Source organism: Acinetobacter sp. (genome assembly GCF_036666595.1).
In the GTDB taxonomy this organism is placed as follows: domain Bacteria; phylum Pseudomonadota; class Gammaproteobacteria; order Pseudomonadales; family Moraxellaceae; genus Acinetobacter.
Genome location: NZ_JAVWVO010000005.1, coordinates 166,351 through 224,021, shown reverse-complemented (window position 1 = coordinate 224,021; position 57,671 = coordinate 166,351). Strand labels below are relative to the sequence as shown.

At 43.0% G+C, this 57,671-nt stretch carries 55 protein-coding genes and 3 tRNA genes (1 of these 58 running past the window's edge); 25 read left to right on the top strand and 33 right to left on the bottom strand.

All coding sequences use genetic code 11. The features are described 5' to 3' along the window. Positions 1-29: 29 nt before the first annotated feature. Positions 30-203: a DNA gyrase inhibitor YacG gene (locus RR876_RS09175; protein WP_004692619.1), complete on the bottom strand. Its 174-nt coding sequence runs from the start codon at positions 201-203 to the stop codon at positions 30-32. A gap of 85 nt (positions 204-288) precedes the next feature. Here RR876_RS09175 and RR876_RS09170 point away from each other — a divergent pair, with 85 nt between their 5' ends. The 3 genes from RR876_RS09170 to RR876_RS09160 are packed head-to-tail and all read left to right on the top strand — an operon-like array spanning position 289 to position 2,632. Beyond that, on the top strand, positions 289-948 hold the full coding sequence (locus RR876_RS09170) for an SAM-dependent methyltransferase (protein WP_332477291.1): 660 nt from the start codon (positions 289-291) through the stop codon (positions 946-948). Between the two features lie 3 nt (positions 949-951). Then, positions 952-2,163, top strand: a complete 1,212-nt coding sequence (locus RR876_RS09165; RefSeq protein WP_332477166.1) for a TIGR03862 family flavoprotein — start codon at positions 952-954, stop codon at positions 2,161-2,163. 58 nt (positions 2,164-2,221) lie between these two features. Then, positions 2,222-2,632 (top strand): GFA family protein, encoded by a 411-nt coding sequence (locus RR876_RS09160; RefSeq protein ID WP_332477167.1) that lies wholly within the window; start codon positions 2,222-2,224, stop codon positions 2,630-2,632. Between the two features lie 58 nt (positions 2,633-2,690). Here RR876_RS09160 and RR876_RS09155 read toward each other — a convergent pair whose 3' ends face one another. Then, entirely contained in the window at positions 2,691-3,251 is a 561-nt protein-coding gene (locus tag RR876_RS09155; protein ID WP_332477168.1) for a hypothetical protein, read from the bottom strand. A 12-nt stretch (positions 3,252-3,263) separates the two neighbouring features. Beyond that, complete coding sequence (locus RR876_RS09150; protein ID WP_332477169.1) at positions 3,264-4,043, bottom strand: class I SAM-dependent methyltransferase; 780 nt, start codon at positions 4,041-4,043, stop codon at positions 3,264-3,266. A 122-nt stretch (positions 4,044-4,165) separates the two neighbouring features. Here RR876_RS09150 and RR876_RS09145 point away from each other — a divergent pair, with 122 nt between their 5' ends. The 3 genes from RR876_RS09145 (at position 4,166) to RR876_RS09135 (ending at position 6,860) form a co-directional block, all read left to right on the top strand. Next, a complete protein-coding gene (locus tag RR876_RS09145; protein ID WP_332477170.1) occupies positions 4,166-5,452 on the top strand; it encodes a hypothetical protein in 1,287 nt (428 codons plus the stop codon). Between the two features lie 133 nt (positions 5,453-5,585). After that, positions 5,586-5,780: a hypothetical protein gene (locus tag RR876_RS09140; RefSeq protein WP_004692607.1), complete on the top strand. Its 195-nt coding sequence runs from the start codon at positions 5,586-5,588 to the stop codon at positions 5,778-5,780. 123 nt (positions 5,781-5,903) lie between these two features. Then, positions 5,904-6,860 (top strand): 2-hydroxyacid dehydrogenase, encoded by a 957-nt coding sequence (locus RR876_RS09135; RefSeq protein WP_332477171.1) that lies wholly within the window; start codon positions 5,904-5,906, stop codon positions 6,858-6,860. A 50-nt stretch (positions 6,861-6,910) separates the two neighbouring features. On the opposite strand, the gene RR876_RS09130 is transcribed toward RR876_RS09135, so the two are convergent. From RR876_RS09130 to RR876_RS09100, 7 genes are all read right to left on the bottom strand, one after another. Further along, a complete protein-coding gene (locus tag RR876_RS09130; protein ID WP_332477172.1) occupies positions 6,911-7,474 on the bottom strand; it encodes a hypothetical protein in 564 nt (187 codons plus the stop codon). 167 nt (positions 7,475-7,641) lie between these two features. Beyond that, positions 7,642-8,163, bottom strand: a complete 522-nt coding sequence (locus RR876_RS09125) for a hypothetical protein (protein WP_332477173.1) — start codon at positions 8,161-8,163, stop codon at positions 7,642-7,644. A 300-nt stretch (positions 8,164-8,463) separates the two neighbouring features. Then, positions 8,464-8,853, bottom strand: coding sequence for a hypothetical protein (locus tag RR876_RS09120; RefSeq protein ID WP_004978867.1), 390 nt, complete (start codon positions 8,851-8,853; stop codon positions 8,464-8,466). A 272-nt stretch (positions 8,854-9,125) separates the two neighbouring features. Beyond that, a complete protein-coding gene (locus tag RR876_RS09115; RefSeq protein WP_332477174.1) occupies positions 9,126-9,962 on the bottom strand; it encodes a hypothetical protein in 837 nt (278 codons plus the stop codon). 204 nt (positions 9,963-10,166) lie between these two features. After that, positions 10,167-12,236, bottom strand: a complete 2,070-nt coding sequence (gene glyS, locus RR876_RS09110; RefSeq protein ID WP_332477175.1) for a glycine--tRNA ligase subunit beta — start codon at positions 12,234-12,236, stop codon at positions 10,167-10,169. Then, positions 12,236-13,225 carry a glycine--tRNA ligase subunit alpha gene (glyQ, locus tag RR876_RS09105; RefSeq protein ID WP_004978878.1) on the bottom strand — a complete coding sequence of 330 codons (990 nt, stop codon included), beginning with the start codon at positions 13,223-13,225 and terminating at the stop codon, positions 12,236-12,238. The genes glyS and glyQ overlap by 1 nt, the downstream gene beginning before the upstream one ends. Positions 13,226-13,633: 408 nt before the next feature. Further along, on the bottom strand, positions 13,634-13,924 hold the full coding sequence (locus RR876_RS09100) for a hypothetical protein (RefSeq protein ID WP_332477176.1): 291 nt from the start codon (positions 13,922-13,924) through the stop codon (positions 13,634-13,636). Between the two features lie 172 nt (positions 13,925-14,096). Between RR876_RS09100 and RR876_RS09095 the strand changes: the two genes are divergently transcribed. Further along, on the top strand, positions 14,097-15,194 hold the full coding sequence (locus tag RR876_RS09095; protein ID WP_332477177.1) for an HPP family protein: 1,098 nt from the start codon (positions 14,097-14,099) through the stop codon (positions 15,192-15,194). A gap of 96 nt (positions 15,195-15,290) precedes the next feature. Here RR876_RS09095 and RR876_RS09090 read toward each other — a convergent pair whose 3' ends face one another. Next, complete coding sequence (locus RR876_RS09090) at positions 15,291-15,566, bottom strand: PspC domain-containing protein (protein WP_004692583.1); 276 nt, start codon at positions 15,564-15,566, stop codon at positions 15,291-15,293. A 281-nt stretch (positions 15,567-15,847) separates the two neighbouring features. Here RR876_RS09090 and RR876_RS09085 point away from each other — a divergent pair, with 281 nt between their 5' ends. Next, positions 15,848-16,492 (top strand): hypothetical protein, encoded by a 645-nt coding sequence (locus RR876_RS09085; protein WP_332477178.1) that lies wholly within the window; start codon positions 15,848-15,850, stop codon positions 16,490-16,492. Positions 16,493-16,635: 143 nt separating this feature from the next. Here the strand turns inward: RR876_RS09085 and RR876_RS09080 are convergent. From RR876_RS09080 to RR876_RS09060, 5 genes are all read right to left on the bottom strand, one after another. Continuing rightward, positions 16,636-16,711, bottom strand: a tRNA-Lys gene (locus RR876_RS09080). A gap of 101 nt (positions 16,712-16,812) precedes the next feature. Further along, positions 16,813-16,888, bottom strand: a tRNA-Lys gene (locus RR876_RS09075). Positions 16,889-16,907: 19 nt separating this feature from the next. Then, positions 16,908-16,983, bottom strand: a tRNA-Lys gene (locus RR876_RS09070). Positions 16,984-17,113: 130 nt separating this feature from the next. Further along, positions 17,114-18,955 (bottom strand): long-chain-acyl-CoA synthetase, encoded by a 1,842-nt coding sequence (locus tag RR876_RS09065; protein WP_332477179.1) that lies wholly within the window; start codon positions 18,953-18,955, stop codon positions 17,114-17,116. A gap of 170 nt (positions 18,956-19,125) precedes the next feature. Continuing rightward, the gene (locus tag RR876_RS09060) at positions 19,126-22,608 is read right to left on the bottom strand and encodes an Rne/Rng family ribonuclease (RefSeq protein ID WP_332477180.1); all 3,483 of its coding nucleotides are present in this window, start codon (positions 22,606-22,608) and stop codon (positions 19,126-19,128) included. 757 nt (positions 22,609-23,365) lie between these two features. On the opposite strand from RR876_RS09060, the gene RR876_RS09055 reads away from it, so the two are divergent. Both RR876_RS09055 and RR876_RS09050 read left to right on the top strand, forming a co-directional pair. Beyond that, positions 23,366-24,304, top strand: coding sequence for an RluA family pseudouridine synthase (locus RR876_RS09055; protein WP_126038381.1), 939 nt, complete (start codon positions 23,366-23,368; stop codon positions 24,302-24,304). A 269-nt stretch (positions 24,305-24,573) separates the two neighbouring features. Continuing rightward, on the top strand, positions 24,574-25,242 hold the full coding sequence (locus RR876_RS09050) for an HAD-IA family hydrolase (RefSeq protein ID WP_332477181.1): 669 nt from the start codon (positions 24,574-24,576) through the stop codon (positions 25,240-25,242). A gap of 260 nt (positions 25,243-25,502) precedes the next feature. On the opposite strand, the gene RR876_RS09045 is transcribed toward RR876_RS09050, so the two are convergent. Then, complete coding sequence (locus tag RR876_RS09045; protein WP_114392485.1) at positions 25,503-26,180, bottom strand: DUF1345 domain-containing protein; 678 nt, start codon at positions 26,178-26,180, stop codon at positions 25,503-25,505. Between the two features lie 300 nt (positions 26,181-26,480). Beyond that, a complete protein-coding gene (gene hcaR, locus RR876_RS09040) occupies positions 26,481-27,380 on the bottom strand; it encodes a DNA-binding transcriptional regulator HcaR (protein ID WP_332477182.1) in 900 nt (299 codons plus the stop codon). Positions 27,381-27,698: 318 nt separating this feature from the next. Here hcaR and RR876_RS09035 point away from each other — a divergent pair, with 318 nt between their 5' ends. From RR876_RS09035 to RR876_RS09020, 4 genes are all read left to right on the top strand, one after another. Continuing rightward, a complete protein-coding gene (locus tag RR876_RS09035; RefSeq protein ID WP_332477183.1) occupies positions 27,699-28,637 on the top strand; it encodes a cation diffusion facilitator family transporter in 939 nt (312 codons plus the stop codon). Between the two features lie 70 nt (positions 28,638-28,707). Then, on the top strand, positions 28,708-29,763 hold the full coding sequence (locus RR876_RS09030) for an MBL fold metallo-hydrolase (protein ID WP_234963101.1): 1,056 nt from the start codon (positions 28,708-28,710) through the stop codon (positions 29,761-29,763). A 436-nt stretch (positions 29,764-30,199) separates the two neighbouring features. After that, positions 30,200-32,392 (top strand): catalase/peroxidase HPI, encoded by a 2,193-nt coding sequence (gene katG, locus RR876_RS09025; protein WP_332477184.1) that lies wholly within the window; start codon positions 30,200-30,202, stop codon positions 32,390-32,392. 318 nt (positions 32,393-32,710) lie between these two features. Further along, positions 32,711-33,277 carry an HD domain-containing protein gene (locus tag RR876_RS09020; RefSeq protein ID WP_332477185.1) on the top strand — a complete coding sequence of 189 codons (567 nt, stop codon included), beginning with the start codon at positions 32,711-32,713 and terminating at the stop codon, positions 33,275-33,277. 207 nt (positions 33,278-33,484) lie between these two features. Here RR876_RS09020 and RR876_RS09015 read toward each other — a convergent pair whose 3' ends face one another. Continuing rightward, complete coding sequence (locus RR876_RS09015; RefSeq protein WP_332477186.1) at positions 33,485-34,105, bottom strand: TetR/AcrR family transcriptional regulator; 621 nt, start codon at positions 34,103-34,105, stop codon at positions 33,485-33,487. Between the two features lie 78 nt (positions 34,106-34,183). Between RR876_RS09015 and RR876_RS09010 the strand changes: the two genes are divergently transcribed. Further along, complete coding sequence (locus RR876_RS09010; protein ID WP_332477187.1) at positions 34,184-35,836, top strand: acyl-CoA dehydrogenase family protein; 1,653 nt, start codon at positions 34,184-34,186, stop codon at positions 35,834-35,836. A gap of 6 nt (positions 35,837-35,842) precedes the next feature. On the opposite strand, the gene RR876_RS09005 is transcribed toward RR876_RS09010, so the two are convergent. Together RR876_RS09005 and RR876_RS09000 are read right to left on the bottom strand one after the other, a co-directional pair. Continuing rightward, a complete protein-coding gene (locus tag RR876_RS09005; RefSeq protein WP_332477188.1) occupies positions 35,843-36,979 on the bottom strand; it encodes a DUF389 domain-containing protein in 1,137 nt (378 codons plus the stop codon). Between the two features lie 279 nt (positions 36,980-37,258). Continuing rightward, positions 37,259-37,711 (bottom strand): Lrp/AsnC family transcriptional regulator, encoded by a 453-nt coding sequence (locus tag RR876_RS09000; RefSeq protein WP_010325833.1) that lies wholly within the window; start codon positions 37,709-37,711, stop codon positions 37,259-37,261. A gap of 151 nt (positions 37,712-37,862) precedes the next feature. Here RR876_RS09000 and RR876_RS08995 point away from each other — a divergent pair, with 151 nt between their 5' ends. Together RR876_RS08995 and RR876_RS08990 are read left to right on the top strand one after the other, a co-directional pair. Beyond that, on the top strand, positions 37,863-38,477 hold the full coding sequence (locus tag RR876_RS08995; RefSeq protein ID WP_332477189.1) for a LysE family translocator: 615 nt from the start codon (positions 37,863-37,865) through the stop codon (positions 38,475-38,477). Positions 38,478-38,663: 186 nt separating this feature from the next. Further along, entirely contained in the window at positions 38,664-38,852 is a 189-nt protein-coding gene (locus tag RR876_RS08990) for a hypothetical protein (RefSeq protein ID WP_332481862.1), read from the top strand. Between the two features lie 5 nt (positions 38,853-38,857). Here RR876_RS08990 and ptsP read toward each other — a convergent pair whose 3' ends face one another. Together ptsP and RR876_RS08980 are read right to left on the bottom strand one after the other, a co-directional pair. After that, complete coding sequence (ptsP, locus tag RR876_RS08985; protein ID WP_332477190.1) at positions 38,858-41,155, bottom strand: phosphoenolpyruvate--protein phosphotransferase; 2,298 nt, start codon at positions 41,153-41,155, stop codon at positions 38,858-38,860. A gap of 81 nt (positions 41,156-41,236) precedes the next feature. Beyond that, on the bottom strand, positions 41,237-41,719 hold the full coding sequence (locus tag RR876_RS08980) for an RNA pyrophosphohydrolase (RefSeq protein ID WP_004692547.1): 483 nt from the start codon (positions 41,717-41,719) through the stop codon (positions 41,237-41,239). Between the two features lie 182 nt (positions 41,720-41,901). Here RR876_RS08980 and RR876_RS08975 point away from each other — a divergent pair, with 182 nt between their 5' ends. From RR876_RS08975 to RR876_RS08965, 3 genes are all read left to right on the top strand, one after another. Continuing rightward, positions 41,902-42,552, top strand: coding sequence for an HAD family hydrolase (locus tag RR876_RS08975; protein WP_332477191.1), 651 nt, complete (start codon positions 41,902-41,904; stop codon positions 42,550-42,552). A gap of 178 nt (positions 42,553-42,730) precedes the next feature. Next, positions 42,731-42,976 carry a DUF2789 family protein gene (locus RR876_RS08970; protein WP_004978928.1) on the top strand — a complete coding sequence of 82 codons (246 nt, stop codon included), beginning with the start codon at positions 42,731-42,733 and terminating at the stop codon, positions 42,974-42,976. 70 nt (positions 42,977-43,046) lie between these two features. Further along, the gene (locus RR876_RS08965) at positions 43,047-43,553 is read left to right on the top strand and encodes a DUF2628 domain-containing protein (protein WP_332477192.1); all 507 of its coding nucleotides are present in this window, start codon (positions 43,047-43,049) and stop codon (positions 43,551-43,553) included. Between the two features lie 59 nt (positions 43,554-43,612). Here RR876_RS08965 and RR876_RS08960 read toward each other — a convergent pair whose 3' ends face one another. Beyond that, a complete protein-coding gene (locus RR876_RS08960; RefSeq protein ID WP_004692542.1) occupies positions 43,613-44,470 on the bottom strand; it encodes a LysR family transcriptional regulator in 858 nt (285 codons plus the stop codon). Between the two features lie 160 nt (positions 44,471-44,630). Next, positions 44,631-44,867 carry a DUF2061 domain-containing protein gene (locus RR876_RS08955; protein WP_004692541.1) on the bottom strand — a complete coding sequence of 79 codons (237 nt, stop codon included), beginning with the start codon at positions 44,865-44,867 and terminating at the stop codon, positions 44,631-44,633. A 495-nt stretch (positions 44,868-45,362) separates the two neighbouring features. Here RR876_RS08955 and leuC point away from each other — a divergent pair, with 495 nt between their 5' ends. The 4 genes from leuC to leuB all read left to right on the top strand — a co-directional run bounded on the left by leuC (position 45,363) and on the right by leuB (position 49,245). Further along, positions 45,363-46,796: a 3-isopropylmalate dehydratase large subunit gene (leuC, locus tag RR876_RS08950; RefSeq protein WP_087011311.1), complete on the top strand. Its 1,434-nt coding sequence runs from the start codon at positions 45,363-45,365 to the stop codon at positions 46,794-46,796. A 21-nt stretch (positions 46,797-46,817) separates the two neighbouring features. Further along, positions 46,818-47,468: a 3-isopropylmalate dehydratase small subunit gene (gene leuD / locus RR876_RS08945; RefSeq protein ID WP_004692538.1), complete on the top strand. Its 651-nt coding sequence runs from the start codon at positions 46,818-46,820 to the stop codon at positions 47,466-47,468. A gap of 99 nt (positions 47,469-47,567) precedes the next feature. Then, the gene (locus RR876_RS08940) at positions 47,568-48,128 is read left to right on the top strand and encodes a hypothetical protein (protein WP_005400864.1); all 561 of its coding nucleotides are present in this window, start codon (positions 47,568-47,570) and stop codon (positions 48,126-48,128) included. A 37-nt stretch (positions 48,129-48,165) separates the two neighbouring features. After that, complete coding sequence (gene leuB, locus RR876_RS08935) at positions 48,166-49,245, top strand: 3-isopropylmalate dehydrogenase (RefSeq protein ID WP_332477193.1); 1,080 nt, start codon at positions 48,166-48,168, stop codon at positions 49,243-49,245. A gap of 54 nt (positions 49,246-49,299) precedes the next feature. On the opposite strand, the gene RR876_RS08930 is transcribed toward leuB, so the two are convergent. The 3 genes from RR876_RS08930 to infA form a co-directional block, all read right to left on the bottom strand. Continuing rightward, entirely contained in the window at positions 49,300-49,728 is a 429-nt protein-coding gene (locus RR876_RS08930; RefSeq protein WP_332477194.1) for a hypothetical protein, read from the bottom strand. A 115-nt stretch (positions 49,729-49,843) separates the two neighbouring features. Then, on the bottom strand, positions 49,844-50,218 hold the full coding sequence (locus RR876_RS08925) for a hypothetical protein (RefSeq protein ID WP_332477195.1): 375 nt from the start codon (positions 50,216-50,218) through the stop codon (positions 49,844-49,846). A gap of 156 nt (positions 50,219-50,374) precedes the next feature. Then, the gene (infA, locus tag RR876_RS08920) at positions 50,375-50,596 is read right to left on the bottom strand and encodes a translation initiation factor IF-1 (RefSeq protein WP_004692529.1); all 222 of its coding nucleotides are present in this window, start codon (positions 50,594-50,596) and stop codon (positions 50,375-50,377) included. Positions 50,597-50,826: 230 nt separating this feature from the next. On the opposite strand from infA, the gene RR876_RS08915 reads away from it, so the two are divergent. Further along, positions 50,827-51,834, top strand: coding sequence for an AraC family transcriptional regulator (locus tag RR876_RS08915; protein ID WP_004692528.1), 1,008 nt, complete (start codon positions 50,827-50,829; stop codon positions 51,832-51,834). Between the two features lie 54 nt (positions 51,835-51,888). Here the strand turns inward: RR876_RS08915 and truA are convergent, their stop codons facing one another. The 5 genes from truA to asd form a co-directional block, all read right to left on the bottom strand. After that, positions 51,889-52,686, bottom strand: a complete 798-nt coding sequence (gene truA, locus RR876_RS08910; protein WP_332477196.1) for a tRNA pseudouridine(38-40) synthase TruA — start codon at positions 52,684-52,686, stop codon at positions 51,889-51,891. 12 nt (positions 52,687-52,698) lie between these two features. Continuing rightward, positions 52,699-53,667 (bottom strand): asparaginase, encoded by a 969-nt coding sequence (locus RR876_RS08905; RefSeq protein ID WP_332477197.1) that lies wholly within the window; start codon positions 53,665-53,667, stop codon positions 52,699-52,701. Positions 53,668-53,716: 49 nt separating this feature from the next. Further along, on the bottom strand, positions 53,717-55,021 hold the full coding sequence (locus tag RR876_RS08900) for a hypothetical protein (protein ID WP_332477198.1): 1,305 nt from the start codon (positions 55,019-55,021) through the stop codon (positions 53,717-53,719). Positions 55,022-55,086: 65 nt separating this feature from the next. After that, positions 55,087-56,454: a hypothetical protein gene (locus RR876_RS08895; RefSeq protein WP_332477199.1), complete on the bottom strand. Its 1,368-nt coding sequence runs from the start codon at positions 56,452-56,454 to the stop codon at positions 55,087-55,089. Between the two features lie 141 nt (positions 56,455-56,595). After that, on the bottom strand, positions 56,596-57,671 hold the 3' portion of the coding sequence (gene asd, locus RR876_RS08890; RefSeq protein ID WP_004692521.1) for an aspartate-semialdehyde dehydrogenase. Its footprint extends 43 nt past the window's final position; 1,076 of the gene's 1,119 nt are visible here — the last part of the coding sequence; its start codon lies beyond the right edge, outside the window; it ends in the stop codon at positions 56,596-56,598.

The window sequence follows — 57,671 nt, the reverse complement described above, 5'->3', positions numbered from 1 at the left end:
ATATGAAAAATATCATGAAATTAAACATATTATTCTTCTGAGTTTTCTGCTTGTGGTGCATCTTGCGTTGGGAGGCGATATTCATCATTAGCCCATGCACCTAAGTCGATCAGTTTGCAGCGTTCAGAACAAAATGGACGAAAGGCGTTGTCTTCCCATTGACTCATTTCTCCACAACGGGGACAAGGGAAAGTATGTGGCATGATCGACTCCAGATAAAATTTTCAGATTGAAATAGGCAAAAACGTTGGCAGTTGTTAGACTGATGCGGTTTTTTCTTAGTTTGATCTGATTATGCCGATTCGTCAATTTCAAGCCCAGCGTATGCATGCGCCTCGTGATTTTCAAATGATCAGTCCTGATCCACTGTGTGTGGAAATTGGGGCGGGTAAGGGTAAACATGCCTTATTGTTTACGGCTCATCATCCTGAGAAAAAGCTGATTGCGGTTGAGCGAACCCGTGAAAAGTTTGTGGCGATGCAGAAACAACATGGCTTAGAAGGTCAGCAGAATTTACAGCTGGTGCATGCCGATGCTTTACCGTGGGTGGTACATGCCTTGCAACCGCAGCAGGTTGAACAGTTCTTTATTCTTTATCCCAACCCTGAACCGCATAATCCTGCACAGCGCTGGTTGAATATGCCGTTTTTTGAGTTTCTGATTTCACGTTTACAAGTGGGCGGACAAATTACGTTAGCCAGCAATATTCCAGAATATATCGAAGAAGCACAGCAACAGTTGATTGATGTGTGGAAGTTACCATTTGTGAAAGAGCGCATTGCAGATAGCTCAGCGCGCACGCATTTTGAGATTAAATATTTAGAACGTGGTGAGTTGTGCCAACAGTTGATCATCACCAAACCTGAAGGTTATTGCACGCGTTTTGATGCGTTTCAGGCCTTGCAAGGTCAGAACCCACAGGCGCAATCTTCGGATCAAGCTGAATAAATCATGCCAAAGCGTATTGCAATTATTGGGGCGGGCCCAGCCGGTTTGATGGCGGCAGAAGTGTTGAGCCAATATGATGTTCAGGTCGATGTGTTTGAGCAAAAACCATCTGCTGCACGTAAGTTCCTGATGGCTGGTAAAACAGGACTGAATATCTCTCATGCAGAACCTGTGGAACAATTTATCGGTCGTTATGATCAAGCTGAATGGTTGGCACCTTGGATTCGTAAGTGGGATGCCACATGGATTCAAGCATGGATGAAAGGTTTAGGCATTGAGTCCTATGTCGGAACGTCTGGGCGTATTTTCCCGATTGAAATGAAAGCCGCGCCTTTATTACGTGCATGGTTGAAACGCTTGGTTGAGTCAGGCGTCAAGTTTTACTATCGTCATCAATGCCTCAGTCTCAAAGAACATACACTTGAAATCAAGTCTTTGCTTAGCGATCAAGCGCATAGCCAGAGCTATGATGCGATCGTCTTGGCTTGCGGAGCAGTGTCATGGTCTCAGCTCGGTAGTGATGGCGCATGGAAAAACTGGTTGGAGGCCGATGAAATTGAGCCTTTTCAAGCCAGCAATGCTGGGGTAGAACATGAATGGTCTACCTATATGCAACCCGTCTTTGGGCAGCCACTGAAACGTATCGCGGCATGGGTGGGCGATGCGGAAAAAAGTATGGGCGATATCGTCATCACCCATTATGGACTAGAAAGTGGTTTGGTCTATAAGCAAGGTCGAGCGCTGCGTGCGCAGCAAAAACAGCTCCAACCTTTAGTGTTAACGCTTGATTTACTGCCAGATGTCACGGTACAAGAATTGGCTGTGCGTCTGAAACCCACAAAAAAACAGTCTTTAAGTAATGTTTGGCGTAAAGCTGGTTTAGATGCAGCTAAGGCGAGTTTAGTGAGAGAGTTGGTTACAAAAGAATACTGGAATCACCCTGAACAATTGGCGCAGCAGGTGAAGCAATTACAGATTCCTTTAACTGGTTGTCGTCCGATTGAAGAAGCCATTAGTTGTGCTGGCGGTGTGCGCCGTGAAGTGCTGAGTTCGCAGTTGCAATTAAGATCTAATCCCGCAGTTTTTTTATGTGGGGAAATGTTGGACTGGGATGCGCCCACAGGGGGCTACTTACTCACTGCATGTTTTGCAACTGGACGTGCCGCAGGTGATGGGGTTCTGCAGTATTTAAATGTGGCAAAAAATTCGCCATAAGCGATGCAACTGAAAATCAGCTGTGCTAATTTGAATAAAAAATTCAAGGAGCATCATCATGTCGGATCTTCAGCAGTATGTGGGCAGCTGCCTGTGCGGTGCAGTGACTTATCAAATTGATGGGCCGATTGGCGATATTATTCAATGCCATTGTCAAAAATGTCGCAAGGCCAATGGAACGGCCTATGCAACCAATGCACCGATTGCTAAAGCGGATTTTAAACTGACCTCTGGTCAGGACGTTGTGAAAAAATATGCATCGAGTGCAGGCACAGAGCGCTGTTTCTGTGGCAACTGTGGTTCACCGCTGATTAGTATTAAAGCTGAAACACCTGAGTTTTACCGTTTGCGTATTGGAAGTTTAGATACCCCGTTACAGCAAAAGCCGACGCAGCATATTTTTGTGGCGTCTCAAGCTGAGTGGGACAACATTTATGATGCATTACCACAATATGCTGAACGCCCATAGTCAGAATAGATATAAGTAAAAGGGATCATCGGATCCCTTTTCTTCGTTCGCTATTGAGTTAATAGCCCGTCGACATCGTATCTTGAGCCTTAGGGTACTGCGACTGCCAGTGTTCAAGTTGCTCTTGGGCATGAATGAGCTCACCGAGACCTTTCACGTTGTCATGTGGTGCTACGGTTTTATCTTGGATGATTTTGGCTTGGTTGTTCCAATATTGGTACATCAGAGTTTGAATGTAGCGTCCTTGTTCTGTTTTTAAATCCAGCTCTTTCAGCATATTCAGTGCAGACTGAATATTGTCTTGTTTACGTGTTTTTGCAAATTCATCCGTGAGCGTGCCTGACTCACGCATCTTCATGAGTTCATCTTCCATTTCATCACTCATGCTGCTAAAGCGCTGGTCATAGTCGACCAAGAGCGCAATATCGTGTGGATCATTGGCTGTTTTAGCAAAACTTTTGATGGGTTCGGAGCTAAGTTCTTGCAGAACTTTATCATCGCTCGAAAGCGTGTCTTGCTCAGCAGATTCATTGGCTTTGTTACAGCCTGTCAGGATTAAGCTACCACCTAAAACAAGCGGCAGTAGAACCTGTTTTAATGAAAGAGTATGTAGGTTCATATCGGTGTCCTATTATTCTGCTATTTTTTGAAAGTGATAGGCATAGGTGATGTAAGGAAAACTGATTTCGTCTTGTGGCTGTTTACCCGTGTACTGCTGCACAATTTGTTCAAATTGATGTTTTAAATCCTGTTGTTGTTCGAGTGGCATTGCGGCAATAAAGCTGGTCGAAAGGAGACGTTTTGAGACCACTTGTTCTACTGTACCTGTTTGCTGCTGGGCAAACTGATGCAGGCTTTTGAGTTGAAATAAGTGTTGATGTTCAAAGGCTTTTTGCCACAGCCCACTATGATAACGCGGGGTATCTCCTTCTAATGGAGAGAGCCGTTCTGCCAGAGCATTGACCCAGTCGACTTGAGTATCGCGTTGGTTCCAGACCAAGCCCAAATGCCCTTGCGGTTTCAGGACACGGTGAATTTCCTTTAAACTGTCCATGTTGGCAAACCAGTGGAAAGCCTGCGCAGATAAAACTGCATCGATACTTTGCGATGGTAGGGGAATATGGTCACTAAAGGCTTGTAAAGTTTCCACCTGTGGGTAAGCCAGTTTGAGCTGAGCCAACATTTCGGTGACAGGTTCGATGGCAGTGAGTTGTCCACTATGTGGAATCAGATAAGGCAGAAACTTTCCTGTACCCGAGGCAAGATCAATCACACGTGAATTTGCGTTTAAATGCAGTTGCTCGGTGAGCCAGGCATGGATCTCTTGTGGATAACTTGGACGCACTTGTTGATAAAGTTCAGCAGCTGCGCTAAACCCGTGTTGTGCTGCAGGATGGAGTAATTGTGTCATATTTTGCGCTTTTTTATCTGCTCTGCATCTATAAAATAACACATTTGGTTCGATGAAATCGCTTATGCTGTATGGAACGAACATGACCTCACTTTATAGGAATGAAATCTCTCAGCATGGACATGGCGAAACAAATTATTTTTGAAGATGAACAGATTCGTGTCATTTTTTTACAGGGTTCATCGGACGAACTTATTTTCTCTTTTGGCGATCTGATTACCCGTGCCAAGGGAACGACGATCAATGCAGAGAAGTCGTTGGCGAAGTTTGGCTTTAATGTAGTTGGCATTATGCCGAAACAGAAGTCATGGTTTCCAGAGTCTTCGATGTTGGCCATGTTGGAAGCGATTCGCGCTTGGATTGCGCCCTTTCAAACCCGTATTGCCTATGCAGGGTCAATGGGTGGCTATGCTGCGATTAAATACTCTAAGCTGCTCCAGTTTAAGCGCGTGGTGGCCTTGGTGCCGCAGTATTCGATTGACCCTGAACAGGTGATCGATAACCGCTATAACATGTTCTATCAGCCTGAGCTGAACCATGACATGCAGGTACAGCCGAAGGATGTCTCGGCAGAGTGTGAATACATTGTTATTTATGACCCTTACTGCCCTGAAGACCGTGCGCATTATGAAAAATTACAAACGGTCGTGCCGAATCTGAATACCCTGAACTTACCTTTTACAGGGCATGATGCGATTGCGGTTTTAGCCAGTTCAGATTTGTTGCACGATTTTTTACGTCATGAGTTTGATGCGCCGTATTTTTATAAAAAAATTCGTGAAGTGAAAAAGAACAGTAAGTTTTACTACCGTAAAGTGATCGAAAATTTGTTGCCGCGTCATCGCTTTTCTTTGGGGCGAATTCTGAAAAATAATGAGCTTGAGTTAGACGGTCAATTTTTTGATGCCAAGCTAAAACAAAGCATTATCCGCGAGTTACTCAGCAATCGACAAGTGAGCCAGACGGATCTGCTGAAATTGGGTATTCAGGTCAACTTGCCGCAAGAAAATAGCTGTCAGTTAATGGATAGTTTTGGACATGGTTTAGTGTTTAATATGATCAGTCAAAAGATTGAAAGCTATGCACCAGATGCCATTGCGCTGAATCATAAGTTTCTGTTGCCGATCTTTGCCAAGGGTAATGGACTGGTCCACATTTATTATAATGACATGCGCTATACCGTGGTGATGAATGACCGTCAGATTATGAAGTTGGTGCATGAACAAGCCGAATTGAGCGCTGGAATGCATCCATTGTTAATGAAAAAATACAGTGACTATTATCTGATTAGTTATAAGCAGTTTAACTTTAGCTGTGATGAATATGGTGGCTTTGATTTGGTCGAAGAGATTCCTGAAACGGCGCAGTTTTTGGTGTCAAGCGATGCTGAGTCAGATGTGTTTCTATGATGCGTTTATGTGATGTATTCCTATAGGGCTTTGGTCTAAGGCCAAGCGCTTGTTTTCCGTCCTATTTGGTTTAATATAAAAGTATTGTTTATCTTTTAAACAATACGCATAAAGATCAAATAGGGTGGAAGCAATGCAAAGACATTGGTCGGCTGTATTTATAACATTACTGTTTATTTCAACATCACAAAGCGTACTGGCACAAAGTTTAGACCCAGCTTATCTGACATTCGGTGGTGGTCTCATTCTCTTATTGATCCTGACATTTTATGTGATTAAACAAATCAGTATTTCTATTCGTATTCATCGCAATAAGCCCGTTAAATAGCGGGCTTTTTTCTGTGTATAGCGGCTATTTTTAGGTGGTCAAGACAGTGTTTACGTTGAAAAATTGGGCTGAGTTAGTTTAAATAAGCGCTCTATCATTATGCAGAACAACTGGACGTGAGCAATGAAAGCCGTATTTTTAGATTGTGCATCCTTAGATAAAAATGATTTGGACTTTCAAGCACTGCATGCTGTTTTTGATGAACTGATCCTTTACCCAAGTACCGATGCTGAGACGCTTGTCGCTCGTGTACAAGACGCAGATGTGATTATTAGCAATAAAGTGCTGCTGGATGCCGATACCCTAAAACAATGTCCTCAGTTAAAATTGATTTTAATCTCTGCCACAGGCACCAATAACATCGATTTGCAGCAAGCCAAAGCACAAGGTGTTGTGGTGTGTAATTGTCAGGGGTATGGCACGGCAGCGGTGGCACAGCACACTTTAATGTTGATGCTTAACCTGGCAACCTCCTGCCTGCAATACGACCGTGCAGTGCAGCAAGGCGAATGGAATAAAGCCTCGCAGTTTTGTCTTCTAGACTACCCAATTATCGAACTTTCGGGTAAGACCTTGGGCATTTTAGGTTATGGCGAATTGGGGCAGGCTGTGGCTAAACTCGCTGAAGCATTTGGCATGCGGGTTTTGGTGGGTAATTTGCCAAACCGTCCACATGCTGACTCAACACGAGTGGGCTTTGATGACTTGCTGGCGCAATCAGATTTTATCAGTCTGCATTGTCCATTAACCGATGACACGCGTGACCTGATTGATGCCGAAGCTTTCGCAAAAATGAAAAAAAGTGCCTTTTTAATTAATTGTGCACGGGGTGGAATTGTGAATGAAGCAGCTTTGGCAGATGCGTTAAAACAGGGTGAAATTGCGGGCGCTGCAACTGATGTATTGACCGTTGAGCCACCTAAAGAGAGTAATGTTTTATTGGATGCACATTTGCCGAATTTAATCATCACACCACACAGCGCGTGGGGCAGTGTCGACGCACGTCAGCGCATGGTGCAACAGTTGGTCGAAAATGCTGAAGTTTTTCAAGCAGGGCAGCCAATCCGTCGGGTGAATTAAAGCAAAGGATGACAACGAAAAAGCCCGTTGAATGACGGGCTTTTTTGCTATTAAAGCTTAGTTACTTTAATTTCTTCTTCTGCTTGAGCAGGTGTAAAGGAAGATGGTGCTTGGGTAATCGTGGGTTCATTCACTGTTTGGGGTGCGACAGGCTGTGGAGATGAGACAGAAGGTGCTTGAACCGCAGGAGCATCTACGGGTGCAGATGACGGTTGACTCAAACTGCCTTGGTAGATTGGAGCGGGTTGATCTGTTTGACCAGTAATCACTTGCTTGGTTTCATGCAGTTTTTTATTCACATTTTGGGTGACTTGTTGTCCTGTTTCTTTAGCTTGTTCTGCGGTGTTGTTGGTGATGGTTTTTGCACTGTCCAAGGCTTGGTGTGCAGAAGGGCGAATTTTTTGGATGCCTTTTTCTGTTGCAGTCCCGACTTTTTCCGCCGTGTTAATCACACCTTCTTGCGTTTTATAAGCCCAAACGTGAAAGATGTTGGGGTTTTTACCATAAGGCGTAATTGGCTTTTGCGCTTGCTGAGTAGTGGTTTCTGTTTGTGCCCATACACCTGCTGTTGTCATTAAAAGAGCGCAGAAGAGTGTTGTTTTCGTCATGTTCATAGAGCAGTGTACCTCTTGGGCTATCGTGCATAAATCAGCGTTTTAGCATAAAGCCTCTTTGTGTGAATTTCATGTGCTTGGTTGTAAACAAGCGTAGTGTGCAAATGTATATAGCTAAAAAAAGAGCCCAGCATGTGGACTCTCTCAACTCTGGAGGAGTTTAACTTTTACTTCGCGCCAACGGCAGCATCCTCAGATGAACCGACTTTGGCTTTAGCAACAGGTGTATCTAGTTCCACTTGAGCCTGTCCATTTACGTCAGCACGTTTAGGTTGACCACTGACAGCCTGCTTAGTTTCCTGCCATTTTTGTTTGGTCGCTTGTTGGCCTTGTTTCGCTTTATCCGCTATATAGTGACCACTTTTTTTGGTGTTATGTTCAACAGACTGTTTAACGTCACCAGCCTTATCTTTTACGACAGCAGATTTTTCAGCTGAAAATTCTTTGGTGTCTTGCCATTTTTCTTTGCTGAATGCTTTGGTTTTGTCGACACCATCGTCAACCGTTTCACCTGTCGCATGCGCAGCATGTTTGACATCATGTTTTAAGTTTTGCAATACACTTGGCTGCGAGGTTTGAACTTGAACATTGGCCGATGTATTGGCTGTGGTATTTGCAAATAGGGAAGTGGAGGCTAAAAGTGCAGTGGTTAAAGCCGAAGCGGTGAGTGTCTTTGTTAAAACTTTCATCTTTGATTTTCTACCTCTTTATGACAGAACCCGATGAGGAGTTCAGAACAGCAGTCATCATAGACAGAAATGAGCTCAAAAATAGCGTTTGATATGAAAGTCGCACAATGCGGCAACAGCGCATGAACAATGGGCTGAAAATTGTGTCGTTCAGTTAATTCATTCAAATTATGTAAGTTTATGCGTGGTCGTTGTTTTAAATGTAACAAGTATGAAGACTGGTATCGAAGTAAAAGACACGAAGCGAAAGGCATTTGAGAGAAAGTCATCACTGATGTTGCACCAGTGATGACGATTTGCTTAGTTACATTGAGCTAAGGCTTCTTTTGCAAAGTGATTACGTAGTGCGAGGAAGTTTTTCTGTACTTCTGCATCGTGTAATTCAAATTTGGTTGCTGTGCTGGTACCATCGAGTGCAAAGGTTGCTGAGCCACCTGTGATGAGGGTGTAGTCACGGAACGCCCACTGTTCTACGACTTTACCTGCTTTGAGGTTGCCGGTAAATTCGATGACGCATTTGTCTTCAAATTTGGTCAGTTTTGCTTTGTTATTGGTTGTGTCTGGATAAACTTCAATATCTTGGACTTCTTGTAATACACCCGCTGTCAACTGTGGAATCGTTGGTTGAGATGTACATGCTGTAATAGAAAGGGCAGCAAAAGTAGCGAAAAGTACAGTTTTTAATTTCATAAGGTTCGTTCTTGTTGCGAGTTGTTAGGTTGAGTATAGGGAAATGAGATAGGGTTGGCTATAAATTTTAATGACATCACTATTTTACTGTTTACTAAAATATGAGCGATTCTGATATTAAAGAATTAGGAAAAGTTACTTTTATTTTTCTTTGTATTTTCTGAAATAGATTAAATGATGAATGAATTACATGGTTAAAAGCGCTTACAAGTATTCGGCATAAGAAGATACTGAATATAGTATCTTCTTATGCTTGAAGAACCTTTTTAGGCTTATTGTTCAACTACAAAAAGTAAACCTTCGAAGGTTTTGCCTTTCTTATCTTTTAATACACCAATACAGATATCCTCTGGCGCCTCTAAAAAGCTTAAGTTCTGTCCATCTTTGTTATTTTGGCAAGTTTTTTGTTTCGTTTCACTGAAAACACTTAAGTTTAATTGATGTTGGGCATCTAAAATAAATGCTTTAGCTAAAGCATTGAAAGCCTGATCAGCTTTTTGATTAAAGAGTGCATTGTTGCTGCTATCCCATTCGCTTAAAGGAACACTGGTTTTACTCATATAACTATAAAAACGTTTTGCTGATGATTGGTTGCTTGCTGAATTCTTAAATTCCGTTTTCAAACCAAAATTAACCGAAACTAGTGGTGTTTCTTTAAATGAGATACGTGCATATGGAACAACTTTAATTTCTGAAGCTTGGTTGATCGCAAGAATTTTGAGAGAAGGATCAACAGTATGTTCCACTTGAGCTTGGTTGATTTTAGCATTTGTTAAATCATCAAATTTAATTGCTTGTTTTAAGCTACTTTTAGAAATAGCAGAAGCATTTGTATTTTTCTCTATTGCTGTCGCAATACCCATACCAATTAAGCCAAATGCACTTGCCGCAGGATTAGATGTAGCCCTACTTGCATCTCCAACGGTAATTTGACTATCACTAATAAAATAGTCTCCAGCGCCTGACTCTGTCATTGCAGATATTTGTTCTGAAGATACGGAAATGGTTGTGTTCTGTCCATGGACTGGATATTTGATGGATTTTGTCGTAGCGCAACCTGTGACTGCGAATGTAGTTACGATTAAAGAGAATATAAAATTGTATTTCATCTGAGGTTACTATATTGGAGTTTAATTTATAAAGTTTATAACTGTCTGTTTTCGATAGTTATGCAGGGGCGAATAGTAGAAGTAACTTGATTTAATTACAATATTATTGCTAATGATTCTTATTATTTAGTTTAAGGATTACACTTAAGAATAAAAAACCCCACTTATTCAAGCAGGGTTTTTGAATTTTCAACCTGTTAAAGCTTAATGCTGCAACACTGAAATATCCGCAACACTTGTAAACAAATCACGTAACTGAGCCAGCAAACGTAAACGGTTTACTTTCAGTTCAGCATCATCTGCCATCACCATTACGCCATCAAAGAAGGCATCAATTGGCGCACGCAGCGCAGCTAACTTAGAAAGTGCGGCGGTATAGTCTTTTGCAGCCAAAAGCGGTTGAACCACAGGCAGGATATTTTGAATTTCTGCATAAAGTGCTTTTTCAGCATCTTCAACTAATTTAGATTCAACAATTTCACCCGTAGGTGCAGCTTCTTTCGCCAAGATATTGGCAACACGTTTATTCGCAGCAGCCAAAGCAGCAGCTTCAGGCAAACTACGGAAATGATTCACCGCAGTCACACGCTTATCAAAATCAAGTGGTGATTTTGGAGAAAGTGCTTGAACCGCTTGAATCACATCAACAGCAACGCCTTGGTCTTCATATTTCGCACGGTAACGACCTTCAAGGAACGCAACAGCATCTGCCAAAGTCTTGTCATGATCTTTCAATACATCGCCATAAGCAGCCAAAGCAAGCTTGATCAATTCTTCAATCGAAACATCAAGATTGTTTTCAGTCACTAAACGCAAAATACCAATCGCAGAACGGCGAAGTGCAAACGGGTCTTTCGAACCTGTAGGCGCTTGACCAATACCGAAAATACCTGTCAGCGTATCTAAACGGTCTGCAAGGGCAATCGTTGTACCTGTCTTGGTTTGCGGTAAAACATCGCCAGCGAACTTAGGTAAATATTGTTCACCTAAAGCTTCAGCAACTTCATCATTCTCGCCTTCAATACGTGCATAGTAAGTGCCCGCAATACCTTGAAGTTCAGGGAATTCACCGACCAATTCAGAGGTTAAATCACATTTTGCAAGCAGTGCTGCTTTTTCAGCATCCGCAGGGTTTGCACCTGTGATTGCAGATAAAGCCACAGCTAATTTGGCAATACGTTCAGATTTATTCCAAAGCGTACCCAACTGTGCTTGGAAAACCATATTGGCCAATTTTTCTTTACGAGATGCAAGCGGTTGCTTTTGATCTTGTAAGAAGAAGAATTCTGCATCAGACAAACGAGGGCGTACAACTTTCTCATTCCCTTCAATAATTTGAGTCGGATCTTTCGACTCAATATTTGAAACAGTAATGAAATAAGGTTGAAGTTTATTGTCAGCATTCACCAAACAGAAATACTTCTGATTGTCTTGCATAGTCGTGATCAATGCTTCTTGCGGCACAGCAAGGAAACGTTCTTCAAAGCTTGCACGAAGCGCAACAGGCCATTCAACCAATGCGGTTACTTCATCACGTAAATCAGCAGGAACGATTGCAATTGCATTCACTTCATCAGCAAGTGCTTTAACTTGTTGATCGATGATGGCTTGGCGTTCTTCAAAATTTGCGACAACTTTTGCAGCACGAAGCGCATCTAAGTAAGCATCTGCATTGGCTAAAGTAATCGCTTCAGGGGCATGGAAACGGTGACCATAAGTCACATTACTTGCTTTATGATCCTGAATGGTTGCATCAACAACATCATTGTCTTTTAACAACACAACCCATTTTACAGGACGTACAAATTCAGTGCGGCTTGCCGCAGAACGCATACGTTTTGCAATTGGAAGGTTATCCAAAGCAGTTTGTAAAATTTGTGGCAATAAAGCGTCAAGACTTTGACCTTTCACATCTTTTAGGTAGCAAACTTTTTCAACTTTACCCGCTTGGAACGTTGAAACTTGATCCGCAGTAATGCCTTGACCACGCATAAAGCCTTCAAGTGCTTTGGTTGGCTTACCTTCTGCATCATAAGCAGCTTGTACCGCAGGGCCGTCGAAACGTTTTTGAGTATCGGCTTGCGCACCATCGACATTGATAATTTTCAATGCCAAACGACGTGGTGCTGCATAAGCTTCAATTGCTTCAAAAGCCAAACCTGCATCTTTTAAGCCTTTTACGGTTTCAGCTTGTAATGCATCACGTAAAGTTTTTAAGCTTTTTGGTGGAAGTTCTTCACAGCCAAGTTCAAATAAAACGGTATGTTTAGACATTATTTGTTCTCCGCTGATTTTTCTGCTTGAGCCGCTTCAGCTTCAACCTGAGCTTTCAGTTGCGCTAAAACTTCATCACGTAAATGCGGTTCTGCCATTGGGAAACCAAGCTTGGCACGTGCAGCCACATAACTTTGTGCAATTGAACGTGCCAAAGTACGCACACGTAAAATATAACGTTGACGTTCAGTCACAGAAATTGCGCCACGTGCATCGAGCAAGTTAAAGCTGTGTGATGCTTTAATCACTTGCTCATAGGCAGGGAGTGGAAGTTCAGCTTCCATTAAGCGAGTTGCTTCAGCTTCATAGAAATCGAATAATTCAAACATTTTTTCAACGTTGGCATATTCAAAGTTATAGGTCGATTGTTCCACTTCATTTTGATGGAATACATCACCATAAGTCACTGTACCAAACTGACCTTTGGTCCAAACAAGATCGTAAACAGAATCGACACCTTGTAAGTACATTGCCAAACGCTCAAGACCGTAAGTGATTTCACCTGTTACTGGGTAACATTCAACACCACCGACTTGTTGGAAGTAAGTAAACTGAGTTACTTCCATACCGTTGAGCCAAACTTCCCAACCTAAGCCCCAAGCACCCAGTGTTGGAGATTCCCAGTTGTCTTCTACGAAACGAATATCGTGAGTGAGGGTATCGATACCAATCGCTTCTAACGAGTCTAGGTAAAGTTGTTGGATGTTGTCTGGGTTTGGTTTCAGTACCACTTGGAATTGGTAATAGTGTTGCAAACGGTTTGGGTTTTCACCATAACGACCGTCTTTAGGGCGGCGTGATGGTTGAACGTATGCTGCGTTCCAAGTTTCAGGCCCAAGTGCGCGTAAGAATGTTGCAGTGTGGAATGTCCCTGCACCCATTTCCATATCGTAAGGTTGTAAAATGACACAACCTTGTTCAGCCCAGTAGTTTTGTAAGGCAAGAATTAAGCCTTGGAATGTATCAATATGCGATATGGCGCGACTCATGCAGCATCCATTATAAATATAAGAAAAAATTGGTTCTAAGTATAAGGACTTTGCAGAGGAGTGGCAAAGGCTCTATTTATTTTTCAGCACTTAATTTTATATTCGCTAAAATGGCTTAGTACGACCTGCACACAGTAAGCCGTGATGAATTTCGCATAAACATTCATCATGCCAACCATAATGAATATCTTTGCATATTTGGTGGGAGATATTTTTGAGTATCTCAATGTTTCTAAATGAGTATGAAGATCATGGGCTAACATAACAAAATGGGTCTCGGGATAAGGCCATTTGGCATGATTGTCAAAGTGAGAAACTGAATTTCCAAGTGACAATTCAAGTGTTAATAATTCATTTAAGCAGTCGCAGATTTCAAGTTTTTCAGTCATTTTTTATTCTTTTCATAAATTATCCAATAAGAAGGTGATGATGCACGGTGCAGTAAGCATCTGTATGCCAATTAGAATGCATATCTCGATTAACCTGAGCTTGAACATTTGGGTGTTGGGGAAAATTAAGATTTTTTAAATGCAGAGATTGTTTTAGATAAATCAAATGACGTCCTTCTTTGGGCCACTGTCCATGAGTATCGTAACCAGAGATGTTGTTGCCTTGTTTCACTTCAAATTGAATCAGGGCAATTAAGCATTCACATAAACCTAAAGTTTCAAGGTGATCTTCATATTTGAATTTTCCCAAGACGTCTACCTTTCTTCTTATAAAAATTAAACTCTTGCGCTAAATATAGACTTTGCTGATAACAATTGAAATAACAAAATTGATATCTCTAAGATGTAAAATAGATGCATCTTATTGCTGAGACCGCGTATAATTTTGCACTGGTTAAGTGCGAAAAAGTAGAAGGGCGGCTGTGTTTCATATGCAACTTGAATGGTTAAATACCTTAAAACCGAATTTTAAAGTGTTACCGCTAAAGGAAAGAATGCTCTGTGGTTTGGGTGCATTGTTGGGATTAGCACTGTCTTCACTCATGAGTTGGTGGCTTTTGGGTGGGATCAATGCATGGTATATCGCCCCGATGGGTGCGTCCTCGGTGTTGCTTTTTGCCGTACCAGCCAGTCCTTTGGCTCAGCCATGGAATATTGTGATTGGGAATACGATTGCAGCCGTAATTGGGGTGACCTGTGCACTCTATATTTCCAACTTAACAGAAGCATTTAGTGTTGCTGTGGCTTTGTCGATTATTTTGATGATGACGACAGACTCTTTGCATCCACCGAGTGGTGCTGTGGCGATTACAGCGGTGTTGGGAGGTGAGACGGTACACGAGTTAGGTTATCAGTTTGTGTTTTATCCTGTTTTACTCAACTCGATCTTACTTCTCGTGATTGCGATTGTGTTCAACCGTTTACTCGGGAAGCAATACCCAACTGTGGCGCAAGTCAACACCCGTAGCACCGATCCGACCCCAACCCAGAAGGTCACGATTCAACCTGAAGATATTCATCAAGTTTTAGCCCAAGAAACGCAGTTACTCGACATCAGTGAATATGATTTACAAAAACTGATTTTAAAAGCGCAAGCGCAGGCCGATACGCGTTTTCATATAGACTTACGTTGTCGGGACATTATGAGTAAAGATGTCCTGTGTTTATATGAAGATGAAGACATTCAAGTCGCTGTGGAAAAATTTAAACAGGTCAATTTGATGAGTTTACCTGTGTTAAATCGAGCTGAACAAGTATGCGGCACCTTAGCTTTATATGAAGTAGTGGAGTGGTTCCAAAAGGCAACGGATTTGCGTACCTCTTGGCAAGATAAAGTGCAGCACATTATGAGGCGTCAGGTGGTCACGGTACAGCCGGATCAAGAACTACAAGATTTGATCCCGTACTTTGTTGAACGTTCTTTTAACTATATTCCTGTGGTTGAAAACAAGGCTTTGGTCGGCATGATTAGCCGTGCTGATATGATTGCAGCGTTGTATCGTCTGTTACAACATCGTTAAGTCATGTGAGTGTCGTGGGCAAAAAAAAGCTACGACACTTTGGGGGAAGTGGTCGTAGCATAAAAAGAAACTTTTTTTGAGACGAAAGATGTGCGCTTATGGGTTGCGATGATCTGGATTAACGGTACGCATCGTATTGCTATAACCCGATCGGGCTTGTGGAGAATGCTCGATTTGGTCTTTTTGTTTCGGCATCACCAACCAAAGAATCAGGTAAACCAAAATTCCGGGAAATGCTGCACTTAACAGTGAAATGGTGATGAAAACAATACGAAGTAAATTTGCGTTCCAACCAAAACGTTCAGCAATACCACCCATCACACCAGCAATCATGTTTGAGCGGTTTGAGCGATATAAACCAACATTGGCCATCTAGGTCTCCTTAAAAATTAAAATTTGAGTGGCTTTATGCACCCATAGTTTAAAAATGGAGATGGAATTACATTTTTAAAGGTGAAGAAGTCGATTAAAAAGTAAAGTTATGTAAAGAGATAAAAGCTATGGTTTTGATCGGGATTAAAATGTGCTCTATTTGGCGTTGAGCCAATTGCTTAAAGTCAGCAAGTCATTTGAATTCGAGAAAACATCAAGGGTTAGGATGGAAAATTCGTGATGGTTATGGAGATTAATCACGTGCAGGAAGTGAGTGTGGAATGAAGTTGAAACGAAAGCATCAGGGTTTGATTGGCGCATTACTGCAAGGAGCGGTGGGGCTAATCGGTGTATCGTTAGCTGGCTGTGATGGTGGGCTCTCGGAGGCGTCACAACAACATGAAAATAGCATGGTAGAGGATGCTGCTGTTCCGCCTGAGTCGGGGAAGAAGCTGACTGAGGTGGCAGGACGGGCAACCATGCAAGATGATTCGGAGTATGCACCTCGTACGCTTGATATTGGTGAACAGCAGTTCATTGGGCGTTATCGTACACAAATTCAATGTGATGGTTATTTTTTCCCTTGTGAAACGGGGAAGGCTGATTTTATTCTCAATTTTTTACCTGATGGTACGGTGCATCGCAGCATTGTGCGTTTAGGTAAGGTCTTTTCGGAAAAACAGCGACCTGGGTTTTCAAACTTAAGTTACCGCCGTGATACATGGACCATGAATAAAGAGCGAACTGAGCTGATCGTCCATCGTAAAGAGGGGATTAATTTTTATTATCGCGTGGTGGATTCGCAAACGCTGCAAATGGATTTGGATAAAAGTAATAATCTAGATACCAATAACCAAAAATTGTATGCGCGAGGTTTTCCGAAATTAGAGCGTGCGTATACGTTAAAGCGTGAGCCTAATTCATAGTTAAAATGGAATTGGGCAAAGCAATAGAATAAGACTGAAGAATAAAAATAGTGAAGAAATGAACAGCGTGCGAATTTTATGACTTAAATAGCATGTTGCTAAATAAATGTCATATCAATGCAATTAAAGAGGATTTAAATAAATGGTGGGTCGTCCGCGATTCGAACGCGGGACCAACGGATTAAAAGTCCGCTGCTCTACCAGCTGAGCTAACGACCCTGAGCAAGGTGTGCGAAAGAGTATTCGCTGAAAGTTTAAAAAGAAATTTTTAAAGCATTCGAACCTGAGCAGGTTTGTAAAATTAGATTTTACAAGAAAGATGGTGGGTCGTCCGCGATTCGAACGCGGGACCAACGGATTAAAAGTCCGCTGCTCTACCAGCTGAGCTAACGACCCATCAAGGGTATCAAAGGAATGGTGGGTCGTCCGCGATTCGAACGCGGGACCAACGGATTAAAAGTCCGCTGCTCTACCAGCTGAGCTAACGACCCATATCATTTGATGGAGCGTATTGTAGCAAGATATGCATCGAGCGCAAGTAAAAAATCGCAAACTTGTTGATGTTTGATTATAAATACAACAAATTTGCGATTAGGTAGCTAAAAAACAAGCAATTCGCGTTTAGAAGCGATATTGATAGGCTTGAATGTTATCAAAGACTTGTTGTGTTAAATCTGCATAGGCACTGCTGTTGGGTAACAGGATCAGCAAACGCTCATCAGTTTTCTTTGGGTCAAAGGCTTGTTCTTTGAGCTTGTTCTTTTGGTATTTAAACGTCCCCGTAGTTTCAACTTGCTTTTGTACGCGTAAGAAAACGGGTACAGCATAGGCAGGCAGACATTTCTTAAAGCTCACGAGCATTTGGGCTAAATCCTGCTCATTCAGTTCAGCGCCATCTGCCAGTGTAATCGCAGCCATCCCCGCACGACCATTGGTGTTTGGAATTTCAACACCATATACCACAGCTTCGGTGATTTTGTCATATTCACTAACCATGTTTTCAACTTCAGTCGTGGACACATTTTCGCCTTTCCAGCGGAAAGTATCGCCTAAGCGGTCAACGAATTGAGCATGACGAAAACCAATGTCGCGAACTAAGTCGCCTGTGTTGAAGTAAGCATCTCCAGACTTGAAGACATCTTTAAGAATCACCGATTTATTTTTTTCAGGGTCAGTATAGCCATCAAAAGGAGAACGGCGAGTAATTTTACCAATCAATAAACCAACTTCACCTTTTTTGACTTTGATACAGCCACCTTTGGCATCATAAACAGGCGCATTTTTTTCTTTATCAAACTGGATAATGGCATAAGGCGTAGGTGAAAAGCCGACAGTGTTGTCAAAGTTGAATACATTGCTAAAGCCGACATTACCTTCACTCGATGCATAAAGCTCTAGAATTTCTTCAATACCAAACCGCTGTTTGAATTTGTCCCAAATATTCGGACGCATGCCATTACCAATCATTTTGGTGACACGGTGGCCTTTTTCTAACGCTGAAGGTGATGCATCCATGAGGTAGCGACATAACTCACCGACATAGCCAATGGCAGAGGCATCAAACTTTTGCACATCTTTCCAAAAAGCAGAAGTGGAGTATTTACGGCGCAAAGCCAAAGTGCCCGCGCCCGCAATCACACCACACCAACACACCACAATGCCCGTTGCATGGTACAACGGCAGGGTGACATACATTACATCGTCTTGGCCGAGGTTGAGCACGTGCCCGTAGGTTCCATAAGCCAACGTCCAGCGGCTATGCGTGAAAATCACGGCTTTAGGTAAACCGGTTGTGCCTGAGGTATAAATATAAAATAAGCCATCTTTACCCAGCACACTGTGTGTGGTTGGGGTATTGAACTTAGCAAAGGCATCAATTTTTTCAGCAAGATTACTGAAACCTTGTGGCGCAAGGCCTGCATCTTTTTGGGTTTCTTGGTCAGCAAACCAATAGAAACGATCCGCAGAGAGATTTAAATCATGACGGATTTCATCAACTGCGACACGACATTCTTCACCCACGATGACTGCGATGGGTTTGACCAGATTAATACTATGCGCCAGCACTTTACCGACTTGAGAGGTGTTGACTAAAGCTGCAGTAACGCCAATTTTGGCAAGTGCAATCACGGTTGCAACCAATTCAGGACGGTTTTCAATCATCACTGTGATGACATCACCCTTTTTTGCCCCAATGGATAAAAAATAATGCCCGATTTGGTTTGCCCATTCGTTGAGGGCTTGGTAGCTAAATTTTTGCTCTTCAAAAAGCAAGGCCATACCGTGAGGGTTACGCTTCACTGCTTTTTCAAAAGCAATCCCGAGACCTGCTGGGGTGTTTGGGGTACGTAAATATGCTTGCTTTAATCCACTGAGTAAGTTCGGAACTTTACTGATGAATTGAGGAAGTTTTGCTGCAACGTCAGTAATACCAATGAGGTCATGTGATGGGTGTTGGCTCATATGAATCCTAATTATTTTATGCAATCCAATGCGTTTGAATAGTGTTCAGTTTCTACACTTGTTCTTTTAATCGTTTCGGTCTAGTGCAATCAACCTAATCTGATGAAAATAACAAAAAAACCTAGCCACTGACATGACTAGGTTTTTTAAATTGACAACTCTAGGGCGAATTACGACTCAGTCGGGCTCGCTTTTTTCGGTGGACGACCACGTGGACGACGTGGACGAACAGGCTTGTCCGAGTCTGATTTATCTGACTCGTCCGCAGCTGTTTCCGCTACAGTTTCAGTGGCTTCTACTTTTTCAGCTTGCTTTGATGCTCTAGGTGCTTTGGTTTGAACTGGAGCAACAACGACTTCCACTTCTTCTTCAACCACAGCTACATCAGTCGAGCTTTTCACTTCATTGCTTTCAACGACAACGGGTGCTTCGCTTTCTGTTGCAAGAACAGGTTCGCTTTCCTGTGGAGTTACAGCTGCAGCTTCAGCAGCAGGCGTTTCCGCAACAATCGCTGTTTCAGGCGCTGACGATTCAGCAACAGGTGTTGTTTCGCGTGCTTGTTTGGCTTGTTCAGCAGCAAGTTTAGCTAAGCGACGACGCTCACGCGGGTCATTTGCAACACGTTGTTCAGACACAGGTGCAGGCGGTGTCAGGTCCAATACTGGAACTGGCTCTGCTTCAGGCTGCGCTTTTGTGATTTCAACATCACGGGTGACAGGTTTTTTCTCTGCTTCAACAGCAGGCGTTGTCACAGTTTTGCTTAACGTTGCTGCATACTCTTCAGTAAATTTCTGAAGGGCACGGTTGAAGGTTGGAATTAAACCAAACTGCTCAATCAGCACTGAACAGTCTTCACCATAGACATGGCGAATCAAGCTGCTGATGGTGTACTGACCTAAAGTTGGCACCTGTGAAGGTGTGAGTTTAGGTGTTTCAGTTTGCTGTGTGTGTGCAGCGCGTTGTTGGCGACGGCGTTGACGTGGGTCATTGCTGGCACGTTTTACGCTTTCACGGGGTTTTTGCTCTACTTCTTGTTCAGCAGGTGCTGCTACAACTTCAGCTGCTTTCTCCTGTACCACTTTCTCAGCTTTTACTTCAACTTCTGCTTTCGCAACAGCCGCTTGCTGAGGCTTGGTTTCGGTTGCTGTGTGTACGGGCGGAGTTAATGCTACGATTTCACTTTGCGCTTGATCGACATTGACCACATGGGCTGTTGTGATCATTTCTTGACGCGGTGCTTCAATCAACTCAACTTTAACTTGAGGTTCTTGAACTACAGCTGGCGCTGTTTCAGTCGCTTGCTCATTCAATACACTTGGGTCGCGGTGGCGATTTGGGCGTTCTGGACGAGGTTGGTTGCGACGGTCACGACGTGGCATTGCATTTTGCTGTTCGTTTTGAACATCAGTGTTTTGCTGTTGCTCACCGTGTTGGCGACGTGATGAACGCTTGTTTTCACGCGGTTCTTGACGTTGCTGCTCACTGCGCTCTGGACGGTCTTGACGTTGTTGTTCACTGCGCTCAGAACGTTGTTCATGACGGTCTTGGCGTTGTGGTTCATTCCGTTCAGGACGTTGTTCATAACGATCTTGGCGCTGTTGATCTTGACGAGAGACCTGCACAATTTCTTCATGAACTTGGTTGTCATGTTGCGCATTTTGCTCACGTGACTCTTTGTGCTTATTAGGGCGCTTTTTGTTGTGGCGTGTACCACGTTCTTCTTTCTCTGCATGCTTATCTTCACGGTGTTCAGATTTTGCATGAACAGGTGCAGAGCTCATGTAGACATTGTTGCTTGACGCGACAGGTGCTGCAGCAGGCGTACCAACTTGACCAAACTGACCACGGCTCACTGCACCACCATTCACCATTTGCTCAATGGCAGCAGCAGCATTATTTGCAGAACGTGATTGATCGACAGTCGCAGCTTGTTTTTGTACAAACAAGTTCTCTAACCATGCACATGGGCTGCTTGAAGGTGCAGTTTGGGCAGGAGCTTGTTGAGAGACTTGTTGTTGTGGCGCGTTGTTACGCGGTTTTTTGTTGCCTTTTTCTTGTTGTACAGGCGCAGGAGCGGCATGTTGATGCACATGATCTGCACCATCTAAATGCCAGTCTGATGACTCGTAACCCAACTCTTTTTCGCTTGAACGTGTTGCTTCTGTACGTTCATAGCTGGTTGGTGCAAAGCCTTCAGGGTTATACGAAATTTCGTAATGCGGTGTTTCTAAGTGTGGGTGCGGAAGCACAGTCACACGAACACCTGAGGTTTGTTCGAGGTAAACCAAAGTGTGACGCTTTTCATTCAATAAGAATGCTGCAATTTCAACTGGAACCTGTACTTGAACTTCACCATGACGTTCACGCAGCGCAATTTCTTCTACTTTACGCATGATTGAAAGTGACAATGAACGCAAGTCACGGACCATACCTGTGCCATGACAGCGCGGGCAGACATAACCTGTTGCTTCTTCAAGCGAAGGGCGTAGACGTTGACGGCTCATTTCCATCAAGCCAAAACGAGACAATTGACCGAATTGGATACGGGCACGGTCGCTTTGTGTTGCTTCGCGAAGTTTCGCCTCCACCATACGTTGGTTGCGGTCTTTGGTCATGTCGATAAAGTCGATTACGACCAAACCACCAATGTCACGTAAACGCAGTTGACGAGCAATTTCTTCTGCCGCTTCAAGGTTGGTATTGAGCGCTGTATCTTCAACGTCACTACCACGGGTCGATTTTGCAGAGTTAATGTCGATTGACACTAATGCTTCGGTTTGGTCAATAACGATTGAACCGCCTGAAGGAAGTTTAACTTCACGTTCATAAGCGGTTTGAATTTGGCTTTCAATACCAAAATGCGCAAATAACGGTTCATTTAGCGTATAGGTTTTTAACTTGTCGATTTGACGAGGCATGACTGCTTTTACGAAGTTATAGGCTTCGTTATAGGCTTGCTCTGAATCAATTAGGATTTCAGCAACATCATCACGTAAATAATCACGAATCGCACGCGTCACCACACCCGCTTCTTGATGCACCAACATTGGTGATGGACCAGAACTTGCTGTGTTTTGGATTTGAGCCCAAAGATCAAGTAAGTGCTGTAGGTCAAGTTGTAACTCTTCTTGAGAACGGCCGATACCCGCAGTACGTACAATCACGCTCATGCCACGAGGTACATTTAACGACGCCAACATCTCTTTCAATTCTTCACGTACTGAACCTGAAATTTGACGGCTAATACCACCACCTTTCGGGTTGTTTGGCATAAGTACCAAATAGCGACCAGCTAAAGAAATGAAGGTAGAAAGGGCAGCACCTTTGTTACCACGTTCTTCCTTTTCAACTTGAACCAAAAGCTCTGTGCCTTCAGTAATCAATTCGCGAATGTTTGAAGTTTGGCGTGGGTCTGCTTGGTAATATGAATTTGCGATTTCACGCATAGACAAGAAGCCTTGACGTCCCGCACCATATTCAACAAACACGGCTTCTAAAGAAGGCTCAACGCGAGTCACGTGACCTTTGTAGATATTAGATTTTTTTTGTTCACGGGTACGATTCTCTAAGTCAAAATCGTAAAGACGCTGCCCAGTGACAAGTGCAACGCGAATCTCTTCTGCATGTGTTGCATTAATCAACATACGTTTCATGGGTGTAACACCTAATAGTGATACACAGCAAACTATCGCTAAACACGTAGCGAACATCAAACATCACGGACCAATTTTGCTCAGATCTCAAATAAACCGATTGTGGTCTGAGTTTTATTACCTGCCTTTTTGATCGGCTTGGGTTTTGATTCACATATTGATGATGGCAATACGGCTTCAATCTTTAAACGATTAAAGTCTCCTGCGCGTTTCACTGGCGGACAAGCGGTGCATTGGATGTAAGTAACTTTCACTGTCACATTTGCTCGAAGAGCAACCCTTCTTTTTGGATAGGGTGTCTTGATACGGAATTATCATCGTACCTTTACAACTGAACAGATCCATATGCATCAACGCTGTGGCCTGAATACGACATCAGGGAGCGACTAATCTGATGTATATCAGTTTACGTTTAAAAACCAACCTTCGTTGGTCACATATTTTTTTGGGGCAAACTGATTTATGTGCAGATGCACAATTAAACCTAACAGTTTGCTGTTTTGCCGATATAATAAGCCTTCGGCGTCGGCATAATTCTTTTGGGACCGTTCCAAGCTGAGTTGAGTTATTTTCTTAACTATTCAATTTAAAATTGAAATGATTAAGCTTTTGACTCACTTATGGTGGTATCCGTGCGCTGACTATATCAAACCTTGTACCATCTGCCTATGGGCTAAGCTAGTCTTTCTTGTGTAAAGCATAGCTTAAATGGTCATTTTTTATTCAAATTCCGTATTTTTTAGGTCGCAGTAACTGTATGAATTCTACCCAACAATGGCAAAACGTGACGTGGTTTGAAGTGGACGAGCATCAAGCAGGGCAACGGATTGATAACTTTTTATTTAGCCGTTTAAAAGGTGTGCCTAAAAGTCGTATTTATCGCCTGATTCGTGAAGGTCAGGTTCGCGTGAATAAAAAGCGTATAAAAGCAGAAACTAAGCTGTCTATTGGTGACCAAGTTCGTGTGGCCCCGATTCGCTATGAACAAAAAGATGAAAATGCGGCCCCTGTTTCTGACAAAGTAGCACAGAGTTTACTCAGCCGTGTAGTGTATGAAGATGAAGGCTTGATGGTTGTCAATAAACCATCTGGGATTGCTGTACATGGCGGCAGTGGTGTGGCTTATGGTCTGATTGAAGGCTTACGTGCGGCAACAGGTAAAAAATACTTAGAACTGATTCATCGTATTGACCGTGATACCTCTGGTTTGGTGATGATTTCTAAAAAACGTAGTGTGTTAAAAAGTTTGCAAGACATGTTGCGTGAACACAAAATTAAGAAAACTTATGCCGCTGTAGTCAAAGGTGTGGTGAGTTTAGACAAGCAGTTAATTGATGCACCTTTGCACCGTTATGAACTGGCTAATGGTGAACGTCGTGTGCGTGTGTCAAGTGAAGGTAAAGAGTCTAAAACGCAATGGAATGTGGCTGAACGTTTTATGCATGCAACCTTAGTTTATGCATCGCCACTTTCAGGGCGTACCCATCAAATTCGTGTGCATGGTTTAAGCATTGGTCATCCATTGGTCGGTGATGATAAATATGGTCATGAAACAGAATATAAAGGACCGAAACCGCGTCGTTTATGTCTGCATGCAATGCGTTTAGACATTCCTGGTTATGCACCGATTGAAGCGCCGTTACCTGAAGATATGCAGAGTATTGTGGCGCAGTTAAGAGCGCAGAAGAAGGATTAAACCTTTTCCCTCTCTTTCTGAGAGAGGTGATAAAGCCATGACTTTTGTTGGTTGTGATTAATTTAAAAGGATGCTGTATTGGTCATCTTTGCTTTTCAAAGATGAAAAGTAACAAAAATCTTTTGTTGAGCTGATGGAACATCCTGAACGCGCTTTAAGCACTGCTTTAAAGCGAAGTGCCAGTCAGCTCAATGGCGATATCCTTGTCGCCATCGTGTAGCAAATGCATCGTGTAAATTGTCTTCATAAAAGTAAATATTGGACCCAGCATGAATAAACCTGTAGAACTGATTATCTTTGATTGGGATGGGACATTATTTGATTCAGTGGGGCAGATTGTGGCGAGTTTATTGTTTGCCGCGCAGCAATTTGCACAACCTTTAACTGCTAATGCAGCAAAAAGTATTATTGGTTTAGGTTTGCCAGAAGTAGCGCAGCGATTATTTCCTCAAGTGCCTGAGCTACATACTGAGATTTTGCAATGTTATGCCGAGCATTATGTGGCGAACTCGAAAGGCGATGTCTGGTTCGACGGCGTGGCCGATATGTTGAATGGCTTACGTGAAGCAGGTTTACAGTTGGCGGTTGCGACAGGTAAAAGCCGTAAAGGCTTAGATCGAGTATTGGCACAAACACAGAGCCAAGCACTATTTGTGACAACGCGTGCTGCAAGTGAAACCAAGTCCAAACCGCATCCTTTGATGTTGGAAGAAATTTTAGCTGAAACGGGGGTGTCTGCTGAACGCGCGATTATGGTGGGTGATACCAGTTATGACCTAGAAATGGCGCGTAATATTGCCATGCCGAGAATCGGGGTGAGCTATGGGGTGCATACACCTGAAACGCTCAGACAATATCAACCTTTGGCCATCGCAGATGATGTGCCGAGCTTGCAGCAGCATTTATTACAATATGTTGACCTTAAACAAGTGATTTAACTTGAGTGACTTAAACATATAGCCATCTGGATGATGGTCAGAGTGAGCCTGCCTGTGTTGGGTCGATCATCTTTAAAGCTTTTGTCTTTAGTATGTTTTAAGGCGAATGAACGGTTGATTGAATTTTTAGATTTGTGATTTGAAAAAGCTCTTTGAAGGGGCTTTTTTTGTGCCATTTTTGTCGAAAGGACTTCAATCATCGTCTTTATATTGGATATTTGTCATTTGCGAGGATGACCAAGAAATGAGAAATAAGATGTTTAAAGCGTGATAAAACCCGCCGCGACATTGATGCTAATGGCGAGAATAGAGGTGTTAAAACCATAAGCCAAAATAATGTGTAGAATATTGAGAATACGCATCGAACGCGAAGTAATAGAAACATCCGCGGTTTGCGCAGAAGTACCAATCACATAACTAAAATATAAAAAGTCGGGATAGGTCGGTTGAGCCGTTTTGGGAAAGTCTAAGCCTGCATCTTGTTGATCTGCGAGAGCCAGATAATAATCATGCGCATAATGAATGGCAAACACGGTATGCATAAAGAACCATGCACTAATAATGGTGAGTAAGGACAGTGCTAAGTGCCCATATTTGATGGTTGGGTCATTCGGAAGATGAGTCAACTCTAATACAATCGCAATTAAGCACATGAGCAAAGTCATGATCACCAACAGTAGAATGATCCATTTACTGGCATCTTGCTGTTGTGCATGTTGCAGAATGTGCCGATGGTCAACAGACCACAGGGTGGTCATAGTTTTGACTAAATAACTTGAGACGGCAATATTCCAACTGATCAATAAATTGGTCGACCAAGACCAGTCGGTAAATGTATTCAGCAGCGTATAAAAAACAGCAGTTAGCAAAAAACTAATGAAAAAGAAGGGGCGAAATTTCATTGCTGTTTTTAAACGCTGCAAAGTGGGCATCGGCATAATTTTCTCCTTCTTCATTTTATTTTTTTCGTGCAGCTAAAGTCGCAAGATCTACTTCAGTACCAGTCTGTGTTCGGACTTCAGCTGTAGGGAACTTGACAAAAGCCAGTTTTTATTAGCCTATCCTAGCTTAAAAAGAATGCAAAATGAAAAAGCGAGATGTCATCGACATCGCTTAAAAACAAAAGAATGAAAATCCGCTTGGTATGCAGAGTATAGTTCTATAAGAAAGGCGCGTAGCTATTTCTGCAGAAATAGTGGCGCACCGAATGAGATGAGTAATGAGGACTCACTGTAGACTTATTCGCGGTTAATATCCAAATAAAATACCCGAGTCAGTAATTCTAAAAATCTAGTTACTGCTAGTGAGCTGTTATTTTTACGATAGTTCACATACAGATCCAAATACGGCAGCTCAACCTCAAGTGGACGAATTACCGTGTTATTCATGCTTAGTGGCGCAATGTAACCGGGTAAAATTGTACAGCCGAGCCCCAAGCCAATTGCGTTGATATTGAATAGGATGTTGTCTGCTTTTTGCACAATGTTAAATTCAATATTGTGGGCTTTGGCAAATTCCAAAATGATCTGGTGCAAAGTCTGTGACTGCTCGGCTGCGGGAATAATAAAATCAATACCATTTAACGCTTTAACAGGAATTCGCTCATATTTGGCCAAAGGATGGTCTTTCGGTAACAGGAAAATGAGTGGTTCACGCAGTACAAACTGGCTTTCGATTTCATCACTATGGACATTATTTCGTGTAAAGCTAATGTCCAATTCACCTTTTTTCAGCAAACGCAGTTGCTCAGTATTGTTCATACTGAACAACTCAATTTTTAACTCTGGGTTTTGTACTCTTAAATTGGGCAGCACATAAGGAAAGATTTTCATTTCCGCCACAGGGACAAAACCAATGCGGAGCATCTGCTGTTTGGCTTGTGACACTTGGCGTGCCATAGCGACCGCTTTGTCTGCTTGAGCCAAGGTAAGACGTGCTTGTTCAAGGAAAACTGCACCTTCTTCTGTGAGTTCAACTTTTCGCTTGGTTCGATACAGTAACTGTACGCCGACATCTTCCTCAAGGTCTTTGATTTGCTGACTTAAAGAGGGTTGGGCGGTATAAAGTTTCAGTGCTGCTTTACTAAAGTTCAGTTCTTCAGCAACAGTAATGAAATAGCGAAGGTGTCTAAGTTCCATATAAATAACCCACTGACTAATCCAAAAAATGTCTTACCATGACTGCGGTAAAGTATAATCGATAAACAATGATGCCGTGAAGATGATTCAATTATTTAGAAAATAAATGATCTTGGATTGAGTCTTAAGACTTTTCTATACGAAATAACTTTTTTAATAATTGCTAAAAGGTATTAATTAAATATTGAAAATAGTTCATTCCAATCACCTGAAATTCGGGTGAGGTGAACTACATAAAAATACAATTGCGTTTTGCTGAAATTGGATATGATAAAAACATAAATATAATTTAATTGAACATATGGGCTAAAAATCGATATGGCAGATTCAAATAAACTGGTGGTCTATGCCGCGCTGTTGGGTAATTTAGCCATTGCGCTGGTAAAGTTTATTGCGGCTTATCTGACCAATAGCTCTGCCATGTTGAGTGAAGCCATTCACTCTGTTGTGGATACCTTAAACGAAATTTTACTGTTATATGGACTGAAGAAGTCGAATAAACCTGCCAATTTTAATCATCCTTTTGGCTACGGGCGAGAGCTGTATTTTTGGGCCTTCATTGTGTCCCTCATGGTCTTTGCCTTAGGGGCATTGGTGTCTATGTATAATGGGATCATGCACATTTTGCATCCTGAACCAATTTTAAATCCGACCATTAATTATGTTGTACTTGGTTTTGCATTTGTAAGTGAGGGGACGTCATGGTGTGTTGCCCTGAAAGTGTTTCGTAAGGCCAAAGGTCAGCAAGGTTATTTTGAGGCCTTTCGTCGCAGTAAAGACCCAACCACGTTTACCGTTCTGTTTGAAGATTCCGCTGCGTTAATCGGTCTATTGATTGCCTTTCTGGGTATTTATTTGGCGCATCGTTTAAATATGCCTGCACTGGATGGGGTGGCATCCATTCTGATTGGACTGGTTCTGGCGGTATCTGCTTTTCTACTGGCACGAGAAACCAAAGGTTTATTGCTTGGTGAAACCGCAGACCTGCATGTACGGCAAAATATCTTAAAAATTGCCCAAGAGGATGAAGGTGTATTGTCGGCCAACGGTTTACTGACCGAGCAAATGGGCGCCAAACAGGTTTTAGCCTCATTGAGCGTGGAGTTTGAAGATCACCTCACTACCGATGAGATAGAAGCGTGTGTTAATCGAATTGAAGTAAAAATTAAACAAAAACATCCTGAAATTGTGGCACTCTTTGTGAAGCCGCAATCAAAAAAAGTGTGGTTAGAGCGAATGCAAGGACGCTTGGAATAGGTTAAGGTAGAGGTCAGTTTTCAAAACTGGTCCTGTTACTGGTGTATTGCAATAAAGATAACGACGTTAAATGAAGCCAAAATCAACTGAACTCCATTATCAAATTCCGACTGAAAATACCATGTCCCATACATGGCGACAGCCCGAATTTCAGTTTCTACACTCCGACCATTATAACGGGACTCGCTTTGTCAATTCGGTTCGTCGACCTGAGGGCCGTAGCCGAGGTGACTTGCTGAAATGGTTGATTAAGCGTAAATCTTCGACATGGAATGTGGATTTGGCACAAGAGTATGCGCACTTTCATGCCGATAAAAAAAGCCTGCCACAAGATCGGCCCCATGCCGATTTAAATGATTGGCAGGTTTGGTTTGTGGGTCATGCCACAGTATTACTCCAAATTGGGCCCTATAACTTATTGACCGATCCTGTGTGGGCTGAACATGTCAGTCCGAAGCAAGGGCGAGGACCACGCCGTGTTATGCCTGCTGGCATTGCCTTGGAAGATTTACCGACCATTCATGCGGTGCTTTTGAGCCATAACCACTATGACCATATGGATATTGCCAGTCTGAACTGGTTGTATGAACGTTTCGCCATGCCTATTTATACGGGTTTGGGTAATGGCTGGTATTTACCCAAGCACTTACAAGTATTGGAAATGGATTGGTGGCAGTCAGCGCGTCTGCATGATTTAAAACTGGTCTATACCCCAGCACAGCATGGTTCTGGCCGTGGGCTGCGCGATCAAAATCGTGCGTTATGGGGCGGGTTTAGTATTCACTGTGGCGCTGACTATGCTTATTTTGCTGGGGATACGGGGTATTCACCGCATTTTAAAGAGCTGCATCAACGTTTTGGCGCACCGCGAATTGCGTTACTGCCCATCGGGGCGTATGAACCGCGTGAGCTGATGCGCTATATGCATATGAATCCGCAAGATGCTTTTCAGGCGCATAAAGACCTGCATGCCAAATGCTCGATGGCCATTCACTATCGCACCTTTCAGCTGACCGATGAAAGTCGTGAACAACCTGAAATTGACTTAAAAGTGGCCATGAAAAATAGCTCGAAGCTGATGAATCCGTTTGTCTGTTTAAGAGAAGGTCGACGTTTAAGCGTGTAATGAACGCTTTATGTAAAGATCAGGTGATGGCTGGGACAAAAACAGTCATCACCAAGACCATAACGACATCACCAAAATATCTTTCAAATAAAATCTAAAAACCGAAAGTATGTCTCTCTGCTTGTTTGATTTTTACTCAATTTGAGCCGCGCTCATTGCTGGTAAGGCTTGTCTGAGTTTTGATCGATAAGCTCAATTGAAAATGCCCATTAACCTTGTATAAAAAGCCTTTCTTTCTGCTGTGTTTTCATCTGATCTTATCTTGTTGAAAAGCTAAAATTCTTTCTTTCTTAAAGATTTACATAGAAGAATCCGATTGTTTTTATTCGTAAAACTCGCTTTAGATTGTCACCAAAAGGGGCTATGTTAGAACAGTAATAATTACTTTAAACGGTTCATGATAATCATAATTTGATGATCAAATTTGGAGCTCGACATGACACAGAATATGCAAGCATCAGGTTGTCCATTTCACCAAAAAGATGGTGGACAAACGAGTTTAGCCAGCACCAATAATTCTGATTGGTGGCCCAATGCGCTCAATCTCGACATCCTGTCGCAACACGATAAAAAAACCAACCCGATGGATCCTGATTTTGACTATGCAGCCGCATTCAAATCATTGGATCTAGAAGCGGTGAAACAAGATCTCCGTGAACTCATCAACAGCAGCCAAGAATGGTGGCCATCTGATTACGGCAGTTACATTGGGATGTTTGTACGTACCGCATGGCACTTGGCGGGTTCTTACCGTAAACAAGATGGACGTGGCGGTGCCAACACGGGTAATCAACGCTTTGCACCTCTCAACAGTTGGCCTGATAACGTCAACACCGATAAAGGCCGTCGCCTGCTTTGGCCAATCAAACGTAAATATGGCAACAAAATTTCATGGGGCGATTTAATCGTTCTTGCAGGGACCGTGGCCTATGAAGAAGCTGGTCTAAAAACCTTTGGCTTTGGTGGTGGTCGTCTAGATATTTGGGCGCCAGAAAAAGACATTTACTGGGGTGAAGAGCGTCAATGGCTGGCACCAACGGCAAACCGCTATGCCAATGACCAAGACCGTAAATCGCTTGAAAATCCATTAGCTGCGGTACAAATGGGCTTAATCTACGTCAATCCAGAAGGGGTTGATGGCGTCCAAGATCCCCTCCGTACTGCACAAGACATGCGTGTCACTTTTGACCGTATGGGAATGGATGATGAAGAAACTGTCGCACTTACTGCGGGCGGTCATACCGTAGGTAAAGCGCACGGGAATGGTAAAGCCGAAAACCTAGGTGCAGATGTCGAAAGCGCAGACGTGGAGTTCCAAGGTCTCGGTTGGCATAACTCTGAAGGTACAGGCAATGGCGCGAACACCATGGTCAGTGGTTTAGAAGGGGCTTGGACCACACACCCGACCAAATGGGATAACGAGTTTTTCTATCTGTTGTTTACTTATGAATGGGAAAAAACCACCAGTCCTGCGGGTGCGAAACAATGGGAACCGATTAATATCAAAGAGGAAGATAAACCTGTTGATGCGCATAACCCCAACGTTCGCCGTAACCCAATGATGACCGATGCCGATATGGCGCTGAAAATGGACCCTGAATACCGCAAAATCTCAGAGCGTTTTTATGCAGATCCAGCTTACTTGTCTGAAGTGTTTGCGCGTGCTTGGTACAAGCTCACTCACCGTGACATGGGACCAAAATCCCGCTATTTAGGCGCAGATGTGCCGAATGATGATCTGATTTGGCAAGACCCAATTCCATCGGTCGATTATGTTTTGTCTGAAGCTGAAATTGAAGACTTAAAAGCGAAGTTGCTGAATAGCGGTTTAACTTCGGTTGAATTGATCAATACCGCTTGGGACAGTGCGCGGACTTTCCGTGGTTCCGACTACCGTGGCGGTGCCAATGGGGCGCGTATTCGTCTTGCACCACAAAAAGACTGGGTGGGCAATGAGCCTGAGCGTTTAGCCAAAGTTTTGGCGAAGCTTGAAGAAATTCAGGCGAGTCTGGCGAAAAAAGTCAGCATTGCAGACTTGATTGTATTGGGCGGTACGGCAGCTGTTGAAAAAGCGGCACATGCTGCGGGTGTGAATATCAAAGTTCCGTTCCTTGCAGGACGAGGTGATGCGACTCAAGAGCAAACAGATGTGTATTCTTTTGAAGATTTACTCCCTAAGCATGATGGTTTCCGTAACTGGGTCAAAGAAGATTACAGCGTACAGCCTGAAGAAATGTTGTTAGATCGTGCACAATTACTCGGTTTGACTGCACCTGAAATGACGGTTTTAGTCGGTGGTATGCGTGTGCTTGGTACTAACTATGCAGGTACACCAGAAGGTGTGTTGACGGCTCGCGTGGGGGTATTGAGCAATGACTTCTTTGTCAACTTAACGGATATGAAATATAACTGGAAACCAGTGGGTAAAAACCGTTATGAAATTGTAGACCGTGCGACAGGGGCAACCAAATGGACGGCGACACGTGCAGACTTAGTCTTTGGTTCAAACTCGATTTTACGTTCATATGCAGAAGTGTATGCGCAAGATGACAACAAAGAGAAGTTTGTAAAAGACTTTGTTGCCGCTTGGGTGAAAGTAATGAATGCAGACCGTTTTGATGTGAAGTAGTTTTCACTGGAATAAAAAAACCGCTCGAAAGGGCGGTTTTTTATGGAGTAAAGATAATTTATATAAAATATAAATTCTTTGGATTTAAGTAGTCATTCTAATTTAATGTTTAATATATTAATTTTAGAAAATTCCTAAGCTAAACTGTAAAAATTATTCGTCTAGAAATCTAATATATAGCTACATTAACTAGTCTTTCGAGTTTGAATCAATATTTGCTACAATAAAAAAAGCCCTTCCATGCTGATTGAATAACCACCTTACCTCACTTTCCTCAGTCAAAGAATTCTATAATTTTGATGCTAATAGGAAAGCTTAATGAATACTGACGTTATTAAAGGTCGTTTACTCTTCTTAAAAGAAGCTGAAAATTTGAAAAATGTAATACGTTCTTCTCATACTTCTAATGGTAGAGATGAAAGTACTGCTGAGCATACATGGAGGCTTGCGCTATTAGCCCTTGTATTTGAAGATGAATTGAAATATCTAGACTTTTCAAGAGTTTTAAAGATGTGTCTAGTTCATGATTTAGGTGAAACCATTAATGGTGATGTCCCAGCGACAGAAAAGCAAAATCATCCTAATAAAGATATTCAAGAACGTAATGATTTATTGCTCCTGACCCAATCATTAGATGAGCCACTAAGAAGTTCTTTACTTGGATTATGGGAAGAATATGAGGCTGGTCACACTGAAGAAGCTATTGCTGTAAAGGCTCTAGATAAGTTGGAAACTATTTTACAGCATAATCAAGGGGTTAATCCTGATGATTTTGATTATGAGTTTAACCTTACTTATGGTGAGAAATATACAGATAAGCATCCATTGTTTAAAAGTATTCGTACTATCCTAAATGCAGAAACCTTGCAAAAAATAAATAAATAGTAACTAATATAGGTCAGTTCTTCAGAACTGACCTATATTATAAATTATTTACACTATCTAGTTTTCGCAGAAGTTTTTCCATTTTCTTTTACCGCTCGTTCATTGGATGATATTTCTTTCTGGATTTTCTACTGAGCTTTAGCTTAGAAAGTCTTACATTACGTTAATAACTTTTCATTTCTAAATTTACCTGAAACAAAGACATTTCTATTCAAAATTAAGCTTTCCTAAACTTTGAAGAATATCTCCTTCCAACATTACCCACTCCACAAACACAGGCTCGACCAACAAAGTCTGCGACACAAAGCCATAACATACCCGTTGCACATTTAAACTCCCTTGCTTGAGTTGCACTTCATTTTCAATATAAGGCTTAAGAATGCTGTGCCACATTTGCACCATCATGGCATAACTTTTACGGTAACTTTCAATGTTTGAAACCTGTCGTTCCAGCAAGAAAGTCTGCGCCCAAAGAAACTGTCGGGCCTGAATCTGCTCAAGCTGAAAGTGAATAATCTGCTGTAAATAGGCCTCAAAAGTTAATTTTGTGGATAACTCCATCAGGCTTTGTGCATAACTTTTTAGCTGCTCCGCATTAGTTTTCACATGCTGGTGAATGGTCAATGCAACCAAATCTTCCTTCTTTGAAAAGTACTCATAAAAGGTACCTAAACCGACTCCGGCCACATCGGTAATTTCCCGAATGGTAATTTCGTGTGCATGACGCTCATGCAAAAGCCGAACAAAACTTTCTTGCAGGGCTTCTTGGGTGAGCTTGGCTCTGGATTGGCGCGGTCTACGACGGACTTGGATCTCAGGATTCTTCATGGCACAAAGCTGAACATGGCAGACTCAATTTTTCTCTATACTGAAATGAAAAGCGCAGCATAACAAGAGCAAAGTAATATGAATACCGCATGGATGACCCATCAAATTAGCAATCAGTTTGATGAACTGGAAAATTACAACCTGTTTGAAACCGATACCGTTTTACAAGAAATTCTCACTCGATATGGCAGTCTGGATCAGGTAAGACTCACAGAGATGGGTAAAGTCGTTGGCTCTGCGGAATATTATGACTATGCCGATCTCGCCAATAGGCATACGCCTATTTTACACGCCTTCGATACGCGCGGACGCCGTAAAGACTTTATCGAGTTTCATCCTGCATGGCATAAATGGATGGGGTTAAATCGTCAGTTCGATACTCATGCACATCCGTTTAATCATCTCAATTCATCCTCAAAATGGGTCGAGTGGGCAGCGCGTTTTTATTTTGCAGGGCAGGTGGAGTGTGGAAACTTGTGCCCAAACTCGATGACTTTGGGCAGTATTCCACTGATTCAACGCGAACCTGAACTATGGGCTAAAATAGGCGATAAGTTACTTTCAACCGAATACGATGAACGTGATGTGCCAATCAGCCAGAAAAAATCAATCTGGTTGGGAATGGGCATGACCGAAAAGCAGGGTGGCTCAGATGTGCGTGCCAATGAAACCATCGCTGTGCCAGTTGCGGAGTCAGGGCGAGGTCAAGCCTATTTGCTCACAGGGCACAAATGGTTTTTCTCTGCACCGATGTGTGATGCACATTTGGTGGTGGCGAAGACGGAACAAGATGGTTTGGCGTGTTTCTTTGTGCCGCGCTGGCTGGAGGATGGCACCAAGAACCCAATTCATGTGCAACGCTTAAAAGACAAAGTGGGCAATCGAAGTAATTCAAGTTCCGAAGTCGAATTCAAAGAGGCGTGGGGCATTATGATTGGGGAGGCAGGACGCGGTATTCCCACCATCATTGAAATGGCAAATTACACCCGTCTGACCTGTTCCGTGGGCAGTACTGCCATGCTTAGACAAGCCTTGGTGCAATGTATTGCCTATACCCGTCAGCGCAAAGCTTTTGGCAAACATTTAGCGCAGCAGCCTTTGATGCAAGCCGTACTGGCAGATTTAGCCTTAGAAACCGAAGCCGCGATGCAACTCAGTTTCCATTTGGCACACTGCTATGAAACGGATGATGCGCTATCTGTGGAGTGGAAACGTATTATGACCCCAGCTTCGAAGTTTTGGATATGTAAACGTGCGGTTGAACTTACAGGGGAGATGATGGAAGTCTTCGGCGGTAATGGCTATGTCGATAACGGCATGATGGCGCGTATTTTTAAAGAAGCCCCAGTCAATACCATTTGGGAAGGCTCAGGCAATGTCATGTGTTTGGATGTGCTGCGTGCTATCAGCCGTGATATAGAGTCGATTGAAATCCTGTTTAAAGATTTGGCCACCACGGCTATGCAAGATGAACAGTTGAAACAAGAGCTGCAAAATCTATTTCAGTTGTTCCAACAGACACCTGAAGAACTACAATTTATGGGGCGCAGTTTGGTCAGCCGTTTAGTGATTTTGGCACAAGCAGTCCTGCTGAAACGGCATGCACCAGACTATGTGGCTGATGGCTTTATTCAAAGCCGTTATAGTCCATTTCATGGTCGGGTTGTCGGGATGCTTGAGATGAAACAACCCGACGTAGAACGACTGCTGCATAGAGCATTTGCGGCTTAAAGCAAGTTATTGTACTGAAAGCTTTTGCGCCTCATGTTGTTCGAGTTTGACGTTGGGGCTGTCTTCAGCCTGAATAATATCAATCGGGATAAAGCGGACTTGAATAATACTTGGATTATCGTTCAAGTCTGGTAATAACTTTTGATTGAGTGCGGCAATTTGCGCTGGGCTAGGCGGGATATCTCCACGGATAGCGACTCGGACCAAAGTGAAACCCTCTTTTTTATCGTATTGGATGGTATCAATAATATTATTGGCATGGTTCAGCTCAGTGCTAATGGTCGCCTCGGTATTGCTTTCGTACAGTCGTGTATTGAGCAGCGCATAAAAGTTAAAGGAGAGATAAATCCCCAAAAGTGCCAAGAGCATTAAGCTAACAGCATTCCGTTTGAGAAACTCTTTGACATTACTCTGTACTTCTTCGGTGGAGCCGCGTCTAAAGCCTGCAATCCAAAGGACTAAAGATGAGCTAATCTGAATGGCGAAGATATTGGTCACCGCCAGTAGAAACGCATTGGCTGAGTTTTTCCATTCCATATGTGCAAATAAAATCCCGCTGGCCACCAAGGGCGGAACTAAGGCCGTTGCAACGGCGACACCCACTACCGCCACGGACAGTCGAGGTGAAACTGAAGCAAAGGCACCAGCTGCACCACCCGCTAAAGCAATCATCAAATCCAAAATGGTCGGTTGCGTGCGCGATAAAATTTCATTGGTCATGGGCAGGTCATAGTTCACCAGCCCTAAAATGATCCCGATGCTATAAATCATGACAATGCCCAGCAGCAAAGTGGATAGTGCGGTTTTAAACAGCAGCCAGCGGTTATCAATTAAAGCCAAAGCAATCCCAGAAATTGGCCCCAGCATCATGGCAACCAGCATCGCGCCAATCACCACCGCAGCCGAGTTGGACAGCAGTCCATAGCCTGCTATGACAGCAGCCAAGGCATTCATAATAAAAAAAGTTTTGCTGGGTAGAGCATCCGCTTGGATGTTTAATCGGACTTTTTGGTGGTCAATTTTTTTGGAGTTTTCGCGCAAGGCCTGCTTATAACGAATTTTTTCTTTTAGAAACTCATACTTTTCTTGGTCAGGGGTATCTTTGACCACAATGGTTGCATCTTTGTCTTTTTCGAGTGGCATGGCGATGCTCTTATTTTGTATGTGATTAAGATTTAATCTAGCGCTTTTATCAGTGTAAGCAAACAAAAAATGGTGAGAAATAATATGATTCACATTTAAATTCAGAACATGTTCTCGTCACTTTGGTTTTATTGAAGCGAGGCTCCTTAATTTTGCTGAACATCACTCAGTAACAAAGGTTTCTTAATTCAGAGCAGGACAGATCTGCTTGAAATCGCGATGTATCCAGAAAAAAACAGATCAATTGTAGATGTTTAGCTGATCCTAGAGCATGTTCTTTTAGAACAAGACGCTACGATTGGAAATAATATTTTTCATCACCATGGTGGAGATGAGACGTTGCACATTGGGCAGTGCTGACAAGTGCTCATCATAGAGTTTTTGATAACTTTCCAAGTCATAGGTTACGACATGCAGTAAGTAGTCGGGGTCGCCAAAAAGCCGTTGTGCTTTCACAATTTGAGGAACCTTAAGAATTGCTTCTTCAAGACTCTGCACCGAATCTTTATCGCCATTTTTGAGCGTCACAAAAACAATGGTGGAGAAATTCAAGCCGAGCTGGGAGATATCCAACTGTGCGCGATAGCCTTTGATAATACCAGCATCTTCTAAGGCTTTGACTCTGCGGTGACAGGGGGAGAGACTAAGCCCTACTTTATGGGCCAACTCCGTAACAGATAAACGACCATCGGCTTGCAGTTCAGCAAGAATCTTCTTATCAATTTTATCCATGTGGAAGAATCTCCCCTTTTTAGGTGTTATTGCACAAATATTTGAAAGCACATTTTAAAGCCTAAAGGATATCCTTTCAAAATTATTTGATACAGATCATGTTTTGATTGGGTCAAACCTCAAAAACGATGATGGATAAGAGAGGAAAGGGATGTCACTGAATATTTTGATTGCATTTTGGGGTGTTTCTATCCTGTTTGTGATGACCCCCGGTATAGATTGGGCCTATGCCATTTCGTCGGGGATACAGGGCAAAAGAATCTTGCCTGCGGTGACTGGGTTATTAACTGGGCACTTGATGGCGGCACTCATTGTTGCAGCGGGTGTAGGTACATTGGTGACCAGTCAGCCCGTATTACTTCAAGTGCTCACGGGTGTTGGGGCTGTTTATTTGCTGTGGATGGGGCTAAATCTATTGATGCGTCCTGCGAGTATTAGCAGTGATCAGGTGGCCATCGCATCTTCAAAGTCATGGTACATTCGAGGGGTTTATTTGAGTGGCTTAAACCCGAAAGTTCTGCTGCTATTTTTGGCTTTATTGCCGCCCTTTATTGACCCGCAAGCGGCTTTGTCGCCTACGTCTCAAATTATTTTATTGGCGGGGATTCACCTTATGAGTTGTGCGGCCGTTTATTTCTTGGTGGGATTTAGCGCTCAAAAAGTTTTGGGGACGCGCCCACAAGCTGCGAGGATGGTCAGTCGAGTATCAGGGGGATTGATGATGTTAATTGCGATGATTTTATTGTTAGAACAGTTTTATGTCTAAGCGACATTTCAAGTATATAGATCAAAGATAATGCAAAATAAAGTATTGCTTTAACCTGAAACTGAATTGGAAAATAGCGAATGGGACGGACATAGGCCTAGCCAAAATTGCTTGTAATACGTTCAAAAAGGCGTAAAATTTCTACCGCATCATCAGCGAGATGATCATATCCACAAGGTGAAAAAAATGGCAAAGAAGAAAGCTGAGCCAAAAGTTGTGATTCACAACTTCGTGGCTAAACACATGCATGAAGTCAACCAAAGCCAAGTCTTTGTAGACCGAAAGAAAAATGCAAAACGAGGCTATGACAAGCACAAAAAAGGGAGATATTCAGATGATTATCTCCCTTTTTTAATGCCTCTTCTTTGGGCTTAAGACCCTTAAGCCGTCACAATCCGTGTGGCAGATTTGACCATGTCGGCTAAACCATGGGTTTTAAAATAATATTCCATCTGACTTTTCACAATGAGTGGATTACTCATTTTCAACGCTCGCTCTAACAATTCGACCGCATCTGTCATTGGGATATGACAAATGGCTTTGCGTACACGCAGAATGTTACTTGAGCTCATCGACAGGGTGTTGAAGCCCATCGCCATTAGTAAGATCGCAGACAAAGGATCGCCCGCCATTTCCCCACAAATACTAACTGGTTTGTTGTACTTATGACACTCTTTGACTAAGCGGGTGAGCGCGCGTAAAACTGCAGGATGGAAATGTGAGTAGACATTGGCAACACGTGGATTATTACGGTCAACGGCCAGTAAATATTGCGTCAGGTCGTTTGAACCCACCGAGAAAAAGTCAACCAACTCCGCAAACTCTTCAATCTGTAATAAGACACTTGGTACTTCGACCATGATCCCGATTTTTGGTTTGGTGATTTTGACCTGTTCTTCTTCTTGCACCGCGACCCAGTCACGCTCTAGTAAATACAGCGCTTCTTCCACTTCACTGACACTGGTGACCATCGGCAGTAGAATGTGTAGGTTGTTGAGACCAATACTGGCTTTGAGCATGGCACGAATTTGCGAAGAAAAAATTTCAGGGTGGTCGAGCGTAAAGCGAATACCGCGCCAGCCGAGTGCTGAGTTTTCTTCCTCAATTGAAAAATAAGGTAAGTCCTTATCGGCGCCGATATCAAGAGTACGCATGACCACCGGTTTGTTGGCGAAGTGACTCAACTGTTGACGATAAATCGCACGCTGTTCTTCTTCACCCGGGAAGCGATCACGCAGCATGAATGGAATTTCAGAGCGATATAGACCAACGCCTTTGGCACCGCGTTGTACACCACGGACTACATCAATCATCAGACCAGTATTGACGAACAATTTGACTGCGACACCATCAGGGGTGATGGCATCTTTGGTTTCATACTGTTTTAAATCTTTGGCAATCTGTTCTTCTTCTTTTTGAATTTCTTTATAGCGACTACGTAAGCGGCGAGGTGGATTAATAAACACGCGCCCTTGGTGCGCATCGACGATCATCTCCACATCATCGAGGGTATTAACTGGTAATTCAGTGACACCAACAACGGTTGGAATACCGAGTGCGCGTGCCACAATCACCATATGCGAGTTCATGGCGCCCTCGGTAGTTACGATGGCTGCAATTTTATCGACAGGCAGTTCAACCAATGCCGCGGTTGATATTTCTTCACCAATCAGAATGCTTTCATCGGTGAGTTCACGGTGGCTGGAGTCGGCTTCTTGCAAATAGGCCAAAATCCGTCGTCCGAGGTCTTTTAAGTCCGCGGCACGTTCACGGAGATAGTCATCTTCCATTTGTTCAAATAGGTCGATGTGATTATCGATGACGATACGCACCGCGCCTTGTGCCCAGTTACCATCACGAATTTGTTCTTTAATTTCCGCTGGCAGCGCATTTTCATCCAACATGCGTAAGAACACGCTAAATAGTGCGCGCTCTTCCGCCATGAGAGCATCTTGCATTTTGTCATCAAGCGATTTGATTTCATCACGCACTGAGGTGAGGGCTCGATCCAGCAGTTCTAATTCTTCACTGATGTTATCGGCTTCACGGTCAGGGACAGCGGCCAAATCCGCAGGGGGATAGAGAATAACGGCACGACCTAATGCAATCCCGCCTGAACCAGGTACCCCTTGGAAGGTTTTGTAGGCAGGTAAATTGCTGGGTTTACGAAATACATCGATATTGCCCACCGCATGGGCATGCGCAATGACCCCAGAAAGCTGAGCACAGAGCGTGACGAGGAAGGATTCCGCAGCTTCACTAAAGTCTTGTGACTCTTTGTTTTGCACCACAAGCACGCCCATCACTTTACGGCGGTACATGACAGGTACACCGAGGAACGAGTTGTAAATTTCCTCACCTGTTTCAGGTAAGTACATAAAACGTTCATGTTTCGGTGCATTGTCAAGGTTGACGATTTCTTCACGCTGACCCACCAGACCGACCAAACCTTCACTGGTATGCAGTGAAACATGGCCGACTGAATCGGGGTTCAAACCTTTCGATGCCATCAACAAATAACGTTGATTACGTTCGTCGAGTAAATAGATGGAGCAAACGTCAACATGCATGGCTTCTGCCACATGGTTGACCATAATGTCGAGCGATTCATGCAAACTGGTGGACGCATTGATTTCTTGTACAATGCGTCGAAGGGTATCCAGTTGCATATTCGACATCGCGTCTACTCCAAAAATAATGTGCGTCCAACTTATTTATAACAAGAGAGCGTTAAAAAATCTGTAGGACGTCTAGATTTTTTAAGGCTTTTTTTGAGGGAGCTGATTGCACAGCTCCACCATCGCTTTGCGGTATACATCGCGTTTAAAATTCACAACTTGTCCCAGCGGGTACCAATAACTGACCCACTGCCATTGATCAAACTCAGGCGGATCAGACAAATTCAAACGAATGTTCTGAGCGGGAGCAGTGAGTTTGAGTAAAAACCACTTTTGTTTTTGTCCAATACATACGGGATCGGAATCTGTACGAATGTATCGGTGCGGCAAACGATAACGCAGCCAACCTTTAGTTTGCGCTACAATTTGGACGTGTTCGGGCAGTAAGCCAACTTCTTCTCTCAGCTCACGATAAAGTGCCTGTTCAGGGGTTTCTCCATATTGGATACCTCCTTGTGGAAATTGCCAAGCATTGTGTCCAATGCGTTTTGCCCATAAAACTTGTCCAAACTCGTTTGCCAAAATGATCCCGACATTGGGTCGGAAACCTTCCGAATCGATCATTTGGCTACCTAAATATTGTGTAATTTATGACTTTGCGATCGGGGATTTTTATTTCTGTATCCAACTCGAAAAAAGCAAAGTTTAAAAATGTTAAAATTGCTATGATCTTAACGAATTTCTATCGACTAGCGGAGATAGATTTACAAATTTTTTCTTAAATTTCAGTTTTTACGAGTATTTTCATGAAATTGGCGCTATTTGATCTCGATCACACCTTGTTAAACACCGATTCAGATCATTCTTGGGGAGAGTTTTTGGTGAATGAAGGCTTGGTCGATCCAGTTCGCCATCGCGCCATGAACGATAAATTTTATGAAGACTACAAAGCAGGGCAGCTCGACCCGATTGCCTATAATGAATTTGTGTTTGAATTTTTAACTCAACATGACAATACTTACCTCACGGAACTGCATGAACTGTTTATGCACAAAGTGATTCGTCCGCAAATGCGTCCCGAAGGTTTTGCAGCCATTGAAAAACACCGTGATGCTGGACATGCTTTGGTTGGCATTACCGCAACCTCAGATTTTATTACCGCACCGATTTTCCGTGAGTTTGGGATTAGCGAAATTATTGCGACCAATGCTGAAGTGGTTGAGGGTAAATACACGGGCAAAGTGATCAATACACCATGCTATCAAAAAGGCAAATTGACGCGTTTAGATCAGTGGCTGGCAGGGCGTGATGTCAGTGAGTCTTGGGCTTATTCAGATTCCATCAATGATCGCTTTTTACTGGAATACGCCGACCATGCGATAGCAGTCAATCCAGATGACCGCCTAGAGGTATTGGCTAAAGAGCAGGCATGGGAAATCCAAGACTGGTCGATTTAAGCATCTGTCTTTCGTTGTTTGAAAAGGCTGCTTTCGGGCAGTCTTTTTTATTTGAAAGAGATAAAATAGTGAGGCTATAGGTGGGCTGATCTTGGAAAATTAACCAAATATGCTATGTTGAACCTTGGCTAAAGCTATTTTGACTATGAAAAATTAGAACATAAGCGTGGAGAAAAATATGAGTGTACGACCAAGAATGACCCACCTGTTTGAGCAACTCGGTTTAGATGCGAGTGAAGAGGCCATCGCTTTATTTATTGTAACGCATCAGCTCAATGCACAAACCACGATTGTTGACGCAGAGTATTGGACTGAAGCGCAACGTCAGTTTTTGGCAGAAAAAATTAAATCGGACGGTGAGTGGGCTATTATTGTAGATCAGCTGAATGAATCCCTACATGAAGATTCACTCATCCAAAAATAAGCAGAACTCAAAGAGGCTGAGCGTCGAAGCTTTGCCTCTCTGTATAAAAATAAGATAAAAGTAGAGATTTATGCCTGTCGATCATCAAGCTTTTTCTGACTCTACGCCCTTAGAACATGTACCTTCAGTTCATCAACTAGAACAAGATCGTGCTCTGTTTATCGGTGCGAAATATGAGTCTTACTATCAAGCTCAATTTGAAAAAATCACACCCAAGAAACAATATGCAGGCTTTAATATTGCCGCCTTTTTCTTAGGTGTGGTCTGGTTGTTTTATCGAAAAATGTACAGTTATGGCTTTATGGCCATTGGTTTGATTGTGGTCATAGGGATGGTGGAAATATTTTTGGGGATTGAAAGTTCTGGTGCAAATATTGGCTTGGCCGTAGCATTTGGAATGTTTGGGAATACCTTGTACAAGCACCATGTTGATCAGCAGATTGACAAGATTCGTCAGTTGAGAAGTGGAAGCGTCCATACTGAATTAGAAAATCGTGGTGGTACAAATCTCATAGCTGGTTCGATCTTGCTGGTGATTTGGCTTGGGCTGGTTGCACTGGCCATAAGTGCTTCTTAATTCGCTCGCGCAAAATAAAAAAACCATCCTTGTGGATGGTTTTTTTATTTTTGCAAAGCTTAGTTCATCATTGCAATTAGTTCTTGCACCGCGCGAGATTGGGTTCTGCCCGGATGCCAAACCATACCGAGTTGACGGTTCATTTCGAACTTCACATTCAACTGCTGTAGGTCTTGGTTAATCATCGTTTTTGGAAGCACTGACCAACCCAGTCCAATCGAGGCCAACATACGAATCGATTCGAGTGGATTATTGCTCATGGTGATTTTAGGTTTCAGCCCTTGTTTTTCAAACTCTGCCAAGGTGATTTGGCTGGTATAGGTTTGTGACGCAGGCAATAAACTTGGGTATTGAATCAGGTCTTCGAGTTGTAGGTTTTGCATTTGTGCCAACGGATGAAACGGTGCTGCTACAAATACCAGTGGATCTTCCCAAATGGTGACGTACTGCAAACGTTCATCGAGTTTGGGTGGTAGAGTTAAAAATGCCAGCTCCAAATCACCCGCCAGTACTTTTTCATGCGCTTGCTCAGAATCGACAAAGTGTACATCTAAGGTGACATTTGGAAAGCTTTGCACATAGCTACGTAAATGGCTTGGCAAGTGATGCAAACCAATATGGTGACTGGTGCCAATTTTGAGTTTGCCTTGGACCATACCTTGCTCATGACTCAAGGTGTGATGAATGTCACCCAGTTCATTTAGCCAGTTTTTAACTTTAGGCAGCAATGAATGTGCGGCATGCGTGGCTTGTACACCACGACCAGCAGATTCAAACAGTTTCACACCAAAATATTCTTCTAAACTATGAATACGTTTGGTTACAGCAGGTTGCGTAATGAAGAGTTGATCTGCGGCTAAAGAAATAGAGCCGGTTTCCATGACTTTTACAAAAGCTTCGAAGGCTGCAAGATTCATAAGGATAATCTAGTTATGAAATTATAATTAAATTATAAAATAATTTTATATGAATTGCGATCTTTAAAATGAATGGTAGGTTATTGGGTCTGGACTAAAATAAAAAAAGATCACTTGATGTGATCTTTTGGAGAGTTGAGAGGGCGCTTGATATAAAGGCTTAAGCGGGAATATTTTCTTCGGTTGTACGGTTCTTTTTCTCCCAAATACGTTCATGGAAAAAGAATGCGAAGGCTTGCACGGTTGGTTCTAATAAACTGAGGGTGACCGCCATCCATAAGTTACCTGTGACAAAATAAGCCACAATCATGGCCACGGTTATGTGCATGATGTAATAGCTTAGGGTTTTTTTGAATATGCGCTGATTGTTTGCTACAAATTTCTGAATGTTCGCCATGATAAATACCCTCTCAATAATGCCTTTCATTTGTAAATAGTAATTATTATCATTAATAAAGTCAAAATGAAATTTTAATTGCTCGTGATTGGGTTTTTGAATGCAAGGCGATGCAGTCGATTGTTTGGAATGTTTGACTTGAAAAAACAAGCTTCTGTAGATTTCATTCTTTAGTCTATGCATAGGTCGCTGTCTTTCTATTCAGACAAACGAAGGGGGCTTCAAAAGCATCGGTCTAGAGGGGATAAACCTTGCATGGCTGAGCTGGGAAATATACTGCGAGGTTTACAAGAGGTTGATAAATAGGCGTATAGCGCTTGAATTAAAACCAGCATTGAGGGCTTGTAATCAAAGGGATTGAAACAAAGAGGTATGAATTTAAAATAATTCCAAAAAGTTTTTAAATTAATAAAAATGATAAATTAGATTTATGTGAAATCGTCGCTATAATCGATTTTAATGAAAGAATTACCCAGTCCAGTGGAGTCAATCGACATGGCAGGCGAAAACCAACAAGCAAAAACATTGTATGACAAATTGTGGGATGACCACTTAGTAAAACAACGCGACGATGGCTCGGCTTTACTCTATATCGACCGTCATTTATTACATGAAGTGACTTCCCCGCAAGCCTTTGAAGGTTTACAACTAGCGGGTCGTAAACCATGGCGTTTAAGTGCGAATGTGGCAACCCCCGATCATAATGTTCCCACATCGACCAAAGAGCGTTCAGAAGGAATTGCAGGTATTGAAGATGATACTTCACGTATCCAAGTTCAAACCTTAGATGACAACTGTAAAGCCTTTAATGTGGTGCAGTTTGACATTAATGATGTGCGTCAAGGCATTGCACATGTGGTGGGGCCCGAGCAAGGTTTGACTTTACCGGGCATGACGGTGGTCTGTGGAGATTCTCATACGGCAACACATGGTGCATTTGGCTGTTTGGCGCACGGGATTGGGACATCTGAAGTGGAGCATGTATTGGCGACCCAATGCTTGGTTCAAAAGAAGATGAAAAACATGTTGGTACGTGTTGATGGTCAATTGGGTCAGGGCGTAACACCGAAAGACGTGGTTTTAGCCATTATCGGTAAAATTGGTACTGCAGGCGGTACAGGTCATGCCATCGAATTTGGTGGTCAAGTCTTCCGTGATATGTCGATCGAAGGTCGTATGACGGTGTGTAATATGGCGATTGAAGGCGGCGCACGTGTGGGTATGGTCGCTGTCGATGACAAAACCATTGCCTATGTCAAAGACCGTCCATATGCACCACAAGGCGCACAGTGGGATGCTGCGGTTGCATATTGGAATACCTTACATTCGGATGCAGATGCACATTTTGACACCGTGGTGGTGTTGCAAGGTGAAGAGATTGAGCCTCAAGTGTCTTGGGGCACATCGCCTGAAATGGTGATTCCAGTGACTCAAGCTGTACCAACTTTAGAACAAGCCAAAGATGAAGTGCAACGCAATGATTGGACACGTGCTTACAATTACATGGGTTTAACCGCGGGTCAGGCGTTGGCAGATATTCAGTTAGACCGTGTCTTTATTGGTTCATGTACCAACTCGCGCATTGAAGATATTCGTGCCGCGGCAGAAGTGGCCAAAGGTAAAAAAGTGGCAAGTACCATTAAACAGGCCATGGTGGTTCCAGGGTCTGGTTTAGTCAAAGCGCAAGCCGAAGCTGAAGGCTTAGACAAAGTTTTGATTGAAGCTGGCTTTGAATGGCGTGAGCCAGGTTGTTCAATGTGTTTAGCAATGAATGCAGACAAATTACAACCCGGTGAGCACTGTGCATCGACCTCTAACCGTAACTTCGAAGGTCGCCAGGGCAATGGAGGTCGTACGCATTTGGTGAGTCCAGCAATGGCAGCAGCAGCAGCGATTGCAGGTCACTTTGTCGATGTGCGTTCATTTTAATTCGGGCTTGGGAGCATAGACATGAAAAAATATACCGTTGAACAAGGTATCGTTGCACCTTTAGACCGTGCCAATGTCGATACAGACTTGATAATTCCAAAACAGTTTTTGAAATCCATTAAGCGCACAGGTTTTGGTGAAAATTTATTTGATGAGTTGCGTTATTTAGATGAAGGTTTTTTGGGACAAGATAATTCCAAACGTCCTAAGAACCCTGATTTTGCATTGAATCAGCCACGTTACCAAGGGGCCAGCATCTTAATTTCTCGTGCGAACTTTGGTTGTGGTTCAAGCCGCGAACATGCGCCGTGGGCATTGGAAGAATATGGTTTCCGTACCGTGATTGCACCCAGCTATGCCGACATTTTCTTTAATAATAGTTTCAAAAATGGCATGTTACCTGTGATTTTGTCTGAAGAAATTGTTGACCAACTTTTCAAAGAATGTGCAGCAACAGAAGGTTATCAGCTAACGATTGATTTGGACGCGCAAGAAGTGCGTACACCATCGGGTGAAGCCTTCACATTTGAAGTCGATCCATTTCGTAAGCACTGTTTGTTAAATGGTTTGGATGATATCGGTTTAACTTTACAGGTCGCAGATGATATCAAAGCCTATGAAGAAAAGACCAAAGCATCTCGTCCGTGGGTGTTTGCTGAAATTCATGCTTAATTGAAAATTCGATGCATCTAGTGCTTGGGTCCATCTCTTGTTAATATCGAGCAAAAGAATTTTAAACGTTTTGCTACTGGTAAAGGTTGGGCTTGAACAATGGTGACGAGTTACAGTCGTATCGCTCTACTGGCGTTGGTGGGAACATTAACTGCCTGCCAAAGTATGAATACGGCAAGCATTAAGCGGATTCAGGATACCCCAGCGAGTAAAAATAATGCACAGCTTTACTGTACTGGTACAGTGAACTGCGAGTTTGAACGATGGAATCAGATCAAAATTGTGAATGCAGACAATCATCGCGTCAGCCGTGAGGCCATTCGAGAGAAGGTCGTGCGTCTAAAACGAGATGATTTGAATGAAGCGAATGCCTTGTTTCTGTCAGTGCCAGCGGGGCAACATGAACTGGTGATTCGCTTCTATCCTGTTTCGGTCGATCGTGCTGAAACGCTGCATGTGATTCATCGTTTTAAGCCTGCGGAACGCTACACCTTTAGAATGTTTCGTGCACGCAGTCGACATCAGGGAAGCTTGTTGAATATGTCTGCACCTGACCCTTTGTGTGTCGATTTAAAGCAAAACCAAAGAACAATTCGTCGTTTTTGCAAACCTTACAATGTCTTAAATGGCTTGGGCGAGTTTGTAGAACAAAAACTTTAATCGTGTGAGTCAGAACTCACCAACAGTGGAATATTTCATGTCTAAACATATTTTGATTTTGGCTGGTGACGGCATTGGTCCTGAAATTGTAAAAGCCGCAGAACAGGTTCTTACACGAGTCAATGATCAATTCAATTTAGGTTTAACGTGGGAACAGGGCCTACTCGGTGGGGCTGCCATTGATGCATACGGTTCGCCTTATCCAGATGTGACCGCAGCACAAGCCAAAAATGCAGATGCGATTTTACTCGGTGCGGTGGGTGGTCCGAAGTGGGACAACATTGAGCGTTCGATTCGTCCAGAGCGTGGTTTGTTAAAAATTCGTAGTGAATTGAATTTATTCGCGAACTTACGCCCAGCCATTTTGTATCCGCAATTGGCAGATGCATCAAGCTTAAAGCCTGAAATTGTTGCAGGTCTTGATATTCTTATCGTTCGTGAATTAACTGGCGGGATTTACTTTGGTCAGCCACGGGGTATTCGTGAGCTTGAGAATGGTGAAAAACAAGGCTTTAACACTGACGTTTATGCTGAGTCTGAAATTAAGCGTATTGCGAAAGTGGCTTTTGAAATGGCTAGTTTACGTGGCGGAAAAGTCTGTTCTGTTGATAAAGCTAACGTACTTGAAGTGACGGAGCTTTGGAAGCAAACCGTAACGGCGATGAAAGAAGCTGACTATCCAAACATTAACTTGTCGCATATGTATGTCGATAATGCTGCAATGCAATTGGTGCGCGCGCCTAAACAGTTTGACGTGATTGTGACAGGTAACTTATTTGGTGACATCTTGTCTGATGAAGCCGCGATGTTGACAGGTTCAATTGGGATGTTGCCATCAGCATCCTTAGATGAAAATGCGAAAGGGATGTATGAGCCATGTCATGGTTCGGCGCCTGATATCGCAGGGCAGAATATTGCCAATCCATTAGCCACTATTCTTTCAGTAGCTATGATGTTGCGATATACCTTCCGTGAAGAAGCTGCTGCTCAAGCGATTGAAGATGCAGTAGGCAATGTCCTAGATCAAGGCTTGCGTACCGCTGATATCATGTCTGAAGGCATGAGCAAAGTGGGTACTGCGGAAATGGGGCAGGCAGTTGTGGCTGCACTGAACTAAGCCAAAAATAATTTGAAAACGCAGCCATCCGCTGCGTTTTTTTATGCCTAAAATTTAATAGCTTTTACAGGCTTTACCTCGATATTGAATTGATTGCGCAATATTATCTTTTAACAAGAAGTGGACTTGGCACTCTAACTGAACATCATAAAATGGCGTATGTGTGGGAATAGGAATCGCACCGACACTGCTGTCACTACGCATAGTGGGCATAGGGGTTGGAATTTGAATCCGTCTGACAATCGTGTAACTCAGTTGGTTTGGTGTTTGAATCGGCGTACCTAAGGTTTCATAACCGAGTTGACGTAAGTTGAGTTCGCGCCGAATGCTCGATACATCTTGGCCGATATATTGTTCTAAATAGTCGGGGAGCGCAATTTTAGCGGGTAAAACGACGGTCTGGTGTTGCGCTGGAGAGCTGCTGCAAGCTTGAAGGAGTAGAAAGCAGATGGAACTAAAGAAACTGACAATAAAGGGCTTCATGATCATCCCCTAAGCAGAGAAAGACCCTTTTAGTATTGTATATCTGAACGTTCGTTTGAGTATGATTCGAGTAATTTGAGATAAACGGTATAAGCGGCTTACCATAACGCGGCCGTTAACACGCTTTGCCAATGTAGTGAATAGATTCCACAAGATCATCATGCAGTCTGAACTCAATTTTGCATTTCATTTCAATATTCAGGCTACCGCTGGAAGGTGTCGGAATGGGCGCACCCATACTGACACTGGTTCCAAGGTTGGGGGTTCCCATCGGAATAGGCATATTGCGTAACAGAGTGTAGGTTAGTTTCTCTGGGGTATGTACAGGAGCACCGAGCACTTTATAGCCCATGCTATTGAGGTTGAGTAGATTTTGAACTTGATCTGACGATTGTCCGATATAGTGTTGTAAGGTTTGGTTGAGCTGAGTTTGGCTTGTTATGGCACAAGCAACACATAGCATTGGGAACAGTAAAACTGCTCGCTTCATTGCAGTTATTTTCATTATTGTTTAGGCGTATTAAGTTATTATTGCATTTAATTATAGTTTGATTATTGGTTTAAATATAGCTGATTTATAACGTTTAGTCTGAGCGCAGACATTAAAAAAGCCACTTAAAAAGTGGCTTTTTCGCTTCGCTAAAACTTAGCGCGCACGATAAGTGATACGACCCTTAGACAAATCATAAGGTGTCATTTCTACTTTAACACTGTCGCCAGTCAAAATACGAATATAGTGTTTACGCATTTTACCAGAGATGTGAGCAATCACTTCATGACCGTTTTCTAAACGTACACGAAACATAGTATTAGGAAGCGTCTCGGTGACAACGCCTTCGAACTCGATGAGTTCCTCTTTATTGGCCATAGCCTACCTGAATGAATAAATTGGAAAGGCGCAAATTATAGTCAATTTTTTTGCATAAAACAAGGCGGAATGGGCGGTTGCCTGATCATCTGTCAGTAAAATAAGCGAACAAGCGGAATAAATATTTTCAACAAAAAAACTGTATAAGTTGTTGTCAGTTCGGTCAATCGCAGTTAATCTAATTTTAATGTTTTATGTATAAATGAAGAACATACAAGGAAGGTTCTAGCGTGGGTCAGCTAACGGATGCATCGGTTGTATTGCGATTAGGCTACCAAGCGATTCGTCGTTCAGGGTTGCCAACAGAAGAAATTTTAACAAAGGCTGGTGTTGCATTAAATCAGATGGAAACCAATGAGCGTACGCCTTTGAGCGCACAATACGCTTTTTGGGTGGCGGCAGAAGAGGTGAGTCGCGATCCAGATATCGGTCTACATTTGGGTGAAAATCTGCCTTTATACCGTGGTCAAGTGATTGAGCATTTGTTTATTTCATCCGAAAACTTTGGTGAGGGTTTGAAACGCGCTTTGGCTTATCAGCGATTGATCAGTGATGCCTTTCATGCCAAGTTGGTGGTTGAAGATGACCGGTGTTATTTGACCAATGGGGAACAACCTTGGGCTGAAAATTTAGTCAATCGACATTTTTCTGAATGTGCGATGTCCGGTATTTTACGGTTCTTTAAATTTATTACTGAAGGGCGCTTTGAACCGATCTATATTGATTTTAACTTCAGTAAAGGCGCGTTTGATGATGAGTATTTCCGCGTATATGAGTGCCCTGTCAGTCTAGGGCAAAAAGAAACCCGCTTATATTTTGACCCAAGTATTTTGGCTTATCCGTTGTGGCAGGCGGAACCTGAATTATTACAACTGCATGAGCAGTTAGCGATTGAAAAACTTCAAGAATTAGCCCGTTATGATTTGGTGGGTGAAGTGCGTCGCGCGATAGGTTCAACCCTAGAAAGTGGCGAAACCACACTTGAAACAGTGGCTTCTCAGCTCAGTATTACCCCAAGGCGTTTACGCACACAACTTAGTGAGGCAAATACCAGCTTCCAGCAAATTTTGTCTGATTATCGCTGCCGTTTGGCGAAAAAACTTTTGGCTAATACGGCAGAAAGTGTAGAGCGTATCGTGTATTTGACAGGCTTTTCTGAGCCAAGTACCTTCTATCGTGCATTTAAACGCTGGACCAATGAAACCCCAGTGGAATATCGCAAGCGTAAGCAGCGTTAAGAAATTCCTCCTAACCTCCTTTAAAAAAGCAGGCGAAGAGGATTCAAAAATAAATTATTCGGGCATATTTAGCCAGTGCGGCCCAAGCGGCTGCTTTGGTAGCTCAAACTGCGCTGGATAGTCGGCATGAATGAAATATAGCCCATCAGGAGGGGCAGTAATGCCTGCGGCTTTGCGGTCTTCTGCTGCGAAAATCGCCTCAATATGCTCGACTTCATACATACCTTGACCAATTTCAAGTAAGCAGCCCATGATATTGCGGACCATATGGTGTAAGAAGCCATCGGCCTGAATGTCGAGTACCAAATATGGGCCATGTTGAATTAAGCGACAATGGCTAACATGGCGCACAGGTTGATTGGATTGGCATGCGGCTGCACGGAAGCTTTCAAAGTTATGCGTGCCCTCGAACTTTTGCGCGGCTTGCATCATCTTTGCCACATCTAGCGCATAATAAGCGTGTGTGACTTGTTTATGCATAAGAGCAGGACGTTGCGGGTGGTTATAAACCACATAGCGATAACGACGTGCCTGCGCTTTGAAGCGCGCATGAAAGTCTTGATCCATCGCTTTGATCCACTGGATCGAGATATCTTTTGGCAGTTGGCTATTGCTACCCATCAACCAACCGCGCTCTGAACGAAGTGCCGAGCTATCAAAATGCGCCACCATATTGGTGGCATGGACGCCCGCATCGGTACGACCTGCACCATGTAAGCTAATCGGTTCATTGGCAATTTTAGAAAGTACTTGTTCAATCGTCTCTTGTACGCTGATCACACCTGTTTGCTGGGTTTGCCAACCACGATAGTGTGTTCCACAAAACTCAATGCCGATCGCAAAACGTTGCATATGTACCTCAAATTAACCCAAATCATGCCAATGGCTGAAGCGTGCTTCAGCGCTGGGGTATTGTAAATACATTTTGAGGGCTTTGGCATACAGATCTGCATGCCCGAGGCAATCACTGACAATTATTTTGGCTTGGGTTGTCCAAGCGGCAACTGCATAGCGCTGATCAGTACGGCCGAAAGGGACTTGAGTGCTTAAGATAACAACACAGCCTTGTGCGTAAAATTCATCGAAAAGTGCAATCAGCTCAGCATTTACGGCTAAATTACCCGTTCCAAAACCCTGTAAAATGAGGAAATGAGGCGGTGCGGAGAGTAGATTTCTCAAGTTTTGTACTTGCTGCACCAAGGCAACAGGTTGCATCATCAGATTGAGGCAATTGAATTGATGGGATTGTTCTACATTATGTGTTTGTACTATGTGTGTTTTTAAGTTGTGTGGAATCGACTGTTCAGCCATGACGCCTGAAAAAGCATCCAGTTCTGTGGTATGTCGTTTTAGCGCAGTTTGCGCATGCAATACCTGTTGATGAAAAGCCAGATACACTCCGACAGGATGTTTCACCACGGCATCTAAGGCAAAATTCAAATTACTGATCGCATCGCTAAATTCACGCGTATCTGTACCTTGTACATTAAGCAATGGATATTGGCTACCCGTGAAAATCACACGTGCTGAGTCTACAATAAAGTGTGCAGCGACAGCACTGGCATAGCTTAAGGTATCTGTGCCATGAAGCACGACAAAATGCTGGAATTGTTGCAGTTGTAATTGTTGAATCTGCTGAATTAGCAATAACCAGTCTTCAGCCGTGCAGGCGCTACTGTCTTTAATGACAGGTGCAATAAAACATTCTATGTCGAGATGAATCGGCAAGACATGTGTGAGCTTGGGAATAAAGTCTTCGGCAGGCATTGGTTGTAAGGGTTCGCCAATACAGCCAAAGGTTCCACCCATATAGATAAGCGCAATTTTTTTCATTATAAAAAAAGCAGTCGGTGATGACTGCTTTAGTTTAAAACGAAATGGCTTAGGATGCTATGCGACTCAGCAACTGTTCGACTTGCTGACGTTGTTCCGTAGAGTAATTTGGTTCTTGTTCAACCAAAATTTCACGTGCAGCTTCGAAAGCGCCGAGTTGAATGTATTGCTCAGCCAATTCAAGGTTTAAGTGTATTTCATTGACTTCGCTCAGTTGAGGGAAAGACTGTACCAGAGGATCGCTTTGATCCACCGTATTGGCAGGTGCAGTAGACTCTAGACTAAAACTGAGGCTTGGCGTAACAACTGCTGGTGTTTCTTCTACTATTGCTTCACTTGAGCTCACCGTATCGAAAGAAAAAGCAGGGATGTCTTTTGCAGCTTCAGACGTGGATTCGCTTGAAAAATCAAATGTAAATTCAGGACGCTCATCCGCAGCAAGCGGCGAAATTTCTGCTTCTGGCGCTGTTGTAGGCGCAGTGTCGAGATTGAACGAAAAATCTAAAGGTTGGATGTCGGCTGCAGCAGTTTCTGCTGGTTGAGCCGGCGCGCTTTCTAAAGAAAGTGAACCGAAATCGAGCGGTTTAAGTTCTTCAGTAGGTTGGGTGGGTTCTGCTGTTGGTGTATTTAAACTAGAGATATCAAATTCTAAGCTTTGGACTTCGATGCTCGGTTCAGGTTGAGCTGTTGTTGTGGTGGTAAATGCTGAGGTATCAAAATCAAGCGGTTTAATGTCTTGAACAGGTTCAACAACAGAAGCCTGCACAGGAGCGGGAGCAGCATTATTTGATGACATCAGAGCATCAAAGTCAGCAGTATTGGTTGCTTCTACAGGTTTTGGTGCAGATGGTGCAATTTCAGTTGGTTTAAACTCAATCGTGTCACGGCTATTTTGATGTAATTGATCGTAATCCGATTTTTTGGCTTCTGCTTGCGCCAAAATATCATCCAGCTCTAAAGAACGTAAATGATTCAGCAATTGGCTGATGGCAAACTCGTCTTTTTGGAGCAAGTGAATATCGAGCAGCAGTAAATATAATTCGTGTTGTGAATTGTCTTTATTTAGGGCTTGGTTGATTTGCGCTTCAGCTGAGAAGAAATTGCGGTCGCGAATTTGACCTTCAATTTTATTACGTAGATCTGTAGCGAGTGGTGTTGTGGCTTTTTTAGCAACAACATCTTCAACGACTTGAGTTTGTTGCGGGGATTTTTTAGACGAACTGGTTTTTTTGGCTTTGTTTTTTGCAGCAACCGCTTTTTGAGTTTTTGGTTCTGCTTCTTTACTCGCCTCACGCTTTTTTAAGACTATGGCAACAACCAATAGTAAGATAAATGGAATCACATAAATAAGCATGTTTTACCCCTTTTGAACTTGTCTTTGTGCAAGTTCATCCAAAATCAAATAATCAAAATAACACTTTAGTGTGTTGGCTTTTTCTCAGTTTGTTGTGCTTTCAATTGTTGTTGCAATTGTGCAAGACGAGCGTTTAGTAATTGAATTCTCTGATCTTTCTGATTAAGTGCCACTTCTAATTGTGTTACGTTTCTCTGTAATTTAACGGTTTTTTCACGGGATGTCATAACTTTTAATGACAACTCGTTTGATGTTTGATTCTTTTGTGTCGACTTCTTGGCAGAACCGTGGCTTGAATCTTGCTCTTTCTCCGCAACCAAACTCATCTCGGCTTGATTGAGGCGGTATTTCGCCTTGCCAGATTGCTGTGAGCTTTGTTTTGGAAGTGATGAAACGGAGACTTTTTGTTCTGATTTTGCTGTTTGTAGGCCCGTTAAGTTGAGGTTGGCACCACGACGTAAGCGGTTTACGTCACCTTGAATAAAGGCATGTTCATTCTTGGCTTTAATTTGTTGCATGACTTCACCGACAGGACGGTTTTCTTCAGCAGCAATACGCGATGCAATGCCCCAGAGAGATTCATTTGACCGAACAACATGGGCACTTTGAGGTGCGGCTTGGCGTGCAGTAGTTACAGGGGCAGCAGGTGTTACTTTTGCTGTCGATGGACTAGTTTGTGGGCTGGCCTGTGCAGAAATTGGGGCATCTGATTTTTGAACTGAATCGGCATACTTTTGCACCAACGGATCTGCCGATTTTTTTGCTTGCGTAATAGGTTCAACCCGTGGAGCTGATGTTTGAGCAGCTGCTGCAATTTGAGCAGAGGCCACTGAAATAACTTGCATTGGCGCTGTAATAGCGGTCGCACTCATGCTTGGTGGGGTATGGTTATTGAGTTTGAGGGGCGTCGTGTTTGTCGTTGGCGCAGCTGTTGTTTTTAAGCTATTGAATTGTGCGCTGACAGGTAAGTTCAGCGCAATATCTTTTTCGTTGACAATCACCACCGGTTTTAACGCTTTTTCATTACTATTTGTACGGGCTTGAAGTGCTGCCGATCGTTTATTGGCTGTTTTAATATGTTGTAGCCGTGCCGCATTGCCTTCTTTGATTTTGACGACAATGTTGAGTTCTGCTTCCGTTAAAGGACGTGAAGAGGTAATCGTAATCACACCTGTACTGGCGCTGGTACGACGGGTAAAAAAGTTCAGATTACTGGGCGGCTGATGCATGACGCCAAGAGACATCAAATCTTCTGTGCTGGCTAGACTGGCTTGAATGGGAGCATTCGGATCGGCATCGTGAAAGTTCAATTCTGCATACAATAGCTCCCCAGGCGCAGACTGAATTTGAATAGGATCGACAGTGATCGCATTCACATTTTGCGAAGCAATAATGGCTAAAATGGCTATCTTTAATTTGTTATTTACGGTCATCTTAATCTTTAGCTCGGTCACAGATCGCAAAGCGAAAATTATAGATTAGCGAGTTGTGTGTTATTTGTAAAACGTTAACATCGGGGTTACAAAAAAAAGCCGATCAAGTGTGATCGGCTTAATACTTTAGCGGGTAAATGCTTAAGTGTTTTTGTAGTCAATCAGGATACGGAGCATACGACGTAAGGGTTCCGCAGCGCCCCAAAGCAATTGATCACCGACAGTGAAAGCACCTAAGTACTCTTTGCCCATATTCAGTTTGCGCAGACGACCAACAGGAACAGTTAACGTGCCCGTTACAGCTACAGGTGTTAAGTCAGTCATAGACGCTTCACGGGTATTTGGAACTACTTTTGCCCATTGGTTCGCGCTACGTAACATATCTTCGATTTCATCGAGTGGTACGTCTTTCTTGAGCTTTAACGTTAAAGCTTGAGAGTGACAACGCATCGCACCAATACGCACACAATGACCGTCAATCGGAACGATTTGCTGGTTGCCCAAGATCTTGTTGGTTTCAACTTGACCTTTCCATTCTTCTTTCGACTGACCGCTGTCTAATTGTTTGTCGATATAAGGAATGAGTGAGCCTGCTAATGGCACGCCAAAGTTTGCTGAAGGGAAACCTTCCCCACGTTGTAATTCCGCAATTTTAGAGTCGATATCTAGAATTGGAGAGCGTGGGTCATCTAACAAATCTTTGGTGTTGTTGTATAAATAGCCCATACCAGAGATGAGTTCACGCATATTTTGAGCACCAGCACCCGATGCTGCTTGATAGGTCATCGAGGTTGCCCATTCCACTAAATTGTTTTGGAATAAACCACCTAAGCCCATCAACATCAGTGAAACTGTACAGTTACCGCCTACGAATGTTTTGGTACCGTTCACTAAACCGTCTTTAATCACATTCATGTTGACAGGGTCAAGTACGATAATGGCTTCATCTTCCATACGAAGTGTAGATGCCGCATCAATCCAATAACCTGTCCAGTTTTCCGCTTTGAGCTTCGGGAAAACTTCTGAGGTATAATCGCCACCTTGGCATGTAATAATGACATCCATTTGCTTCAGACTGTTAATGTCTGATGCATCCATAAGTGCTGGGGCAGTTTTACCGCCAAACGCAGGTGCTTCACCGCCTGCATTACTGGTAGAGAAATAAAATGGCTCAAAATGAGCAAAATCATTCTCTTCAACCATACGTTGCATAAGGA

Bases quoted from the DNA above. Each gene is read 5' to 3' on its own strand.
- RR876_RS09175 (WP_004692619.1), bottom strand. From the start codon at position 203: ATGCCACATACTTTCCCTTGTCCCCGTTGTGGAGAAATGAGTCAATGG.
- RR876_RS09165 (WP_332477166.1), top strand. From the start codon at position 952: ATGCCAAAGCGTATTGCAATTATTGGGGCGGGCCCAGCCGGTTTGATG.
- RR876_RS09160 (WP_332477167.1), top strand. From the start codon at position 2,222: ATGTCGGATCTTCAGCAGTATGTGGGCAGCTGCCTGTGCGGTGCAGTG.
- RR876_RS09155 (WP_332477168.1), bottom strand. From the start codon at position 3,251: ATGAACCTACATACTCTTTCATTAAAACAGGTTCTACTGCCGCTTGTT.
- RR876_RS09150 (WP_332477169.1), bottom strand. From the start codon at position 4,043: ATGACACAATTACTCCATCCTGCAGCACAACACGGGTTTAGCGCAGCT.
- RR876_RS09145 (WP_332477170.1), top strand. From the start codon at position 4,166: ATGGCGAAACAAATTATTTTTGAAGATGAACAGATTCGTGTCATTTTT.
- RR876_RS09140 (WP_004692607.1), top strand. From the start codon at position 5,586: ATGCAAAGACATTGGTCGGCTGTATTTATAACATTACTGTTTATTTCA.
- RR876_RS09135 (WP_332477171.1), top strand. From the start codon at position 5,904: ATGAAAGCCGTATTTTTAGATTGTGCATCCTTAGATAAAAATGATTTG.
- RR876_RS09130 (WP_332477172.1), bottom strand. From the start codon at position 7,474: ATGAACATGACGAAAACAACACTCTTCTGCGCTCTTTTAATGACAACA.
- RR876_RS09125 (WP_332477173.1), bottom strand. From the start codon at position 8,163: ATGAAAGTTTTAACAAAGACACTCACCGCTTCGGCTTTAACCACTGCA.
- RR876_RS09120 (WP_004978867.1), bottom strand. From the start codon at position 8,853: ATGAAATTAAAAACTGTACTTTTCGCTACTTTTGCTGCCCTTTCTATT.
- RR876_RS09115 (WP_332477174.1), bottom strand. From the start codon at position 9,962: ATGAAATACAATTTTATATTCTCTTTAATCGTAACTACATTCGCAGTC.
- glyS (WP_332477175.1), bottom strand. From the start codon at position 12,236: ATGTCTAAACATACCGTTTTATTTGAACTTGGCTGTGAAGAACTTCCA.
- glyQ (WP_004978878.1), bottom strand. From the start codon at position 13,225: ATGAGTCGCGCCATATCGCATATTGATACATTCCAAGGCTTAATTCTT.
- RR876_RS09090 (WP_004692583.1), bottom strand. From the start codon at position 15,566: ATGGCCAATGTTGGTTTATATCGCTCAAACCGCTCAAACATGATTGCT.
- RR876_RS09085 (WP_332477178.1), top strand. From the start codon at position 15,848: ATGAAGTTGAAACGAAAGCATCAGGGTTTGATTGGCGCATTACTGCAA.
- RR876_RS09065 (WP_332477179.1), bottom strand. From the start codon at position 18,955: ATGAGCCAACACCCATCACATGACCTCATTGGTATTACTGACGTTGCA.
- RR876_RS09060 (WP_332477180.1), bottom strand. From the start codon at position 22,608: ATGAAACGTATGTTGATTAATGCAACACATGCAGAAGAGATTCGCGTT.
- RR876_RS09055 (WP_126038381.1), top strand. From the start codon at position 23,366: ATGAATTCTACCCAACAATGGCAAAACGTGACGTGGTTTGAAGTGGAC.
- RR876_RS09050 (WP_332477181.1), top strand. From the start codon at position 24,574: ATGAATAAACCTGTAGAACTGATTATCTTTGATTGGGATGGGACATTA.
- RR876_RS09045 (WP_114392485.1), bottom strand. From the start codon at position 26,180: ATGCCGATGCCCACTTTGCAGCGTTTAAAAACAGCAATGAAATTTCGC.
- hcaR (WP_332477182.1), bottom strand. From the start codon at position 27,380: ATGGAACTTAGACACCTTCGCTATTTCATTACTGTTGCTGAAGAACTG.
- RR876_RS09035 (WP_332477183.1), top strand. From the start codon at position 27,699: ATGGCAGATTCAAATAAACTGGTGGTCTATGCCGCGCTGTTGGGTAAT.
- RR876_RS09030 (WP_234963101.1), top strand. From the start codon at position 28,708: ATGAAGCCAAAATCAACTGAACTCCATTATCAAATTCCGACTGAAAAT.
- katG (WP_332477184.1), top strand. From the start codon at position 30,200: ATGACACAGAATATGCAAGCATCAGGTTGTCCATTTCACCAAAAAGAT.
- RR876_RS09020 (WP_332477185.1), top strand. From the start codon at position 32,711: ATGAATACTGACGTTATTAAAGGTCGTTTACTCTTCTTAAAAGAAGCT.
- RR876_RS09015 (WP_332477186.1), bottom strand. From the start codon at position 34,105: ATGAAGAATCCTGAGATCCAAGTCCGTCGTAGACCGCGCCAATCCAGA.
- RR876_RS09010 (WP_332477187.1), top strand. From the start codon at position 34,184: ATGAATACCGCATGGATGACCCATCAAATTAGCAATCAGTTTGATGAA.
- RR876_RS09005 (WP_332477188.1), bottom strand. From the start codon at position 36,979: ATGCCACTCGAAAAAGACAAAGATGCAACCATTGTGGTCAAAGATACC.
- RR876_RS09000 (WP_010325833.1), bottom strand. From the start codon at position 37,711: ATGGATAAAATTGATAAGAAGATTCTTGCTGAACTGCAAGCCGATGGT.
- RR876_RS08995 (WP_332477189.1), top strand. From the start codon at position 37,863: ATGTCACTGAATATTTTGATTGCATTTTGGGGTGTTTCTATCCTGTTT.
- RR876_RS08990 (WP_332481862.1), top strand. From the start codon at position 38,664: ATGGCAAAGAAGAAAGCTGAGCCAAAAGTTGTGATTCACAACTTCGTG.
- ptsP (WP_332477190.1), bottom strand. From the start codon at position 41,155: ATGTCGAATATGCAACTGGATACCCTTCGACGCATTGTACAAGAAATC.
- RR876_RS08980 (WP_004692547.1), bottom strand. From the start codon at position 41,719: ATGATCGATTCGGAAGGTTTCCGACCCAATGTCGGGATCATTTTGGCA.
- RR876_RS08975 (WP_332477191.1), top strand. From the start codon at position 41,902: ATGAAATTGGCGCTATTTGATCTCGATCACACCTTGTTAAACACCGAT.
- RR876_RS08970 (WP_004978928.1), top strand. From the start codon at position 42,731: ATGAGTGTACGACCAAGAATGACCCACCTGTTTGAGCAACTCGGTTTA.
- RR876_RS08965 (WP_332477192.1), top strand. From the start codon at position 43,047: ATGCCTGTCGATCATCAAGCTTTTTCTGACTCTACGCCCTTAGAACAT.
- RR876_RS08960 (WP_004692542.1), bottom strand. From the start codon at position 44,470: ATGAATCTTGCAGCCTTCGAAGCTTTTGTAAAAGTCATGGAAACCGGC.
- RR876_RS08955 (WP_004692541.1), bottom strand. From the start codon at position 44,867: ATGGCGAACATTCAGAAATTTGTAGCAAACAATCAGCGCATATTCAAA.
- leuC (WP_087011311.1), top strand. From the start codon at position 45,363: ATGGCAGGCGAAAACCAACAAGCAAAAACATTGTATGACAAATTGTGG.
- leuD (WP_004692538.1), top strand. From the start codon at position 46,818: ATGAAAAAATATACCGTTGAACAAGGTATCGTTGCACCTTTAGACCGT.
- RR876_RS08940 (WP_005400864.1), top strand. From the start codon at position 47,568: ATGGTGACGAGTTACAGTCGTATCGCTCTACTGGCGTTGGTGGGAACA.
- leuB (WP_332477193.1), top strand. From the start codon at position 48,166: ATGTCTAAACATATTTTGATTTTGGCTGGTGACGGCATTGGTCCTGAA.
- RR876_RS08930 (WP_332477194.1), bottom strand. From the start codon at position 49,728: ATGAAGCCCTTTATTGTCAGTTTCTTTAGTTCCATCTGCTTTCTACTC.
- RR876_RS08925 (WP_332477195.1), bottom strand. From the start codon at position 50,218: ATGAAGCGAGCAGTTTTACTGTTCCCAATGCTATGTGTTGCTTGTGCC.
- infA (WP_004692529.1), bottom strand. From the start codon at position 50,596: ATGGCCAATAAAGAGGAACTCATCGAGTTCGAAGGCGTTGTCACCGAG.
- truA (WP_332477196.1), bottom strand. From the start codon at position 52,686: ATGCAACGTTTTGCGATCGGCATTGAGTTTTGTGGAACACACTATCGT.
- RR876_RS08905 (WP_332477197.1), bottom strand. From the start codon at position 53,667: ATGAAAAAAATTGCGCTTATCTATATGGGTGGAACCTTTGGCTGTATT.
- RR876_RS08900 (WP_332477198.1), bottom strand. From the start codon at position 55,021: ATGCTTATTTATGTGATTCCATTTATCTTACTATTGGTTGTTGCCATA.
- RR876_RS08895 (WP_332477199.1), bottom strand. From the start codon at position 56,454: ATGACCGTAAATAACAAATTAAAGATAGCCATTTTAGCCATTATTGCT.